We start from the raw sequence: 54840 nt of genomic DNA, 5'->3' as shown, positions 1-54840 counted from the left end.
TTGCCGAGTGCCAGCCTGGAGCGCTTGATCGAACAGCACACCGAGCGCTCTGCGATCGGCCCTGACGTGGTCAACGTGCTGGCGCTGAACCTGGCCCTGGCGGACAATCGCGCCTTCGCCTTCAACGAGAGCACCCCATGAGTGACGCGGTACGCGCCGATGCATTGCTGGCCGAGATGCCCCGCGAGGGCCGCGGCCGGCTGAAGGTCTTCCTCGGCGCGGCCCCAGGCGTGGGCAAGACCTACGCCATGCTGCAGGCGGCCCAGGCGCAATTGCGCCAGGGCGTCGACCTGCGCGTCGGCCTGGTCGAGACCCATGGCCGCGCGGAAACCGAGGCCATGCTTGCCGGCCTGCCGCAGCAACCTCTCAAGCGCCTGGAATACCGCGAGCGGCCGCTGCAGGAAATGGACCTCGACGGCCTGCTGGCCAAGCCGCCGCAGCTGGTGCTGGTCGACGAGCTGGCCCATAGCAACGCCCCCGGCAGCCGCCACGCCAAGCGCTGGCAGGACGTGCAGGAGCTGCTCGGCGCCGGCATCGACGTGTACACCACGGTCAACGTGCAGCATCTCGAGGCACTCAACGACCAGGTGCGCGACATCACTGGCGTGCAGGTGCGCGAGACCCTGCCGGACTGGGTACTGCAGGAGGCCGACGAGATCCTGCTGATCGACCTGCCGCCGCGCGAGCTGCTCGAGCGCCTGCGCGACGGCAAGGTCTACGTGCCGGAGCAGGCCCGCACGGCCATCGACGCGTTCTTCTCGCAGACCAACCTGACCGCACTGCGTGAGCTGGCCATGCACACCGCCGCCGCGCGGGTGGATGCCGACCTCAACCGCCGCTATCGCCAGCAGGGCCAGGAGGCGCCGACCGTGCGCGGCCGCCTGCTGGTTGGCATCGACGGCGACGGCCAGGCCGAGCGCCTGGTGCGCCACGCCAGCCGGGTCGCCGAACGCCGTCATCTGCCCTGGTCAGTGGTGCACGTGGACACCGGAGGCCCGCGGGACGAGGAGCGCCTGGGCAACCTGCAGGCGGCCCAGCAACTGGCCGAGCGCCTGGGTGGCGAGGTGGTCAACCTGCGTGCCGGTGAAGTGGCCAGCACCCTGATCGCGCATGCCCGCGAGCGTCGCGCCAGCCTGATCCTGGTCGGTCGTAGTCGCCAGCGCCTGCGTCGTCGTTGGCGCTTCGGCCAGGGGCTGGCCGAGCGTCTGCTGGCCGCCGGCAAGGGCCTGGAAATCAGCGTGCTGGACACCGAGGTGGAGCTGGCCCCGGCCAGGCCACGGGCGCGCGAGTCGCTGGCCTGGCGCGACTATCTGCTGGCGCCGCTGGCGACTGCCGTGGCCAGCAGCGCGGCGCTGGGTCTGGCGCACTTCATTCAGTTGCCAAACATCTCGCTGGTCTTCCTCGCCGCCGTGCTGGTGGTGGCGGTGCGCAGTTCCCTGGGCCCTGCGCTGCTGTGCGCCGGCCTGTCGTTCCTCGCCTACAACCTGCTGTTCATCGAGCCGTTGCTGTCGCTGAAGATCGCTCGCCAGCAGGACGTTCTGACCCTGTTGTTCTTCCTGCTGATGGCCGGGCTGACCGGCAACCTGGCCAGCCGTCAGCGTCGCCAGCTGCAGGCCCTGCGCCAGACCCAGGCGGAGACCACTGCGCTGCTCGATCTGTCGCGCAAGCTCACCGTGGCCACCGATCGCCAGGCGGTGTTCTCCGCTGCCACCCAGCAGTTCAGCCTGTGGCAGGAAATCGAGATCAGCCTGCAGTCGCGTGATCGCGACGGCGTGTGGAAGGTCGAGGCTGGTGTGCAGCGTTTGCTCACCGAGCAGGAACGCGCCGCCGCCGACTGGTCCTGGCAGCAGTTGCAGCCCTCCGGGCTCGGTACCGGCACCTTGCCGGGCGGGCGCTGGTGGTGGTGGCCGCTGGCCGGCGAGGAGGGGCCGCTGGCCATGCTCGGCGTGGCGCCGAAGAACGAGCGGCCGCTGAGCCCCGAGCAGCGCCGCCTGATCGCCGCCCTCGGCCAGCCGCTGGCACAGGCGCTGGAACGCGCCCAGCTGGCCGCGGACCTGGAGGCGGCACGTCTGCACGGCCAGACCGAGGAGCTGCGTAGCGCTCTGCTGGCCTCGGTGTCCCACGACCTGCGCACGCCGCTGACCGCCATGCGCGGCTCCATCGACAGCCTGCTGGCCCTCGGCGAGCAGATTCCCCTGGCCGACCGCCGCGAGCTGTTGGAAGGCACCCGCGACGAGGCCGAACGCCTGGATCGCTATATCCAGAACCTGCTGGACATGACCCGCCTGGGCCACGGCGGCCTCAAGCTGGCGCGCGACTGGGTGGCACCGGCGGACATAGTCGCCAGCGCCGTGCAGCGCCTGCGCCCGGTATTGGCGCCGCTGCAGGTCGAGCTGCAGGTGCCCGCCGAACTGCCGTTGCTGTATGCCCACGCGGCGCTGATCGAGCAGGCGCTGGTCAACGTGCTGGAAAACGCCGCGCGCTTCTCGCCGGCCCAGGGCCGCCTGCGGGTGAGCATCGCCAGCGACGAGGGCGAGCTACGTTTTGCCGTCAGTGACCAGGGCCCTGGTATTCCGCAGGCCGAGCGGGAGAAGATCTTCGACATGTTCTACACGGCGGCGCGTGGCGACCGTGGCGGCCAGGGTACCGGCCTGGGCCTGGCGATCTGCCAGGGCATGGTCGGCGCCCATGGCGGCAAGGTGACGGTGGGCGAGGGGCTGGACGGGCGCGGCGCGACCCTGACCCTGCACCTGCCGTTGCATGCGCAACCGCAGCTCGAGGAAGAGTAGGGCGATGGCGAACACCGCAACCACCATCCTGGTGATCGACGACGAGGCGCAGATCCGCAAGTTCCTGCGCATCAGCCTCAGCGCCCATGGCTATCGAGTGCTGGAGGCGGGCAACGGCAGCGATGGCCTGGCCCAGGCGGCGCTGGAGCGCCCGGACCTGGTGGTACTCGACCTCGGCCTACCGGACATGGATGGCCAGCAGGTGCTGAGTGAGCTGCGCGAGTGGTCGCAGGTGCCGGTACTGGTGCTCTCGGTGCGTGCCAGCGAGGGCGAGAAGGTCAAGGCCCTGGACGGTGGCGCCAACGACTACGTGACCAAGCCCTTCGGTATCCAGGAATTCCTCGCCCGGGTGCGCGCGCTGCTGCGCCAGGGCAATGGTGGCGAACCGCAGGAAGCCTCCGCCCATAGCGGCTCGTTGCAGGTGGACTTCGCCTATCGGCGGGTGACGCTGGAGGGCGCCGAGGTGGCGCTGACGCGCAAGGAGTACGCGGTGCTGGCGATGCTCGCGCGGCATCTGGGCCGGGTGGTGACCCAGCAACAGCTGCTCAAGGACATCTGGGGGCCAACCCATGTCGAGGACAGCCATTACCTGCGGGTGGTGGTCGGGCATCTACGGCAGAAGCTCGGCGACGACCCGGCGGCGCCGCGCTTCATCGTCACCGAGGCCGGTGTCGGCTACCGCCTGCTGGAGCTCTGAGAGCCGGAAGCGTAGCCGGCGCTACGCATGTTCCTGCTCGTACTTGTCCAGGGTGTCGGCGGCGATCTGCCGGCCGAGCTGGATCAGCTCCGGTGCCTTGTGGAACTCGAAGAAGCGGCAGACCCGCTTGGGCACGTTGATCAGGATGTCCGGCGGATAGCCGGCGATCTTGTACTGCGCCAGCGAGGTCTGCATGGTCTCGAAACTCTGGTTGACCAGTTCCAGTAGCGAGGCCGGACCGACGTTGCCGACCACATGGGAGTTGCTGGCCGATTTGGGCGAGGCTTCGCTCTCGACATCTGCCTTGGCCACGCGGCTGTTGTCCAGCCAGGGGTTGGGCGCCTCGCTCTCGACCAACAGTTCGCCTTCTTCCTCTTCATCAGTTTCGCGGCGCAGGAACGACAGCTTGGTGCTCAGCGAGCCCATCAACTGGTCGATCTTGCCCTTGATCGCTGCCGGGCGTTCGATCACCGGCAGCTGGTAGTGCTTCTGGTTCAGTGAGTTGAGGTTGACCGCCACGACCAGGTCGCAGTGGCTGGACACCACCGGCACAATCGGCAATGGGTTGAGCAGGCCGCCGTCGACCAGCATGCGTGAGCCCTGGATGACCGGGGTGAACAGGCTGGGGATGGCTGCCGAGGCGCGCATGGCCTTGTGCAGGCAGCCTTCCTGGAACCAGATTTCCTGCTGGTTGGTGAGGTCGGTGGCGACGGCGGTGTAGGGAATGGCCAGTTGCTCGATGTCGATCTCGCCGACGATCTCGTGGATCTTGCCGAACACCTTCTCGCCGCGAATGGCGCCGAGGCGGAAGCTGACGTCGAGCAGGCGCAGCACGTCCAGGTAGTCCAGGCTCTCCGTCCATTCGCGATATTCGCTGAGCTTGCCGGCCGCATAGATGCCGCCGATTACCGCGCCCATCGAACAGCCGGCAATGCAGCCGATCTCGTAGCCACGCGCTTCCAGTTCCTCGATCACGCCGATGTGCGCATAGCCGCGCGCACCGCCAGAGCCCAGTACCAGGGCCACTTTCTTGCTCATGCCATTCCCCCTGAAGATGCCCCGAACATACCCGCCCAGAGCGGCCGAGCCAAGCAGGCTTTGCTAGAATCCATCGGCACTTTGCCGCTGCGCTGGCGTCCAACCAGACTCAGTCTTCAGGAGAATAATCATGAAAAAAATCGTCCTCTTCGCCTCCGCACTGCTGATCCTCACCGGTTGCGCGGCCAAGACCGCCTACCGTGACAGCTGCGCCAACCAGTCGAACGCCGCCTGGCACGAGCTGGACCTGGCCAAGGCCGAAGGCTTCGCCGGCACCGTCAGTTACTCCAAGGCAGTGACCCTGCTGACCGGCGCCAAGACCTCGCAACAGTTCGAGGGCTACGAGAGCTGCACCAAGAATGCCGAGAAGGCGCGCTTCTACATTCGTGAGTCGCGCGCCGGTCGTTGATCGAAGGCTCTACTGATCGTGGATTCGGTTGCTGTCGCCAATGGCGTTGCAGGTTTCCGGATCCAGGCAGTAGGTCAGGTACACGGTACGCTTGCCGCAGCCGGCAATGCCGATGGTGTATTCGGTCCGCTCGTAGCCGAAGCGCAAGGCAACGACCTTGCTGGTGAGGACGGATGGCGTGACATCCTTGCAATCCAGCTCGAAGCTGCCACGGGCGACGGCGGCTTTCACCGCCGCATCCTGATTGGCGGCAATGAACTCCTGGTTGCTCATGCAGCCGCTCAGACCGGCCAGTAGGGCGGCGCCGGCGATAATGCGCGCTTTCATCATGTGAATCTCCTTGTCGATGGCGAGGGGAGTGTAGGTGGCGGTACATCCTTCCGCCGGCATCAGAGGTAGCTATGCAACTCGACTTCTCTCGGCTTACGGCGCTGGAGGCCTATCGCTGGCTGGCCTCCACCGTCACTCCCAGACCCATCGCCTGGGTCTCCACCCGCTCGCGCGATGGCATCGACAACCTGGCTCCGTTCAGCTTCTTTCAGGTGATCAGTGATGAGCCGCCGACCCTGATGGTGAATGTCGGCAATCGCGCCGACGGCAGCCTCAAGGACACCTTGTGCAATGCCCAGGACATGGGCGAGCTGGTGATCCAGCTGGTCAGCATGGCCCAGGCGGAGGCGATGAACGCAACGGCTGCCAACCTGCCGCATTTGCAGAGCGAGTTCGCCCACTGCGGTATTGCCAGCCAGCCGTCGCAGCGGGTTGCGCCACCTCGGGTCGCGGGCGCGCCGATCGCCTTCGAGTGCCGCGTCGCCGAGGTTCAGCCGTATCCACGGCAGGCACCCAATTGCCACCTGATCTTCGCCGAAGTGCTGCTGGCGCACGTCGACGACACGGTGCTTGATGCTGACGGGCGCATCGACCCGCTCAAGCTGGATCTGGTCGGGCGCCTCGGCGGCACAGCATACACACGCACCTGCGAGGTGTTTCGTATGCAGCGCCCAGGCTGATCCGTCGCACAGTTTCGTGAGCAACTGTTTCTTGATGCTTTGCCCGAGCGGCGGCGCCCAGTAGCATCGACTGATTGGAACAGGAGCGAGTGATGCGGACGAAACTGGATGCGGTACTGCATGAGGTCAATCAGGTACTGCTGGGCAAGGAGCCGCAGGTACGCCTGGCGCTGACCTGCCTCCTGGCCCGCGGGCACCTGTTGATCGAAGACCTGCCCGGCATGGGCAAGACCACGCTCAGCCATGCCCTGGCGCGCGTGCTGGGCTTGAGCTTCCAGCGCATCCAGTTCACCTCCGACCTACTGCCCGGCGACATCCTCGGCACTTCGGTGTTTGATAAGGACAGCGGGCAGTTCGTCTTTCATCCCGGGCCGATCTTCGCCGAGCTGGTCCTGGCCGACGAGATAAACCGTGCCACGCCGAAGAGCCAGAGCGCGCTGCTGGAGGCCATGGAGGAGGGCCAGGTGACCATCGAGGGCGCCACCCGGCCACTGCCGGAGCCATTCTTCGTTATCGCCACACAGAATCCGGTGAGTTCCGGCGGCACCTTCGCCTTGCCGGAGTCGCAGCTGGATCGCTTCCTCATGCGCCTGTCGCTGGGCTACCCGGCCCGCGCCGCCGAGCGTGCGTTGCTGCTGGGCGAGGCGCGTCGGGAAATCCTGCCGCGTCTGGAACCGATCCTCGGTCATGCCGAGCTAGCGGCCATCCAGGAACTGATTCCACAGGTGCGTACCAGTGACGCGCTGGTCGACTATGTGCTGCGCCTGGTCGAGGCGACCCGCAGCGAACCGCAGTTCGCCTGGGGACTGTCGCCACGTGCCAGCCTGGCGCTGCTGGCTGCAGCTCGTGCCTGGGCTTTCCTGGCCAATCGTGACTACGTGATTCCCGAGGATGTGCAGGCGGTGCTGCCTTCGGTGGTTGGCCATCGCCTGCGCGAGCGTGCCGACCCTACCGGCCACGGTGGCGGTGCGCTGGTGCAGTGGCTGCTGCGCGAAGTCGCGGCGGTGTGATGCTGCCGACCTCGTTCAAGGCGCGCTGGCGGCGCTGGGTGGTGCTGCGCATTCCGGCTGCCGCCCAGGTACAGCTCGACCAGAAGCGCATCTTCATCATGCCCGACCGGGTTGGCGCGGCCTTCACTGTGGTACTGGTGCTGATGCTGCTGGCCGGCATCAACTATGAAAACAGCCTGGCCTATGGCCTGACTTTTCTGCTGGCGGCGGTGTTCGTGGTCGCCATTCTGCACACCTATCGCAACTTCGCCGGGCTCATTCTCAAAGCCGGCGTCAGTGGCGCAGTCTTCGTCGGTGAGCAGGCGCGTTTTCGGGTACGCCTGGAAAGCGACGGCCGCACCCATATGGCCATCGGCCTTGGTTGGCCGCCGCAGGCGTTGCAGGTCGCGGATGTGCCGGCCGATGGCCTGCGCGAGTGTGAGCTGACCCTGACGGCCACTCGGCGTGGCTGGCTAAGGCCCGAGCGCATGCGCGTGGAGAGCCATTTCCCGCTGGGCATCCTGGTGGCCTGGAGCTGGGTCGACCTGGACCAGGCCGTGCTGGTGTACCCGCGCCCACTGGAGGGCGACCTGCCGCTGGCCGCGGATGGCGTTGCCGACGAGGAAGATGAAGGCCGCCGGGCCACGGGCCATGGGGCAGACGATTACCAGGGCCTGCGCACCTATCAGCCGGGTGATTCGAAGCGGCGCCTGCACTGGAAGGCGTTCTCGCGAGGGCAGGGCCTGCTGGTCAAGGATTTCGCCGCGCTAGCCGGGCGTGACTTGTGGCTGGACTTCCAGGTGCTCAGCGGCAATGTCGAGGAGCGCCTGTCGCGTCTGTGCTACTGGGTACTGCAGCTGGATGACCGTCAGCAGCCCTATGGTTTGCGCCTGCCTGGTGTGGAGCTGGTACCGGACTTCGGCCAGGGACACCGCGAGGCCTGCCTGCGCGCCCTGGCTCTGTATGGGGAGCGGCCATGAGCGCGGCGCAGTCGGTCAGCCAGCCAATTCCGCGGATCGCCCTGACCTGGCTGCTGGTGGCTCAGGTGCTGGTGATACTGCCGCATCTGCTGCACCTGCCATTCTGGATCGCCGGGCTGTGGCTGCTCTGTGCCGGCTGGCGGGTACAGGTGTTCCGCATGCGGGCGCGGTTCCCGACGAAGATCGAGCGCATTGGGCTTCTGATTGTTACCGGTGCTGCTGCATTCCTTTCGGTAGGCAGCCTGATTGGCCTGGATGGCGGGGTTCTGCTGCTGGTCGCAACCTTCATTCTCAAACTGGTGGAGTTGCGCAGCCGACGGGACGCATTGCTGTTGATCTTCCTCGGCTTCTTCGTGGTGGTGACCGGTTATCTCTTTGACGATGGCCTGTTGTCGGCGCTGTACAGCCTGTTTCCGGTAACCGCGCTGCTTGCCGCGTTGATCGGCATGCAGCAGAGCAGCATGGGCGGGCGTCCGGCAGCGACAGTGAAGCTTGCAGCATCGATGATGCTACAAGCCGTTCCCTTGATGCTCCTGATGTTCCTGTTCTTTCCGCGCTTGGGGCCGCTATGGAGCCTGCCCAATCCACAACAAGGCACGACCGGTCTTTCCGATAGCATGGCGCCTGCGGATATCGCGGAGCTGAGTCGTTCTCCAGCCCTGGCTTTTCGTGCCAGTTTTGACGGTGCAATGCCCGAGCGCAGCGAGCTGTACTGGCGTGCATTGACGCTGGAGTACTTCGATGGCCGGCGCTGGTCCCAGTCCCGAGGTGCCCAGCAGTGGGGCAAGCCAGCATGGTCAGGGCGTGGGGAGTCGTTGAACTACAGCATCGTTATGCAGCCCAGTGGCAAGCCGTGGCTATTTGCTCTGGATGTGGGGCGAATCAACGAGCCTGACATAGTGCAGAGGAACGATTTCCGCCTGGAGTCGCGTCGGCCAGTGACGCAGAGCCTGATGTACCGCGCGCAATCATGGCCCCAGGCGCTACGTGAGCTGGATCTTCCCGAGACGATTCGCCGTCGCACGTTGCAGCTCCCGGAGTTGGGTGACCCACGGAGCCGGGAATGGGCGCAGCAGCTCAAGCGCGAGCATGCCAGCCCGGCAGAGCTGGTCGGTACCGTGCTTCAGCACTTCAATCGCGAGCCGTATGGCTACACCTTGAAACCGCCGCAGCTGGGGGCGGACAGCATCGATGACTTTCTCTTCCAGACCCGCCAGGGCTTTTGCGCGCATTACGCCGGAGCCATGGTCTTCATATTGCGAGCTGCCGGTATTCCCTCACGGGTCGTTGCCGGCTATCAGGGCGGAGAGCTGAACGCCGCCGGAAATTACCTATCGGTTCGACAGCTGGATGCGCACGCGTGGGTCGAATATTGGCAGGAAGGCAAGGGCTGGGTCAGTGTCGATCCAACTTTCCAGGTGGCCCCCGAACGTATCGATCTGGGCGCGCAGGATGCATTTTCCGCCGACGAGAGCTTCCTCGAGGATTCCCCCTTCTCGCCACTGCGCTATCGCAAGGTGGGGTGGATCAACGAGCTGCGCCTGGCCTGGGACAACATCAACTACAACTGGCAGCGCTGGGTACTTGGTTATCGCAGCGAGCAGCAGCTTGGGCTGCTGCAGCGCTGGTTCGGTACTCTCGACTGGAGTCGCCTGGCGCTGGCCATCGTAGGCGGTGGTGGCCTGCTGCTGGGCCTGCTTGCCCTTTGGCTGTTCAAACCCTGGAAGCGTGAGCGTGACCCGCAACAGCGTCTGCTGCGCAGCTATGAATCGCTGCTATTGCGTCATGGCTTGCGGCGCGACAAGGGGGAGGGCGTTCGGGCCTTCGCCGAGCGAGCAGCTGCGCTGATGCCGCTGCATGGCCCGGCAATTGCGGCCTTTGCCGACGCCTTCGAGGCTCAGCGTTATGCTGGGCAGGCCTGTTCACCCCAGCAACTGCGTCAGCTGCTGCGCCAGCTACGCCGCGAGCTGCCCTGGCGCGGTACGCGCCGCTAGATCCTGTGTTTCCGCTGCAGGCCGTGTAGCAGAGCCGAATGATCGGCAATATCGCCGCTGAATTGGCAGCTCAGTCTCTCCCGCCAGCGCATGCTTTTCTCTAAGCTTCAGTCTGTATGAAAGGAGATTACGCATGACCTTCGCTGAACTGATCCACGCGGTGCATACCCATCCGCAACACGTCGTCGTTCCAGGCCTGTGGGGCCAGGGCCGTGCCACCTTCGGCGGCCTGGTGGCGGCCATGGTCTTTGAAGCCATGCGCCTCAAGGTCCCGGCAGGACGACCGGTGCGCTCGCTGTCCATCACCTTCGTCGGTCCCATGCTGATGGGCGAGGCGGTGGCGTTCGAGGTGGAGGTGCTGCGCGAGGGCAAGTCGGTCGTGCAGGTGGTCGGTCGCGCGATGCAGAACGGCGCGGTGGTGGCCATGGCGCAGGGCAGCTTCGGTGCTTCCCGCGAGTCGTCGATTCGCGTGGCTGCAGAGCCGGCCCCGGCGATGAGGGCCGTGGAGGAGTGCCAGGAGCTGCCCTATGTGGCGGGTGTCACGCCAGAGTTCACTCGCTTCCTGGCCATGCGCTGGGGCGAGGGTGGTATGCCGTTCTCCAACAACCCGTCACGCCACATGGGCGGCTGGGTGCGCCTGCGCAGCGATGTGAGCCACGACAAGGTCACCGAGGCTCACCTTCTGGCACTGGTCGATGCCTGGCCGCCGGCAGTGCTGGCGCACCTGAGCAAGCCGGCTCCTGGCAGCTCGCTGACCTGGACCATCGAGTTCGTTCACCCGATCCCTGAGCTGACTACCCATGACTGGTGCCTGTACCGCGCCGAGATCGAGCATGCTCTCGACGGCTATGGCCATATCGCGGCTCGCCTGTGGACTCCGGACGGCCAACTGCTGGCCCTGAGTCGCCAGACCACCACGGTATTCGACTAAACCTCGGGCAGCCCGAAGAAGGCGCGGGCCGCGGCGGTGCTATGGCTTGCCAGCGCCTCCTGGCTCTCGCCACGGTGCAGCGCCACCTCGCGTAGCACCTCGGTGAGGAAGGCCGGTTCGTTGTGCCCACTCTTGGGCTTCGGTCGCAGGCTGCGCGGCAGCAGATAGGGCGCATCGCTCTCCAGCATCAGGCGTCCGGCGGGAATGTCGCGCATCAGCGGATGCAGATGCGTACCGCGGCGCTCGTCGCAGATCCAGCCCGTGATGCCTATGTGCAGATCCAGGTCCAGGTAGCTGTACAGCGTCGCCTTCTCGCCAGTGAAGCAGTGCACGACGGCTGCCGGTAGCTGATCGCGGAACTGGCGGAGGATGGCGATGAGGCGTTCGCCAGCCTCACGCTCATGCAGGAACACCGGCAATTGCAGCTCGACGGCCAGTGCCAGCTGCTCCTCCAGCGCCTTCTCCTGTTGTGGGCGCGGCGAGAAGTCACGGTTGAAGTCCAGGCCGCATTCCCCGACGGCGCGTACCGTTGGTTCCTTCAGCAGGGCGCGTAGCTGGCGAGCACTGTCGGCGCTCCACTGGCTGGCGTCATGCGGGTGCACACCTGCGGTGCTGAACAGCATGCTGGCGTCTTCATCGAGCTCGCGGCAGAAATTCAGCGCCTGTTCGCTTTCCTCCAGGCTAGTACCGGTCAGTACCAACTGGCATACCCCGGCGGCACGCGCCCGGGCGAGCACCGCGTCACGCTCCCGAGCGAGGCTGGGATGGGTCAGATTGACGCCGATGTCGATGAGTTGCATGGTGCTACCTCACAAGCCGAGCGGGGCAGCATAACAGAGCCTGGCTTTCCGTAATAAAGCAAGTAATTACAGGTGGTTATGTATGCTTGTTAATGTTTATTACCAGCTCGGGCTGGCAGATTGAGGGCCGCTGTGCCAACCTCCGCGCCCCTCGCGATGGGACCACCCGTCGGCGAGGTGCTCTCAGATGACCGGGCCAATCCGTGACCCGGTCCAGCCCGGAGGCTCGATGACGCGAGCGCTGCTGTTCCTGCTCTGCCTGGTGGCGGTCATGCCGGCCCAGGCGCGCCTGAGCGCGCTGGGTGGCAACCTGCCGCACGCGGGCAGCCAGCGCGACCTGGCGGAGATTCGCAAGAGCGGCGAGTTGCGCGTGTTGGTCAACCAGAGCCGCAACAGCTCTGGCGAGATCAAGGGCCAGGCCATTGGCATCGAGTATCAGCGTCTGCGTGCCTTCGGTCAGTACCTCAATCGCAACGCCCGCGATGGCCGTGAGCTGCGCCTGAAGATCATTCCCCGTCCCAAGGATCAGCTGGTTGCCGCCCTGCAGAAGGGCGAGGGCGACCTGGTCGCACCCGGCGAGCTGCTCGATGCCCACCCGGGGCTGGGTGTCAGCGCCAGCGCAGCGATCCGCAGCGACGTACCGCTGGTCGTGGTGGGTAACCGCGGCAACCGTCATTACCGCCGCCTGGAGGACATGTCAGGACGTAGCCTGACCCTGCCGGTGGGCAGCGCCGTCGCCGATGCGCTGCGCGAGGTCAACCAGCGCCTGATGCAGCAGAAGAAACCGCCGATCGTGGTGGAATGGGCCGACCCCAGCCTGGCGGTAGAGGACGTGCTGGAGATGGTGCAGGCCGGCATCTATCCCTGGACCGCCGTGGAGCTGCCGATTGCCGAGCGTTGGCAGAAGGTCATGCCCAAGCTGCGCATCGAACGTCACCTGGTGGTTGGCGAGAAAGGCGACATGAGCTGGTTCGTACGCCGCGAGTCGCCGATGCTGCGCGCCAGCATCGATCGCTTCCTGGCCGGCTACAAGCTGCCGAGCGACCAGGACTCCACGTTCCAGCGCATCTACCGGCGCTCCTACAAGGTGCGTAACCCCATGTCCGGGGTCGAGCGCCAGCGTCTGGAGAAGGTGCGTAGCGTGTTGCAGAAGCATGGGGAGAAGCAGGACCTGGATTGGCTGCAGCTGGCGGCCGTGGCTTACAAGGAGTCCACTCTCAATCCAGCTGCGCGCGGTGCCTCGGGAGCCACCGGGCTGATGCAGATCACCCCAGCGGCAGCTCGCAGTGTCGGGGTCGGCAACATCCAGGCGCTGGATAACAACGTACTGGCCGCGACCCGCTACATGGCGCGCATTCGCCGGGAGTTCTTCTCCAGCCGGCAGATCACCGAGAGCGAGCGCATGGCATTCGTGCTGGCCGCCTACAACATGGGGCCGCAGCGGGTGCAAAGCTTGCGCGCGGAGGCACGCAGGCGTGGGCTGAACCCCAACCAGTGGTTCTTCCAGGTGGAGCGGGTGGCCATGGAGCAACTGGGTATGGGGGTGGTCAGCTACGTCAACGCGGTGAACAAGTACTACCTGGCCTATGACCGCGAGCGCTTCCTGCTGGAGCCGCAGAAGCAGAAGCTGAGCGCGAAAAAGTAATCGAATTTATCGATTCTAATAAGCGCAAAATTACGCTTTTAAGATCGTAAAATTCGAATAATATGTGCCTCACCAACCCAAACAACTCCTCCACAAGGAACTGGCACATGAACAAGCTGATCACCAAACTGATGTCCTCCAACGCCGGCTACGGCATCACCCTGCTGCGCGTTGTCACCGGCCTGACATTCGCCGCCCACGGCGCCCAGAAACTGTTCGGCTGGTTCGGTGGCTACGGTCTGGAAGGTGTCGGCCAGTGGATGGAAAGCATCGGTATCACTCCGGGCTACCTGATGGCCGCACTGGCCGGTAGCGCCGAGTTCTTCGGTGGTCTGGCCCTGGTGGTCGGCCTGCTGGTTCGCCCGGCAGCTGCCTCCCTGCTGTTCGCCATGGTGATCGCTGCGGCGACCGTACACTGGGCCAATGGCTTCTTCATCACCAACAACGGCTTCGAGTACGCCATGATCCTCGGCCTGATCAGCGCTGTGCTGCTCATCGAAGGCGCCGGCAAGCTGTCTGTGGATCGCGCCATCGCTCGCTGATCCTCGCCTCGCCAACGAAAAGGCCCGCAATCGCGGGCCTTTTTGCATTTACAGCTTTTTCTCCTTTTCCCGGCTCTGCGCCAGTTGCTCGGCAGCGTCCAGGCGCAGGCGCTCGCGCTCGTCGAAACGCTCTTCGGCCAGGCTGGCGATGGCGGCTTGTCGATCCTCGTCGCTGAGGCCGCTGTTGGCGGTGATGCGTGCCTTTTCCCGGCGATAGTCGTCCAGGCGCGCCTGCCACTGCTGGCGCTTCTGGTCCAGAGCCTCCAGGCGCGCGGTGGCCTCGGCGCCGACCAACTGCAGGCGTAGCTGCTGGATCTGCGCGGGGGTGGCGCCCTGGGCCTGCAAGGCAGCTGTCTGCTGGCGCAGCTCGGCCTGCAGCTGCGGCACGACCATTTCCTGCATATCTTCCGGCAGCCCGGCGCGTAGGCTGTCCATGGCTTCGGCCTTCTGTTGGTCGTTCAGGGCCGGATCGTGACGGATCGCCAGCCGCTGCAGGGTGAACAGGTTGTAGGCCTCTTCCTGGGCGAAGAACGCCTGATGCGCCTCGGCACTGAAGATGCTGGCCCGCAGGTTCTGCACGGCCAGCTCGCGCTGGCGCATGGCGTCCAGGTTGGCCATCTGCGGCAGGCTCTTTTCCAGCTCTATGAGCTGGCGTTTGTAGTCCAGGTACTGTTCCAGCAGGGCCAGGGCCTGGCCCTCGGCCGGCTCGTCGAGCTGGCTGCGGACATATGCCTGCAGGCGTTCGATGCTGGACTTGATGCCCTCTTCGCCATAGGCGCTGAGGAAGTAATCGAAGATGCGCCGGATATCCATGCTGACGATCAGATTGCCGGCCTCGTCGAGGCGGAACTGGCCATCCACCTCGGTACCGGCGAACGAGCGCGGCAGTGCGGCGACACTCTTTTCCAGGACTGGTGGCTGGTAGGCGTGGCTTTCTGATGGCGATGCAGTTTCTGCGGCATGGTTCTCGAGCGCAGCCTGGGCTGGAGGAGCAGGGCTGTGCTGGGACTGTAGTGGGTTGAAGTAAAGAGTGGCGGCGACGCCGGCTCCGATCAGCACGGGCACGGCCAGAATCAGGGGCTTGTTCAAGGCGAGACTCTTCAGGGAGGAAGCATTGGGGCCCGGTGGGCCCCAACCTTTGGATCAGAGACCGGCCAGCTTGAGGCGGTTGGCCTGCTGACGGTACACGGTGACTGGATCGGTCTCGAACAGGCTGGTCAGGCCGAAGACCTGGTTGACCTCGTCGAGGTGGTTCATCCGGTAGTTGTCGCGGATCACCATGCCCAGGTGCGAGCTGCAACGGCCGACCAGGCCGTCGTTGGCTTCCTTGAAGGTGAGCGAGGCGGCGCCGGTGAGCAGGTCGCTGACATCCAGCACGTTGGTCAGCGGGCTGGTGCCGCTCCAGGAGTAGTAGCTGACGCCATTCACCTTGTAGGCACCCTCGCCGCAACTGCTGGTCGGGATGCCTTGCGGGTACTTGGCGTTGAACACCGCTGCGCCCTGGCTGTTGAGCGACTCGAGCGAGCCGAGGGAGTTCTGCGGCGCCTTGCTCGGGCTGCCGGAGAGGAAGTTGATCAGCGTGCCGAGGCCGTTGACGATGCCGGCGAGCAACGCCTCACCTGCCGAGCCCGGCGGGATCTGGCGCAGGAAGTCGGCGGTGGCCGATCCCTTGTGCGGCGCACCCACGCTGGTGACCGAGGCGACCAGGTCCGGGCGGATGGCGGCGACATAGCGCACGGTCGGGCCGCCATGGCTGTGGCCGACCAGGTTGACCTTGCCTTTGCCGCTGATGGCGGCGATCTCTTCGACCTGATCCAGCAGCTCTTCGCCGCGCAGTTCCGAGGTGTTCAGCTGGCTGACTTCGGTGATGTAGACACTGGCTCCGTCAGAGCGCAGGGAGGAGGGAATGCCGTACCAGTAGTCGACGCCGAGAATGCTGTCGAAGCCCAGCATGCCGTGGGTCAGGACGATCGGGTACTTGGTCTTGGTGTAGCCGGTGGAGCCGAACAGGCCGGCGTGGGCTTGGGCAGACAGCAGCAGGGTGCTTCCGACACATAGGGCGAGCAGGGTCTTCTTATTATTCATGTGGTGCTCTCGAACGGTGGATTGGCGAAGATTCCGTCCTTGCGTCAGCCACCCGTTTCCATCCTGGATGCGGTACTTCAGCCGAACGATAGCGGCATGATCCATGCCAGTTTCGCTAAATTTAGAACGCAAGCTCTAAACGGGCGTTTGCGGCGGGAGCCGCATGGTTGAAGGGCTGCCGCTGCGCTGGGGAGTTGTTACCTTGAGAAACAGGAATGCTTGTTGTTGGCGGTTCCTGTTCGACTAATTCACCCCAGTGGCCAGCTTGCCAGGGGCAGATAGCCGCCTTGCTCGGATTGGTACAGCACCAGTTCCTCGGCACGCCAGCGGACGCTGAGCGGTGTCGGCACCTGAGGACGGCTGCTCTCGCGTGCCAGTGTCAGGTGGGGGCGGTAGGCGCGTCCGTCACCGGGTAGCCCAGCTGTATCCAACAGCTGCCGCAGCCCTCCGGCCAGGGCCATCAGTTCAGCGGGCAGCTGGCTGGGAGCCAGGTGCAGAAGCCCGCCATGCCAGCAATCGAGACGATCCAGTTGCAGATCGAAAGCCAGCTCGCTCAGCGGCAGCTGCTGCGGCAACTGCCTGAGCAGGGGCAGTCGGCTCTCTGGCAGATGGCCGAGAAACGCCAGCGTCACGTGCAGGTTGGCGACAGGTACGAGCCGGCCATCCAGATGCTGTGGCTGTCGCCAGGCATCGATTTGCCGGGCGATTTCGGCGGGACATGGCAGGGCGAAGAACAGTCGCAACATGGCTTTCCTTGACAGCGCGGAGCGGCATTTTTAGGATCGCACCCCATAGCGCCGATTTAAGAGCAACTTGCGGGGCGCTGCCCGGTTGGGCGAATACCGCTAAAGCGCTGGCCGGTGTCGCCTCCCACCGCAGTCCGGCGGGACTATGAGGCAGAGACTGTATCCATGAGTTGTCCGCGTACCCATCTGCATTTTTCCCCCTTGCCGCCCGCCGCGGCAAATCGCCATCCGCATGTACTTCTGGTGGGCAGCCACCAACCCCGTCTGCTCAAGAGCCTCGAAGGCTGGCCCAAGAACTGGCCGGCGTCGCGCAACTTCCTGATTCGCTTTGCCACTCCCAAGGTGGAGGTACTGGCCAGCCTGCCGGCGAATGCGTTCGACCTGGTGGTAGTCGGCGCCGAGGCCCAGCCGGTGAGCGATGATCTGATCGGCCAGTTGGTACGGGTCGCGCGTCAGGGGCTGATCAGTCTGCGCTGAAGCCTGGGTAGTCGATGGCGGTGATGTAGAACTCCTGCTCGCCGCCAGGCGCCTGTACGCGCACCTCGGCATCCAGCGCCTTGCCCACCAGGGCGCGGGCCAGCGGGGAGTCGATACTGATCAGCCCTTGTTTCAGGTCAAGCTCGTCTGGGCCGACGATGCGATAGCGCGATTCGTTGCCTTCCTCGTCTTCCAGGGTCACCCAGGCGCCGAAGTAGACCTTGTTGGGGTCGCCCGGGCGGGTGTCGACCACCTTGAGGTTCTCCAGGCGTTTGGTGAGGAAGCGTACCCGGCCATCGATTTCGCGCAGCATCTTCTTGCCGTAGATGTACTCGGCATTCTCCGAGCGATCGCCGAGGGCGGCGGCCTCGCTGACGGCCTGGGTCACCTGGGGGCGCCGCACATGCCACAGCTCGTGCAGCTCGGCGCGCAGGCGTGCCTCGCCTTCGGGGGTGATCAATGGAGTACCGGCGGTACGGGGCGGGCGATAACGGCTCATGGTGTTCGCGAAGTCTCGAGGTCGGGCGATTCTAACAAGCTCAGACTTCGCGCAGCACCGTCAGCGGCGAGGCGTTGAGCGCCCGGCGCGTGCCCCAGACGCCCGCCGCCCCGACCAGTAGCGCGCCGATCAGCGGCAACAGCAGCAGCCAGGGATGCGGCTGCCATTGCAGATCCAGCGCGTAGCGATACAGCAGGAAACTCGCCAGTTCGCAGCCCACTGCCGCCAGCAGGCCGCTGCCGGCGCCCAGCAGGCCGAACTCAGCGCGGCGGGCTCGCAGCAGCAGGCGTCGCTCCGCACCCAAGGCACGCAACAGGGCGCCCTGGCGCAGGCGCTCGTCGAGGGTGGCCTGCAGGCCGGCGAACAGCACCGTCAGCCCTGCGGCGAGGACGAATAGCAGCACGTACTCTATCGCTACGCTGACCTGGGCCATGATGCTGCGCAGCTGCTCCAGCAGCGCATCCACCTGCAGCAGGGTGACTGCGGGGAACTGCCTCGACAGCTCTACCAGGCGCTTCTCGCTGTGCGGCGGCAGGTAGAAGCTGGTCAGGTAGGTGGCGGGCAGGTCCTGCAGGGTTCCAGGCTCGAAGATCATGTAGAAGTTCGGCTGGAAGCTGTCCCATTTCACCTGACGCAGGCTGCTGACCTGCGCCTTGCGCTCCATGCCACCGACGCTGAAGGTCAGCTCGTCCCCCAGTTTCAGCTCCAGGCTCTCGGCCAGCTCCGACTCCACGGATACGCCAGGCAGCTCGTCCTGCGCGGACGCTTGCCACCATTGACCGGCGAGCAGCTGGTTGCCCTCTGGCAGATCGGCGGCCCAGGTCAAGCTGAGGTCGCGCTGCACAGCGCGCTCGCCGCGGCTGTCCTTGCTGACGATCTCCCGGACCGGTTCACCGTTGATCAGCGTTAGTCGCCCTGCGACGATCGGATAGAGCGGCGCCGGGTGCGGCGACAGCTGAGCGAGGCTGGCCGCGAAGGCCTCGCGCTCATCGGGCAACACGTTGAGGGCGAAATGGTTGGGCGCATTGTCCGGTAGCTGGTTCTGCCAGGTGTCCAGCAGTTCGCCGCGCAGCAGGGCGATCAGCGCCATCGCCAGCAGGATCAGGCCAAACGCCAGCGACTGACCGGCGGCGGCTAGCGGATGGCGGAGCAGTTGCCCCAGGCCCAGGCGCCAGGGCAGTGAGGCGCGAGCGAGCATGCGGCGTAGCGCATTCAGGCCGAACAACAGAGCGCCGCCGAGCAGCAGGGTGGCAAGCAGGCCGCCGCCGAGCAGGCCCAGGGTCAGCTTCAAGTCCAGGCTCAGGCGCCACATGATCAGGCCGAGGGCCAGCAGCGCGGCGCCGTACACCAGCCAGGAGCTGGGCGGGACCGGCAGCAGGTCGCGGCGCAGCACCCGCAGTGGCGGCACCCGGCCCAGTGCGGCGAGCGGTGGCAAGGCAAAGCCGGCCAGCGCCACCAGCCCGGTAGCCATGCCAGCAAGCGCCGGCAGCGGCCCGCCCGGCGGCACTCCTGCAGGAAGCAGCCCCTGCAGCAGCTTGAACAGAATGAGCTGGCCGAACCAGCCGAGCAGGGCGCCGGCCAGGCTCGCGATCAGGCCGAGCATGGCCAGTTGCAGGCCGAACAGGCTCAGCGCCTCGCGGCGTGACAGGCCGAGGCAGCGCAGCAGGGCGCTGCTGTCGAAGCGACGGGCAGCGAAGCGTGCAGCCGACAGCGCCACGGCGACGCCGGCCAGCAGCACGGCGGCCAGGCTGGCCAGATTCAGATAGCGTTCGGCTCTCCCCAAGGCGCCGCCGATCTGGCGGTTGCCGTCGCGGGCATCCTCCAGTTGCTGGTGAGCGGCGAGACCTTTCTCCATCTCCTGGCGGTAGCGCGCCAGGGCTTCGCCGTCGCCGCGCCATAGCTCGCGGTAGCGCACGCGGCTGCCAGGCTGCACCACGCCCGTGGAGGCCAGGTCCTCCAGGTTGATCAGCACGCGAGGGGTGAGACTATAGAAGTCGCCGGCGCGGTCCGGTTCGTAAGTCAGCACGCGGGTCAGGCGCAGCTGACGGTTGCCGACCTCGATGGTCTGGCCGACTTTCAGGTCCAGAGCGGCGAACAGGCGCGACTCGGCCCAGGCCTCGCCGGGTTGCGGGCCGCCGCCAGGCTGCTCGGTTGCGTAGGGCTGTGCTGCGCTTTTCAGCTCGCCACGCAATGGATAGCCGCTGCTGGCAGCCTTGATGCTGGCGAGCTGGATGCCCTGGTCGCCGCTGATCACGCTGGCAAACTCGACCACCTGGGCATGTGCCAGTCCCAGAGCGCGGCCTGCCTCAATCTGCTCGGGTGCGGCGGGTGCACTGCCGTTCAGCACTAGATCGGCGCCGAGAAATTCGGTGGCACGCAGGAGCATGGCGCCGTTGAGGCGGGCACCGAAGTAACCGATGGCGGTACTGGCGGCGACTGCCACCAGCAAGGCGAAGAACAGTACGCGTAGCTCACCTGAGCGTGCGTCACGCAGTAGCTGGCGCCAGGCCAGGGTGAACATGCGAGTGATCATCAGGGCTCCACGCTGTCGACCAGATGCCCGGCTTCCAGGCGGATCAGGCGCCGGCAGCGATGGGCCAGGCGCTCATCGTGGGTGACCAGCACCAGAGTCGTGCCGCGCTCCTGGTTCAGTTCGAAGAGCAGGTCGCTGATGCGTTCGCCGGTATGGCTGTCGAGGTTACCGGTGGGCTCGTCGGCAAACAGGATGGCCGGCTCTGCGGCGAAGGCGCGGGCGATGGCCACGCGCTGCTGTTCTCCGCCGGAGAGCTGGCGCGGGTAGTGGCTGAAACGCTGGCCCAGGCCAACGCGCTCCAGCAGGGCAGCTGCGCGCTGGCGAGCGTCGCTGCGGCCTTCCAGCTCCAGTGGCAGCATGACGTTTTCCAGCGCGTTCAGGTTGTCCAGCAACTGGAAGGACTGGAACACGAAGCCGACGTGTTCGGCGCGCACCCGCGCTCGACGATCTTCGTCCAGCGCTTGCAGGGCATTTCCTGCCAGCTCCACCTCGCCGCCGCTGGGCAGGTCGAGCCCGGCCAGCAGGCCGAGGAGGGTGGATTTGCCGGAGCCGGAACTGCCGACGATGGCCAGGCTGTCGCCTTTCGCCAGGTCCAGGGAGAGGTCGTGGAGGATGGCGAGCTCGCCTTCCGTGCTGGGAACCACTTTGCTAAGGTGCCGCGCAGAAAGAATGCTTGCGCTCATGGAGAGTCCGATGCGTGCGTTGTGGATTGGCGGTGCCCTGACACTGTTGCTGTGGGCCCAGGGCGCACTGGCCGGCACCGTCCTGGTGGTCGGGGATAGTATCAGCGCCGCTTTGGGACTGGATACCCGACAGGGTTGGGTCGCCCTGCTGCAGAAACGCCTGCAGGAGGGTGGTTTCGAGCACCAGGTGGTCAATGCATCGATCAGTGGCGATACCAGCTCAGGCGGCTTGGCGCGGCTGCCGGCGCTGCTTTCGCAGCATCGGCCGCAGCTGGTGATTATCGAGCTGGGTGGCAACGATGGCCTGCGTGGCCAGCCTCCGGCGCAATTGCAACAGAATCTTGCTCGCATGGTCGATGCATCCCAGTCATCGGGGGCCGGCGTGCTGTTGCTGGGCATGCGTCTGCCGCCAAATTATGGCCAGCGCTACACCCAGGCTTTTGCCCAGGTCTACTCCGACCTAGCCGCAGATAGACAGGTGCCGTTGGTGCCCTTCCTGCTGGAAGGTGTCGGTGGCGTGCCGGGCATGATGCAGGCGGACGGTATCCATCCTGCCGCTGCGGCTCAGTCGAAGATGCTGGATAACGTCTGGCCGACCCTGGAGCCGTTGCTCTGAGCCTTCCCCGCCTGCTGGCTTTCGGCTATCGTGGCGACCCCGCCCCGGAGCCCTGAATGCCGCGCCCTGCCTGGTCCCTATACGCCTACCAGCTGATCGTTCCCGACGAGCAGTTGGATCTGTTCGCGTGCCGTGAGGCGAGGGTGCATCTGGTCGCGCGTCAGCTGGAGCTGGGTGGTTTCGCCGACCGGACGCTATGCGGTGGCCTGGTCCCGGCCTTGCCGGCGATGCGTGATGTGGAGCGGCCTGATCTGCGCGACAGGCGCCTGTGTCCCCATTGCCGCCAGGTACTGGAGGCGCAGCGCCAAGGAGAAAGGCCCCTGTGGCCTGACGCCTGAGCCCTCCCGGCGCGCTTGCGGCCGGTGTACAATCTTCAACTTTCCATCAGCCATTCATGCCAAGGATTTACGGATGTTGTCGCTCGCCCGCTCCCTGAGCTTCGCCAGCCTGATCGTGGCCGGCCCTGTCGCCGCCCTCGAGCTGCCTCTGCCGCCACCGGGCGAAGATATCGTCGGTCAGATCCAGGTGATCAAGGCCAAGTACGAAGATACCTTTGCCGACCTCGCTACGGCCAACGACCTTGGCTATCTGGAAATGGTGGCCGCCAACCCGGGCGTCGACGCCTGGCTGCCTGGCGAGGGTGCTGAGATCATCCTGCCGACTCGCTACATCCTGCCGCCGGGACCGCGCGAAGGCATCGTGATCAACCTGGCCGAATACCGTATGTACTACTTCCCCAAAGGGCAGAATGTGGTGCACACCTTCCCGCTGGGTATCGGTCGTGAAGGCTGGGGCTCGCCGATCGCACACACCACCGTGACCGCCAAGACACCGAACCCGGGCTGGTCGCCACCTGCGTCCATCCGCGCCGAACACGCCGCCGACGGCGATCCGCTGCCGGCCTACGTGCCGCCGGGTCCGGACAATCCGCTGGGGCCGTTCAAGTTCACCCTGGGTACTCCGGGCTACCTCATTCATGGCTCGAACAAGAAGTTCGGCATCGGCATGCGCGTCAGTCATGGCTGCTTCCGCATGCTCAACAACAACGTGCTGGAGCTGGCGAAAATGGCGCCGGTCGGTACTTCTGTGCGCATCATCAACGAGCCGTACAAGTTTGGTGTAAGTGGCGGCAAGGTCTATCTGGAAGCTCACGAGCCTCTGAGTGATAGCGGCGAGCCTTCCGTAGTGGACAAGCACACTGCGGTCATCAATGCCCTGCTGAAGAATGAGCAGCTGGGCGGCAGCATGCGCCTGGATTGGGAAATGGTGCGCGAGGTAGTCGCGTCCGAAGATGGGATGCCGATCGAGATCGCCATTCCGCAGGACGCCGTCGCCAACCATGAGGCTGCGCCTCTGGAAATGTGATTTGTTGCTGCACTCAAAAGCCCGCCTGCAGCGATGTAAGCGGGCTTTTTTAATGCCCGGAATAAATCGCGGGCATTAAAAAAGCCGACTCGGCGAACCGAATCGGCTTCTTCAAAGCCTTGGCAAGAATTACTTGCGGCTGGCTTTTTCCAGCATACGCAGAGCGCGCTCGTTGGCTTCGTCAGCAGTTTGCTGAGCCTTCTGAGCAGCAGCCAGAGCCTCGTCGGCCTTGCGGTAGGCTTCGTCTGCACGAGCTTGAGCGCGGGCAGCGGCGTCTTCGGTAGCGGTCAGACGGGCTTCGGTTTCTTTGGATACGCTGCTGCAACCGGTGGCCAGAACGGCGGCCAGAGCCAGAGCAGAGAATTTCAGAACGTTGTTCATCGTGTTCCCCTTAAGGTGGACTTTCCATGAAAAGCAATTTCCCGATCGTGGGAAATTAGCCGGGCTACATACTACCCATTACTTTTAGTAAGTAAACCGAGCGGAAGCAAGGGATGCAAAAAAAATCACGATCCGCTTGGGTTTTATTGTTTTCTGTTTAAAAAACATACAGTTCCCGAGGTTCTACAGCGAAGTTAGGCTAACTCCGCTGGTCTTTTTGTTGGTACGACAGTGCATTTTTCCCGGATCGTTACTTGTGCCGCTCGATAAGAACTGTGCGACTGAGGGATGCGCGAGATGTAGTTTCGCAAGGTCTATATCTGACTCACGGGTTGCTTGGCGGGATAATGGAACCCAGTAGGCTTTTGCAGGTCGATGCTCTGCCCGCAGGGGGCAGAAGTTGAGTCAGGCGAGATGGTTGGTGCCGGGAGTCTTCGATGTGGCCAACATGGGGCTACAGTTGATTCTTGGCGCGGCTGATTGGCACCCTCTAACTGCCAACAAGACGACTGAATTGTTTCTCTGGCGGGAAAAGATCGTTAAGGTAGAGGCGTTTTCTAGTGCGCAATGAGGAGATGAAATGAGCGAGGGGTTGTCCATCCACCATGACCAGGCGGGTCATCAGTTCGAGGCCGTGATCGACGGCCACCGCGCCTATCTGGCCTACATGGATCTGGGCAAGCAGACGCTCGACATCTACCGCACCTTTGTGCCGAATCCGTTGCGTGGCCGCGGCATTGCTGCAGCGCTGACCGAACAGGCGCTGGAGTACGCCGAGTCCATGGGTTACACGGTGATTCCGTCCTGCTCCTACGTGGAGCGCTACCTGGAGCGCCGTCAGCGCCAGCTCAAGCATTGAGCTGAGGCCCCAAAGAAAAACGCCGGGCAATGCCCGGCGTTTTCATTTCTGCGATCGTCAGCCGCGCTGGCGCTTGGGCAGAACGTCCTTGAGCTTGGCATGCATGCTGCGCAAGGTCTTCTCGGTGGTATCCCAATCGATGCAGGCGTCGGTGATGGATACGCCGTATTTGAGATCGCAAAGATCTTTCGGGATCGACTGGCTGCCCCAGCCCAGATGGCTTTCCACCATCAGGCCGACGATGGAGTTGTTGCCTTCGAGGATCTGGTTGGCCACGTTCTCCATGACCAGCGGCTGCAGAGCAGGGTCCTTGTTGGAGTTGGCGTGGCTGCAGTCGACCATGATGTTCGGGCTGATCTTGGCCTTGGCCAGTTCCTGCTCGCAGATCGCAACGCTGACAGAGTCGTAGTTGGGCTTGCCATTGCCACCGCGCAACACCACATGACCGTAGGCGTTGCCCTTGGTGGTGACGATGGAAACACCGCCTTCCTGGTTGATGCCGAGGAAACGGTGCGGGCTGGAGACCGATTGCAGGGCGTTGATCGCCACGGTCAGGCCGCCGTCGGTACCGTTCTTGAAGCCCACGGCCGAGGACAGGCCCGAGGCCATCTCGCGGTGAGTCTGGGACTCGGTGGTACGAGCGCCAATGGCAGACCAACTGATCAGGTCCTGCAGGTACTGCGGGGAAATGGGGTCGAGTGCCTCGGTGGCTGTCGGCAGGCCCATTTCGGCCAGGTCGCGCAGCAGCTGGCGGCCGATGTGCAGGCCATCCTGGATCTTGAACGAGTCATCCAGGTAGGGATCGTTGATCAGGCCTTTCCAGCCGACGGTAGTGCGCGGCTTCTCGAAATACACGCGCATGACCAGGAACAGGCTGTCAGAAACCTCTGCAGCCAGCACCTTGAGGCGCTCGGCATATTCGTGGGCGGCCTTGATGTCATGGATGGAGCAGGGGCCTACCACCACGAACAGGCGGTGATCCTTGCCATCGAGGATGTTGCGAACCACCTGGCGACCATGCGCCACTGTGCGCTGTGCTGCTTCGGTGAGGGGGATTTCGCGCTTGAGCTGCGCCGGGGTGATCAGGGTTTCATTGGATGAAACGTTGAGATCGTCAATCGGTAAATCAGCCATCGTGGTACTCGTCAGGTCACGGGAGCCGAGCGCCTCTTCAGGCGGAATCATGGGGCGCAGCGGGGGACAGGAACCTTAACGCGTTCAAGGCTGCCTAGACAATGGCAGGATCAGTGGATTTGCGTGCTGGGGAACTCGGCGGCGTGCAGGGCTATCCACTCGCGGGCGATGGTTTCTACTTCCAATGGCTTGCCCAGTTCCTGTTCGCGTTGGTGGCGGTAGTGTTCGATCTGGCAGACCTGCTCGACCATGCGGGCGCGGAACAGGGTGTCTTCGTCGATGAAGGCGATGCCCACCAGATAACTGTCGGGCTGCTGTTTGCGACACCACGCCACCACGCCTGGATAGCAGGCCTGCTCGCCAAGCAAGGGAATGCGCAACTCAACGGCCGTGCCTTTGCGAAATCCCTTGCTGGAATTACACGCTACGCCGCCCAGGCTGATATTGTTCAGGCGCTGTCGCGGCAGGAATGCATGCTTGCGCTGGACCAGTTCCACGGGCATATCGCTCGGGTGACGCAAAAAACGACGCATTGTGACTACTCCGGATGCCATCCATTTGACATCACTCGTGAACAGTATAGTGCCCAGCCTGGAGTTAACAGACTTCGACGCTGATCGTCGGTTGCTGGAGCTGCCAGGTACCTCTCTGCTCATATTTACCAGCATAGGTTGTGCCAGTTGCCGCTGGGCGCGCCGTGAACTGCCTGGAATGGGACTTGCCGTTGACCGCCTGTGCTGGGTGGACGCCGGCAATAACGCTGGGCTGGTACAGCGCTATGAGGTATTCCACTTGCCAAGCCTGTTTCTGGTTGGTGACGGCCAGTTTTTTGGCAGTTTGCAATCCGCACTCCGCTCTGGCGTGCTTTCTGCAATGCTGGAACAAGCTTTGGCGCGTGAGCCTGACGAGTTGCCTTGAAGGCTCTTTCCAAGAGCTTGCCTGAATGCCAATGGGCTATCCCGAGGCGGCCGAATAGCGCTGCTAAGCTTTGCTGTAGGCCCTAGCGGTATTTCAGGAGGCCCCATGCTGCGCTCGATTCTCTATGCCACCGATCTGGGGCTCTATGCCCCTTACGTGCTGCAGCACGCGTTGTCTCTCGCCAAGGCTTTTAATGCTGAATTGCATGTCGTGCATGCAGTCGAGCCAATGGGGCTGTTCGCCGAGTCGGTACTGAACACCTATCTAGATGAAAAGACGCTACAGGAACTGCGCAGCAAGGGCCTGACCACCGTAATGGCCAGCATCGAGCAGCGCGTGCTGGAAGGCTTCCGTGATGAGATGGGGGAGCAACAGCAGGACATGCAGATAGTCCGCAGCGTACGAGTAGTGCAGGGAGATCCGGCCCAGGTGATTCTCGAAGAGGCACGGAAACTAGGCGTCGATCTGTTGGTCGTAGGCAGTCACAGCCATGGCGCGGCGCACGATATTCCGCTCGGCAGAACGGCAGCACGACTGTTGCAGCTGTCGGACACTCCGGTCTACCTGGTGCCGATGCTGCAGCATCGCTAGCGACCCTTATCGCCAGTCGTTAGACGAACGGCATGCACAACTCAAAAAATCGTCTAGTTTTATCTCTAAACCGTTAATATGGTTATATCGCTGTGTCGGCAAATTCGGTCAGCGTCTATCTGCTTTGAGGGACATCTATGAAGCTGCAGCAACTGCGCTACATCTGGGAAGTGGCGCATCATGACCTCAACGTCTCCGCCACCGCGCAGAGCCTCTATACCTCGCAACCCGGTATCAGCAAGCAGATCCGCCTGCTGGAGGATGAGCTGGGCGTCGAAGTCTTTGCCCGCAGCGGCAAGCACCTGACTCGAGTAACTCCAGCTGGCGAGCGGATCATCACCACCGCCGGCGAAATCCTGCGCAAGGTTGAGAGCATCAAGCAAATTGCCCAGGAGTTCTCCAACGAGAAGAAGGGCACGCTGTCCATCGCTACCACTCACACCCAGGCGCGCTATGCACTGCCGCCGGTGATCAGTGGCTTCATCAAACAGTACCCTGAGGTGGCCCTGCACATGCACCAGGGCTCGCCGACGCAGATTGCCGAAATGGCGGCCGACGGCACCGTGGACTTTGCCATCGCCACCGAGGGTCTGGAGCTGTTCAACGATCTGGTGATGATGCCTTGCTATCGCTGGAATCGCTGCGTGATCGTGCCTCAGGGCCATCCGCTGACCAAGTTGCCGAAGCTGACGCTGGAGGCCTTGGTCGAGCACCCGATCGTGACCTATGTGTTCGGCTTTACCGGTCGTTCCAAGTTGGACGAGGCTTTCAGCCATAAGGGCTTGTCGCCCAAGGTTGTGTTTACCGCGGCCGACGCCGACGTGATCAAGACCTATGTGCGCCTGGGGCTGGGTGTGGGCATTGTCGCGCGCATGGCGGTGGACACCAAACTCGACAACGATCTGGTGATCCTCGATGCCAGCGAGCTGTTCGAGTCTAGCATCACCAAGATTGGTTTCCGCCGTGGCACCTTCCTGCGTGGTTTCATGTGCGACTTCATAGAGAAGTTCGCTCCGCACCTGACCCGCGACGTACTGGCCAAAGCCGTGCAGTGCCACACCAAGGCGGAGTTGGACGAGCTGTTCGACGGTGTCGAGCTGCCGGTGCACTGATTATCCAGGTATGAAAAAGGGCGCCTCTCGGCGCCCTTTTTTGTTCTACAGCCTCAGTGACTGAGGTGCAGGCCGCACTCGCGATTGTCTTCGCCCTTGGTTGGGTCGAAGTAGTCGAAGTTGTTAGGCAGGTTGTGCTTCACCAGATATTCGTACAGCTCCTTGGAGCTCCAGTGCAGCAGCGGGGCGACCTTGATCAGGCCGTCCGGGTTGACGCTCACCGGGTCCATCTGTGCCCGCACGGCGGTGTCACTGGCGCGCAGGGCGGTGAACCAGACCTGCGGGGCGGCTTCACGCAGGGCGCGAGCGAAGGGCTCCAGCTTGACCTCTTCGGTGAAGGCGGCGTGACGCGGGTCGTCCAGCGCCGGTACTGGGCCGTCGATGGCTTCGCGATGGGCGCGAGAGCGCAGCGGCAGATAGGTTTTCAGGTTGAGGCCAAGCTGCTTGGTGACTTCGTCGGCGAACTTGTAGGTCGCTTCGGTGTTGTAGCCGTTGTCCATCCAGATCACCTGGGTGTCCGGCTTGACGCAAGTCACCATGTGCAGGATGACCGCCTCGAAGGGGCGGAAGTTGGTGGTGCAGATCGCCGTCTTGCCCAGGCTCAGGGCCCATTCCACGAGTTTTTCGGCGTCTTTCCCGAGTTCGGCGTTGATGCGAGCCAGATCGAGGGTCATCTGAGCATTCCTGTGGGCAGTCAATTCGAGGGGCAGAATGTTACCAGCCTCGATCGGGCTCAACCACCGGCTCGCCCGGTTTACCAGCGACTCGCCATGCTGCTAGAGTGCCGGCCCTCTCACTGTCTGTTAGGAGTCGCCCGTGGAAATCGCCTGCCTCGACCTCGAAGGTGTATTGGTTCCGGAAATCTGGATCGCCTTCGCCGAAAAAACCGGTATCGAAGCGCTCAAGGCCACCACCCGCGATATTCCTGACTACGACGTGCTGATGAAGCAGCGCCTGCGCATCCTCGACGAGCACGGCCTGAAGCTGAAGGACATTCAGGAAGTGATCGCCACCCTCAAGCCCCTGGAGGGCGCGGTGGAGTTCGTCGACTGGCTGCGCGAGCGTTTCCAGGTCGTGATCCTGTCCGACACCTTCTACGAGTTCTCCCAGCCGCTGATGCGTCAGCTGGGCTTCCCGGCTCTGCTGTGCCACAAACTGATCACCGACGAGACCGATCGGGTGGTGGGCTATCAGCTGCGCCAGAAAGACCCCAAGCGCCAGTCGGTCATCGCCTTCAAGAGCCTGTACTACCGCGTGATCGCTGCTGGCGACTCGTACAACGACACCACCATGCTCAGCGAAGCCCACGCCGGCATCCTGTTCCATGCGCCGGACAACGTGATTCGCGAGTTCCCGCAATTCCCGGCGGTGCACACCTATGAGGATCTCAAGCGCGAGTTCCTCAAGGCGTCCAATCGCGAGCTGAGCCTGTAAGGTTCGCCGCAATGAAAAAGGCCTGCATCTGCGGGCCTTTTTTATGGATGTTCAAAGCGCTTCCAGCGTCTGCAGCAGCACTTTCACCTTGGTGATGGACTCCTGGTATTCCGCCTGCCAGTCCGAGTCCGCCACGATGCCGCCGCCGCCCCAGCAGCTGACGGTGCCGTCCTTGATCAGCAGACTGCGGATGGCGATGGAGCTGTCCAGCTCGCCGCGCACGTCGAGATAAAGAAGGGAGCCGCAGTAAAGCCCGCGACGGGTCGGCTCCAACTCATCGATGATCTGCATGGCGCGAATCTTCGGGGCCCCGGTGATCGAGCCGCCAGGAAAGCTGCCGGCGATCAGATCGAGTGCGTCGCAGCCATCCGCCAGCTCACCGGTTACCGCGCTGACCAGGTGGTGAACGTTGGGGTAGCTCTCCAGTGCGAACAGCTCTGGCACGCTGACCGTGCCGGTGCGGCAGCTGCGTCCGAGATCGTTGCGCAGCAGGTCGACGATCATCAGGTTTTCGGCGCGATCCTTGGGGCTGGCCAGTAGCTCGGCGGCATTGGCCTGGTCTTCTGCGCTGTCGGCTCCGCGTGGGCGCGTTCCCTTGATCGGGCGTGTCTCCACGTGGCCCTGGCTGACCTGGAGGAATCGCTCCGGGGAAAGGCTGAGGATGGCGTCGCCGTTATCCAGGGCCTGGAAGCCGGAAAAGGGTGTGGGGCATGCTGCGCGCAGGGTCTTATAGGCGTCCCAGGCATCGCCTTGGCAGGGCGCTTGGAAGCGCTGGGCGAAGTTGACCTGGTAACAGTCGCCGGCCTGGATATAAGACTGGATGCGCTCGATGGCCTGCCGGTAGTTGTCCTGATCCAGGTTGGCGCGGAACGGCTGCAGCAGGGCGAAGGGGGGGCTCGCAAGCGGCTCGTTCGCCTCGAACAGTTGGGTCAGGCGTTCGCGCTCGGGTGCCGCCAACTTGGGATGAAACACCAACTGGCTGGTCTGCAGCTGGTGGTCGCTGATCAGCGCCCAGCCATACAGGCCAAAACGAGCATCGGGCAGTTGCAGGTCGTCTATGCATTGCCCGGGTAGCTGTTCCAGGCGGCGACCAAAATCATAGGCCAGATAGCCAATCAGGCCTCCCGTGAAGGGCAGGTCCAACCCAGCTGGCGCGTTGGCATGCCCGAGATCATCCAGCCCCTGGCGCAGGCGCTGAAGGAAGGCTTCTCCATCTTCATGCGTGGCGGGCGAAAAGGTCTGCAGCGGCCAGGCGCTGAGCAGGTCGAAGCGCCCTCGTTCGGCCTGTGGTCGCCCGGCATCCAGCAGCACCGCTCCCGGCGCCTGGCGCACGAGAGCGAAATAGGCGGCGGGATCGGCCCGATAGGGCAGGGAATGAACGATGCAGGTGCTCATGCGGCGGATTCGGGAGGACTTGGCTTGCGATTGTAAGAGTCTGCCTGGCAATGAAAAAGCCCGGCATTGCCGGGCCTTGTCGTCGCTGCTTGGCTCAGATTTCTTTGGGCTTGATGTGGCCGAACAGCTGCTGGGAGAAGCGCACGCGATCTTCCACGCTTTCCTTCACATCGTTTTTCGCCAGTTCGGCGAGGCGAGCCTCCACCGCATGGGCGCGATGGGTCAGGCCGCAGTCGTTGGCGATCTGGATGTTCAGGCCGGGGCGAGCATTGAGCTCGAGAATCAGCGGGCCCTTGTCCACGTCCAGCACCATGTCCACGCCGATGTAGCCGAGGCCGCACAGCTCGTAGCAGCCTGCTGCCAGCTTCATGAAGCCGTCCCAGTTGGGCAGCTGCACGCCATCCACGGCATTGGTGGTGTCGGGGTGCTTGGTGATCTTGTTGTTCAGCCAGGTGCCCTTGAGTGTGATGCCGGTGGCCAGGTCCACGCCGACGCCGATGGCGCCCTGGTGCAGGTTGGCCTTGCCGTTGGACTGGCGGGTCGGCAGGCGCAGCATGGCCATCACCGGGTAGCCCATCAGCACGATGATGCGGATGTCCGGCACGCCTTCGTAGCTGATGCTCTTGAAAATCGGGTCCGGGGTCACCCGGTACTCGATCAGCGCGCGATCACGGTGACCGCCCAGGGAGTACAGGCCGGTGAGGATGCTGGAGAGCTGGTGCTCGATGTCTTCCTGGCTGACGATCTTGCCGGAGACGGTCTTGAAGCGGCCCTCGAACTTGTCGGCGATCACCAGGATGCCATCACCGCCGGCGCCTTGCGCCGGCTTGATGACGAAATCGGTACGCCCGCCGATGATCTCGTCGAACTTCTCGATCTCTTTCTCGGTGGAGATGATGCCGTACATCTCCGGCACATGGATGCCGGCCTCGATGGCCCGCTCCTTGGTGATGATCTTGTCGTCGACGATCGGGTACAGGTGCCGTTTGTTGTACTTCAGCACGTAGTCCGCGTTACGCCGATTGATGCCCATGATGCCTTTGGCTTCAAGGGCTTTCCACGTCTTGATCAGACCGAACATGGGCTCAATCCTTCAGGAAGGCTTTGAAACGGAACAGCTCGGTCAGGCGGTAGCCGCGGTAGCGACCCATCGCCAGCATGAAGCCCACCATGATCAACAGCACAGCCGGGAAGGTGAAGATGAAGTAGGTCAGCTCCGGAATGGTCATCAGCAGGTGCGCCAGGGTGGCGGCGAACAGGGTGCCGACGGCCACCTTGAAGGCATGGCTACCGCCACGTTCTTCCCAGGTGATGGACAGGCGCTCGATGGTCATGGTCAGGATCACCATCGGGAACAGGGCTACCGACAGGCCACGCTCGAGGCCGAGCTTGTGGCTGAACAGGCTGATCACGGCAATCAGTACCACCACGAAGGTCAGTACCACCGAGAGTCGCGGCAACATCTGTAGCTTGAGGTGCTCGAGGTACGAGCGCAGCGACAGGCCGAGCGCGGTGATGATGGTGAACAGCACGATGCCGAAGCCCAGCTGGGTCTCGCGGAAGGCGAGAGCGATCAGTACCGGGGTGAAGGTGCCAAGGGTCTGCAGGCCGCCGAGGTTACGCAGGATCAGGATCACCAGCACGCCTATAGGGATCATGATCATGATCTGGTAGGTCTGCTGGGTCTGCAGCGGCAGGCCGTATAGCGAGTATTCGAGGAAGTCGACGTCGGTGTTCTCGTCGGTCAGCTTGGCCAGGCGGATGGCGTTCATCTCGCTGTTGTTCAGGGTGAAGCTGACTTGCGGCTTCTTGCCGCCTTCGATGCTTACCAGCGGCTCGTCGCCGGTCCACCAGACCACGCGGTCGGTGGGCAGGCCCTGCTCACCGCTTTCCGGGTTGAAGTACAGCCAGTTTTCACCGTTGAAGCTGCGCAGCCACAGTTCCGGGGTCTGCTGGGCGTCGGCGATCAGGCGGATGGTGTGGACGCGTTCCATCGGCACGTGGGCGATGGACAGCAGCAGGTCGATCACCTTGGCCTTGTTGGCCGTGGAGGCGTCGCCACCGAGCAGCAGCTTGACGTTGTCGTCGCCAACATTGTTGACACGCTTGATGGTCTCGCTGATGAAGGTCTGCACATCGGCCGAGTGTTGGCGGATGGGGGCGAGCAAGGCTTCGGCGGCGATCTTCTCGGCGCCATCTACCGAGATGCTGTCGCGGAAGATCGGGCCCTTGGCCTTGGCCGGCTCGCCGCTGTAGCGCTTGGTCAGCACCAGGCGGTAGTAGAGAGTCTGGTTGCCGCTGGCGCGACGAGCCGACCAGGTCAGCTTGCGGTTGCCATCGATGCGGTTGACGCTCACGCCGTAGTTGTTGGAGATGAAGCTCTCGTTGAGGCTCACATAGTCCTGGTTCAGCGGCGGTACGAACATCTGCACCTTGACCGGCTCGCGAGGGCTGGCCTGGAACTCGACCTTGGCGTCGATATTCCACAGGTCATCGGTCTCGTCTTCGGTCACCGGGATGCCGAGGATGAATATCTGATAGGCCGTTACCAGAACGCCCACTGTCACCAGGAGGGTGATAAGGACTTTCAGATGCAGGGTAAGAGAGCGCATGTGAGTTACTCGGCAGAGTTTGCGTCAGGGGTGCAGCCGGGCTTGCCAGCAGCATATTTAAGACTGGGATCGACTACGGCATCCAGACGTTTGAGCGCCTCGGAGCCAATCAGCAGCGGGTATTGGAATGCGCTGCGGTCGGTCAGGTTCACTTCGATGGTGTGCAAAGACTTGCCCATGCACACTTCAAGCTCGATCACCGGGCGAGCCGTGTAGCTCTTGCCTTCCTCGGGATCGAAGTCGCCAGAGCGACGCTTGATCTTGCTGATACGGGCCAGGGGGCGCTCGATGGCGTGCTCGTGAGCATCGTCGATAGCCAGATAGAAGCGCACCCAGGTTTCGCCGTCACGTTTGAAGCGTTCGATATCGCGGGCGCTGAGTGAGGCAGTCTTGGCGCCGGTGTCGAGTTTGGCGGCAACTTCCAGCTTGAGGTCCGCGAGGCTGACGTATTCGTTCAGGCCGTACACGGTCTTTTCGGAGGCGAGACCCAGGCCGGGAAGCAGGCCGCAGCTGAGGAGGAGGGCGAAAGGCTTGAGTCGCATAAATCCTTTGATATTCGCGTCGTCGGGGCGGCGGCGGGGCGCGGCAGCCGGCGGGTGAAGTCTAGCAGGCATGGCGGCGGCTCCAGGCCGGTGCATGCGGGCGGCATTCTAACATGGGGTTTTTCTGCTGCGACAGCCGCTTATGAGCGTTTCTGCAGGTTGATTGCACGATTGTGTGGCTTTTCCAGCCCTCGACCAATTGTCGACAATCTAGATAATTGACGTTGACATGACCTTGTTGCAGGCATAGTTTTCCGCAACCAAAGCGCATTGTGTCGACAATCATGCTAGATGCTCTCGATATAACGGATAGCGAACAGGCCGACTCGGGAACCCTTGCCGAAAACGTGTTCCGCCGCATTCAGGCGGCCATCGTGCAGGGCGAGATTCCTCCCGGCAGCAAGATCTCCGAGCCGGAGCTGGCGCGCACCTATGGCATCAGCCGCGGCCCGCTGCGTGAGGCAATTCATCGTCTGGAAGGGCAGAAGCTGCTGGTGCGCGTGCCTCATGTCGGCGCCCGGGTGGTCTCGCTCAGCCATGCCGAGCTGATCGAGCTGTACGAGATCCGCGAGTCGCTGGAGGGCATGGCATGCCGCCTGGCCGCCGAGCGCATGAGCCAGGCCGAGATCGACGAGCTGCGCCGGGTGCTGGAGCTGCACGAGCAGGACGCTGCCTTTAAGGCCGGTGTCGGCTACTACCAGCAGGAAGGCGACTTCGACTTTCACTACCGGATCATCCAGGGCAGCGGCAACCGCACGCTGACGCAGATGCTCTGTGGCGAGCTGTACCAGTTGGTACGCATGTATCGCCTGCAGTTCTCCACCACGCCGAATCGCCCGCACCAGGCCTTCGCCGAGCACCACCGCATTCTCGATGCCATCGCCGACCGTGACGGCGAGCTGGCCGAGCTGTTGATGCGCCGTCACATCGGCGCCTCCAAACGCAATATCGAGCGCCACTACAAGGAAGCGCTCGCCAACCCGTCCAAAACACGAGGTGAGTCATGAGTGTAAGAACCCCCGGTCAGCGCTTCCGCGACGCCATCGCAGCCGAGCAGCCGCTGCAGGTGATTGGCGCGATCAACGCCAACCATGCGCTGCTGGCCAAACGCGCCGGCTTCCAGGCCATTTACCTGTCTGGTGGCGGTGTGGCAGCTGGCTCCCTGGGCCTGCCGGACCTGGGCATCAACACCCTGGATGACGTGCTTACCGACGTGCGCCGCATCACCGATGTCTGCGACCTGCCATTGCTGGTCGACATCGACACCGGCTTCGGCCCCAGCGCCTTCAATATCGAGCGGACCATCAAGAACCTGATCAAGGCCGGCGCCGCTGCCGCCCACATCGAGGATCAGGTCGGCGCGAAGCGTTGCGGCCATCGCCCGGGCAAGGAAATCGTTTCCTGTGAAGAAATGGTCGACCGTGTGCGCGCCGCTGCCGACGCCAAGACCGATCCGAACTTCTTCCTGATCGCCCGCACCGACGCCATCCAGGCCGAGGGTGTGGACGCCGCCATCGAGCGCTGCCAGCGCTACGTGGAGGCGGGTGCCGACGGCATCTTCGCCGAGGCCGCCTATGACCTGCCGACCTACAAGCGCTTCGTCGATGCGCTGAACGTGCCGGTACTGGCCAACATCACCGAATTCGGTGCCACTCCGCTGTTCACCCGCGACGAGCTGGCCTCCGTGGGCGTAGCCATTCAGCTCTACCCACTGTCCGCCTTCCGTGCCGCCAACAAGGCTGCGGAAAGTGTCTACACCTCGATCCGCCAGAACGGCCACCAGAAGGACGTGATCGAGCTGATGCAGACCCGTGCCGAGCTGTATGACCGTATTGGCTACCACGCCTTCGAGCAGAAGCTCGATGCGCTGTTCGCCGCCGGCAAGAAGTAACCACCAGCCTGGCTTGGCGAATGACGCACCGCTGTCATTCGCCGCAGGCACCCTCGGCGGATTGAGATATCTGCCGACCGCATTCGAACCGAACGACAGGCCTTGAGGCCTGCGCAACAAGAACAAGCAACCGGATTTGATGAGGAGACACGCGATGAGCGCTACCGCAGAAACCACCACCGGCTTCAAACCTAAGAAGTCCGTGGCGCTGAGTGGCACCGCCGCTGGCAACACCGCCCTGTGCACCGTTGGCCGCACTGGTAATGACCTGCATTACCGTGGCTATGACGTCCTGGACTTCGCCAATCGCTGCGAATTCGAGGAAATCGCCCACCTGCTGGTCCATGGCAAGCTGCCCAACGCCGCCGAACTGGCCGGCTACAAGGCCAAGTTGAAAGCCCTGCGCGGCCTGCCGGCCGGCGTGAAAGCCGCCCTGGAAACTCTGCCGCCGTCCGCCCACCCGATGGACGTGATGCGCACCGCCGTGTCCGTGCTCGGCTGCCTGTCGCCGGAGAAGGACGACCACAACCATCCGGGCGCCCGTGACATCGCCGACAAGCTGATGGCCTCCCTGGGCTCCGCGCTGCTCTACTGGTACCACTTCAGCCACAACGGCAAGCGTATCGACGTCGAGACCGACGACGACTCCATCGGCGGCCACTTCCTGCACTTGCTGCACGGAGAGAAACCCCGTGAGTCCTGGGTGCGCGCCATGCACACCTCACTCAACCTGTACGCCGAGCACGAGTTCAACGCCTCGACCTTCACCTCTCGCGTGATCGCCGGCACTGGCTCGGACATGTTCTCCTGCATCGCCGGCGCCATCGGCGCGCTGCGCGGCCCGAAACATGGCGGCGCCAACGAAGTGGCCTTCGAGATCCAGAAGCGCTACGACAACCCGGACGAGGCCGAGGCCGACATCCGCGCCCGCGTCGAGAAGAAGGAAGTGGTGATCGGTTTCGGTCACCCGGTCTACACCGTCGCCGACCCGCGCAACAAGGTGATCAAGGAAGTCGCTCAGCAGCTGTCGAACGAGCAGTCCAACACCAAGATGTATGACATCGCCGAGCGCCTGGAAACCATCATGTGGGACATCAAGAAGATGTTCCCCAACCTCGATTGGTTCAGCGCTGTGAGCTACCACATGATGGGCGTGCCCACTGCCATGTTCACCCCGCTGTTCGTCATTGCGCGCACCGCTGGCTGGTCCGCCCATGTCATCGAGCAGCGTATCGACGGCAAGATCATCCGCCCGAGCGCCAACTACACCGGTCCCGAAGACCTGAAGTTCGTGCCGCTCAAGGACCGTAAATAAAAATGACTACCCCCGTGAATAGCCAATACCGTGAACGCCTGGCCGGCACCGATCTGGACTACTTCAACGCCCCTGCGGCGGTCGAGGCGATCCAGGCTGGCGCCTGGGCAAAATTGCCCTACACCTCGCGCGTGCTGGCCGAGCAGCTGGTGCGCCGCTGCGAGCCGGAGCTGCTGACCCCGGCTCTGGAGCAACTGATCTACCGCAAGCGCGACCTCGATTTCCCCTGGTATCCGGCCCGTGTGGTCTGCCACGACATCCTCGGCCAGACCGCACTGGTCGACCTGGCAGGCCTGCGTGACGCCATCGCGGAGCAGGGCGGTGACCCGTCCAAAGTCAACCCGGTGGTGCCGACCCAGCTGATCGTCGACCACTCGCTGGCCGTGGAGGCCCCGGGCTTCGACCCGGATGCGTTCGAGAAGAACCGCGCCATCGAAGATCGTCGCAACGAGGACCGCTTCCACTTCATCGAGTGGACCAAGACCGCGTTCAAGAACGTCGATGTGATCCCGGCCGGCAACGGCATCATGCACCAGATCAACCTGGAGAAAATGAGCCCGGTGATCCAGGCACGCGGCGGCATCGCGTTCCCCGACACCTGTGTCGGCACCGACTCGCACACCCCGCACGTGGATGCTCTGGGCGTGATCGCCATCGGCGTCGGCGGCCTGGAGGCCGAGACCGTGATGCTCGGCCACCCGTCGATGATGCGCCTGCCCGACATCGTCGGCGTGGAGCTGACCGGCCAGCGCAAGCCGGGCATCACCGCCACCGACATCGTCCTGGCGATCACCGAGTTCCTGCGCAAGGAGCGCGTGGTCGGCGCCTACGTCGAGTTCTTCGGCGAGGGTGCGGACAGCCTGTCGATCGGCGACCGCGCAACCATCTCCAACATGTGCCCGGAATACGGCGCCACCGCCTCGATGTTCTACATCGACGGCCAGACCATCGACTACCTCAAGCTCACCGGCCGCGAGCCCGAGCAGGTGGCGCTGGTGGAGAACTACGCCAAGACCCTCGGTCTGTGGAGTGATGCACTGCGCACCGCCGAGTACGAGCGCGTACTGAGCTTCGACCTGGGCAGCGTGGTGCGCAACATGGCTGGCCCGTCCAACCCGCATCGCCGCCTGCCGACCTCGGCACTGGCTGAGCGCGGCATCGCCGACGAAGCCAAGCTGCAGAGCGGCAAGGCCGAGGAAGCCGAAGGGCTGATGCCTGACGGCGCGGTGATCATCGCTGCCATCACCAGCTGCACCAACACCTCCAACCCGCGCAACGTGGTCGCCGCCGGCCTGGTGGCGAAGAAGGCCAACGCCCTCGGGCTGCTGCGCAAGCCGTGGGTGAAGACTTCCTTCGCTCCGGGTTCGAAAGTCGCCAAGCTGTACCTGGAAGAGGCCGGTCTGCTGCCGGAACTGGAGAAGCTCGGCTTCGGCATCGTCGCTTACGCCTGCACTACCTGTAATGGCATGTCCGGCGCGCTGGACCCGGTAATCCAGAAAGAGATCATCGACCGCGACCTGTACGCCACCGCCGTGCTCTCGGGGAACCGCAACTTCGACGGGCGTATCCACCCGTATGCCAAGCAGGCCTTCCTGGCCTCGCCGCCGCTGGTGGTCGCCTATGCCATTGCTGGCACCGTGCGTTTCGATATCGAGCAGGACGTGCTGGGCATCGACAACAACGGCAGCCCGGTCACCCTGAAGGATCTGTGGCCGTCCGACGAGGAGATCGACGAAATCGTCGCTTCCAGCGTCAAGCCGGAGCAGTTCCGCCAGATCTACATCCCGATGTTCGATCTGGGTAGCGTGCAGGAGGCGGAAAGCCCGCTGTACGACTGGCGCCCGATGTCCACCTACATCCGCCGCCCGCCGTACTGGGAAGGCGCGCTGGCCGGTGAGCGCACCCTGAAAGGCATGCTGCCGCTGGCCATCCTGCCGGACAACATCACCACCGATCACCTGTCGCCCTCCAACGCGATCCTGATGGATTCGGCGGCTGGTGAGTACCTGCACAAGATGGGCCTGCCAGAAGAGGACTTCAATTCCTACGCCACCCACCGTGGCGATCACCTGACCGCCCAGCGCGCCACCTTCGCCAACCCGCAGTTGGTCAACGAGATGGTGGTGGTCAATGGCGAGGTGAAGAAGGGTTCGCTGGCCCGCGTCGAGCCGCAAGGCCAGGTGATGCGCATGTGGGAGGCCATCGAGACCTACATGAACCGCAAGCAGAACCTGATCATCATCGCCGGTGCCGACTACGGCCAGGGCTCGTCGCGTGACTGGGCGGCAAAGGGCGTACGCCTGGCAGGTGTCGAGGTGATCGTTGCCGAAGGCTTCGAGCGTATCCATCGCACCAACCTGGTCGGAATGGGCGTGCTGCCGGTGGAGTTCAAGCCGGGCACCACCCGCCTGACCCTGGGCCTGGATGGCACCGAGACCTACGACATCAAGGGCGATGTAGCGCCGCGCTGCGACCTGACTCTGGTGGTCAATCGTCGCAACGGTGAAGTCGTCGAAGTGCCGGTGACCTGCCGTCTGGATACCGCTGCCGATGTCAGCGTGTACAAGGCTGGCGGCGTGCTGCAGCGCTTCGCCAAAGACTTCCTGGAAGGCGCGGTAGCCTGATGTAACGACTCCGCTCCGCCAGTGGCGGGGCGGACCTCTTCTCGCAGGGCCGGGTCAGCTCGACCCTGCATCGAATGGCCAGGACCTGACTCATGTCCCACGTACCTCAAGTGAAGATTCCTGCCACCTATATCCGCGGTGGCACCAGCAAGGGTGTGTTCTTCCGCCTGCAGGACCTGCCTGAGCGCTGCCAGGTGCCGGGTGAGGCGCGCGACAAGCTGTTCATGCGCGTGATTGGCAGCCCTGATCCTTACTCGGCACACATCGACGGCATGGGCGGTGCGACCTCCAGCACCAGCAAGTGCGTGATCCTGTCGCGCAGCAGCCAGCCCGATCACGATGTCGATTACCTCTACGGCCAGGTCTCCATCGACAAGGCCTTTGTCGACTGGAGTGGCAACTGCGGCAATCTATCCACTGCTGCCGGCGCCTTCGCCCTGCATGCCGGCCTGGTCGACCCGGCGCGCATTCCGGACAACGGCACCTGCGTGGTGCGCATCTGGCAGGCCAACATCCAGAAAACCATCATCGCCCGCGTACCGATCAGCAACGGCCAGGTGCAGGAAACCGGCGACTTCGAGCTGGACGGCGTGACCTTCCCGGCGGCCGAGATTGTGCTGGAGTTCCTCGATCCGTCCGACGATGGCGAGGAGGGCGGCTCGATGTTCCCTACCGGCAACCTGGTCGACGACCTGGAGGTGCCGGGTGTCGGCACCTTCAAGGCGACCATGATCACTGCCGGTATTCCCACCGTGTTCGTCAATGCCGAGGATATCGGCTACCAAGGCACCGAGCTGCGCGAAGCCATCAACGGAGATCCGCAGCAGCTGGCGCGTTTCGAGCAGATTCGCGTGGCCGGCGCCCTGCGCATGGGGCTGATCAAGACGGCGGAAGAGGCCGCCACCCGCCAGCACACGCCAAAGATCGCCTTCGTGTCCAAGCCCAAGAGCTACAAGGCCTCCAGCGGCAAGGAAGTCAGTGCTGGCGAGGTCGATCTGCTGGTGCGCGCGCTGTCCATGGGCAAGCTGCACCACGCGATGATGGGCACTTGCGCCGTGGCCATCGGCACGGCGGCGGCCATTCCCGGCACCCTGGTCAATCTGGTTGCCGGCGGTGGCGAGCGCGAGGCCGTGCGCTTCGGCCACCCCTCTGGAACCCTACGGGTTGGCGCCCAGGCCAAGCAGATCGACGACCAATGGACGGTAACCAAGGCCATCATGAGCCGCAGTGCGCGAATCCTGATGGAAGGGTGGGTGCGGGTGCCCGGCGACAGTTTCTGACGCCAGAAAGCAGAAAGGCCCGAACTGATCGGGCCTTTCTGTGGAGCGGGGCGCCTACTTGAGTCGGCGTTCCACACCTTTCTCCACCAGGATCTTCGCCGAGATTTCCTCGACAGAGAAATGCGTGGAGTTGATGTAGTTGATGCCCTCGCGGCGCAGCAGGTTCTCCACCTCGCGCACCTCGAACTCGCACTGGGCGTAGCTGGCGTAGCGGCTGTTGGGCTTGCGCTCGTGGCGAATTGCGGTGAGCCGGTCCGGATCGATGGTCAGGCCGAACAGCTTGTGCTTGTAGGGTTTGAGGGCCGCGGGTAGCTGCAGGCGCTCCATGTCTTCTTCGGTCAGCGGGTAGTTGGCGGCGCGAATGCCGAACTGCATGGCCATGTATAGACAGGTGGGCGTCTTACCGCAGCGAGAAACACCGATCAGAATCAGATCGGCCTTGTCGTAGTAGTGGGTGCGGGCACCATCGTCGTTATCCAGGGCGAAATTGACCGCCTCGATCCGCTCCATGTAGTTGGTGCTGCTGGCAATGGAGTGCGACTTGCCGACCGAGTAGGACGAGTGTTCGCTGAGTTCCGCTTCGAGCGGAGCCAGGAAGGTGGAGAAAATGTCGATCATGAAGCCGTCGGACTGGGCCAGAACGTCACGGATCTCATGGTTTACCACGGTGTCGAAGATGATCGGGCGCGCCCCGTCTTTCTCGGCAGCATGGTTGATTTGCTGTACCATTGCCCGCGCCTTCTCGACGCTGTCTATATAGGGGCGGGTAAGCTTGGTGAAGCTGATGGCTTCGAATTGCGCCAACAGACTTTGCCCCAGTGTTTCCGCGGTGATGCCCGTGCCGTCGGAAATGAAGAATGCGGTTCGTTTCATTGATGGCGGAGGCCTTAAGTCAGGAACGATTCTTGGCTATCATAGGCCCCCTTTGCCGGGCCCGTACTGGTCGGCATTGTGACTTATTTCCTTGAGGCAAAGCCAGGTAGCGGCGGTGCTGCACCGGCGCTGCCACGTACAGTGGAGAGTTCACCTTGGTAGAGTACGTCGTTTCCCTCGATAAGCTCGGCGTCCACGATGTGGAGCATGTAGGGGGCAAGAACGCATCCCTCGGCGAGATGATCAGCAATCTCGCCGGTGCTGGTGTATCGGTTCCCGGCGGTTTCGCCACTACCGCCCAGGCCTACCGTGACTTCCTCGAGCAGAGCGGCCTGAACGACCGCATCCACGCCGCGCTCGACGCTCTGGACGTGGATGACGTCAACGCCCTGGCCAAGACCGGCGCGCAGATCCGCCAGTGGGTGATGGACGCCGAGTTCCCGCAGCGCCTGGACGCCGAGATTCGTACGGCCTTTGCCGCCATGTCTGCCGGCAACGACAACATGGCCGTCGCGGTGCGCTCTTCCGCCACCGCCGAAGACCTGCCGGACGCCTCCTTCGCCGGCCAGCAGGAAACCTTCCTCAATATCCGTGGCGTGGACAACGTGATCCGCGCTGCCAAGGAAGTATTCGCTTCCCTGTTCAACGACCGCGCCATCGCCTACCGCGTGCACCAGGGCTTCGACCACAAGCTGGTCGCCCTGTCCGCCGGCGTGCAGCGCATGGTCCGTTCGGAAACCGGCACTGCCGGCGTGATGTTCACCCTGGATACCGAGTCCGGCTTCCGTGACGTGGTGTTCGTCACTGGTGCATACGGCCTCGGCGAGACCGTGGTACAGGGCGCGGTGAACCCCGACGAGTTCTACGTGCACAAGCAGACCCTGGAGGCTGGCCGCCCGGCCATCCTGCGTCGCAACCTGGGCAGCAAGGCGATCAAGATGGTCTACGGCGAGGAAGCCAAGGCTGGTCGTTCGGTCAAGACCGTCGATGTGGACCGTGCTGACCGCGCGCGCTTCGCCCTGTCCGATGCCGAGGTCACCGAGCTGGCCAAGCAGGCACTGATCATCGAGAAACACTACGGCCGCCCGATGGACATCGAGTGGGCCAAGGACGGTGACGACGGCAAGCTGTACATCGTCCAGGCCCGCCCGGAAACCGTGAAGAGTCGCGCCAGCGCTACCGTGATGGAGCGCTACCTGCTGAAAGAGAAGGGCAAGGTGCTGGTCGAAGGCCGTGCCATCGGTCAGCGCATCGGCGCCGGCAGGGTGCGGGTGATCCACGACGTATCCGAGATGGACAAGGTTCAGCCGGGCGACGTGCTGGTCTCCGACATGACCGACCCGGACTGGGAGCCGGTGATGAAGCGCGCCAGCGCCATCGTTACCAACCGCGGCGGCCGTACCTGCCACGCGGCGATCATCGCCCGCGAACTGGGCATCCCGGCCGTGGTCGGCTGCGGCAACGCCACCCAGGTGCTGCAGGATGGCCAGGGCGTGACTGTTTCCTGCGCCGAGGGCGACACCGGCTTCATCTTCGAAGGCGAGCTGGGCTTCGACATTCGCAAGAACTCGGTCGACGCCATGCCTGACCTGCCGTTCAAGATCATGATGAACGTCGGCAACCCGGATCGCGCCTTCGACTTCGCCCAGCTGCCCAACGAGGGCGTGGGCCTGGCCCGCCTGGAATTCATCATCAACCGCATGATCGGCGTGCACCCCAAGGCACTGCTGAACTTCGCCAGCCTGCCGGCGGAGATCAAGGACAGCGTCGAGAAGCGCATCGCCGGCTACGACGACCCGGTCGGCTTCTACGTCGAGAAACTGGTCGAGGGCATCAGCACCCTGGCTGCGGCCTTCTGGCCGAAAAAGGTCATCGTGCGCCTGTCGGACTTCAAGTCCAACGAGTACGCCAACCTGATCGGCGGCAAGCTTTACGAGCCGGAGGAAGAGAACCCGATGCTCGGCTTCCGTGGCGCCTCGCGCTACATCAGCGAGAGCTTCCGTGACTGCTTCGAGCTGGAATGCCGAGCACTGAAGAAAGTGCGCAACGAGATGGGCCTGACCAACGTCGAGATCATGGTGCCCTTCGTGCGCACCCTGGGCGAGGCGTCGCAAGTGGTCGAGCTGCTCGCCAGCAACGGCCTGGAGCGCGGCAAGGATGGCCTGAAGGTCATCATGATGTGCGAGCTGCCGTCCAACGCGCTGCTGGCCGATGAGTTCCTCGAATTCTTCGACGGCTTCTCCATCGGCTCCAACGACCTGACTCAGCTGACCCTGGGCCTGGACCGCGACTCCGGCATCGTTGCGCACCTGTTCGACGAGCGTAATCCGGCGGTGAAAAAGCTGCTGGCCAACGCCATTGCCGCCTGTAACAAGGCTGGCAAGTACATCGGCATCTGCGGTCAGGGTCCTTCGGACCACCCGGACCTGGCCAAATGGCTGATGGAGCAGGGCATCGAGAGCGTGTCGTTGAACCCGGACTCCGTGCTGGATACCTGGTTCTTCCTCGCCGAAGGCCAGCCGCAGGGCTGAGTGGTTGAACATCCCAGAAAGGGCGGGAGCGATCCCGCCTTTTTTGTGAGCGGTAATTCATGGTGGACGCTTCCTGGCCGATGCTTGAGGCAGCCCCGACAATCTTGTGTGCAAGAAGCAGTATGCAAAGCAGTAGTGAGTTGTTCCCTGTCTCCCTGGTCAGCGCCGAGTTACGTGGCGACCTGAGCGAGGACGTCTATCGCCTGAAGCCTGGCAACTCTCCGGATTTCTCCGTCGAGCTGGCGATCACCCGCCTTGGGCTGGCCGACCAGCAGCGCCGCGGCGTGCCGGTAATCCTGTTGCACGGCAGTTTCTCCAATCGACGCTTCTGGTATTCGCCGCGTGGTATCGGCCTGGGCCCATACTTGGCGCGCGCCGGTTTCGATGTATGGATCGCCGAGATGCGCGGCCACGGCCTGTCACCACGCAACCAGGCGTACAAGCACAATACTGTCGCCGATTACGCCCGCTATGACCTGCCGGCAGTGGCCGCCTTTGTCCGTGAACAGACCAGCCAAACTCCGCACTGGGTGGGCCACTCTCTCGGCGGCACCACTCTGGCTGCGGCCGTCGGTGGTGGTTATTTGAATGCCGAAGATGCCGCGTCGATAGCGTTGTTCGGAACCCAGATCAGTCGCGTCTACTGGCCACTCAAAGTGCCGCCGGTGGAGTGGGGCAGTCGCCTGCTGCTCAAGGGCTTTCACCATATCTCCGGGGCTCGTTTCAAGCGCGGCCCCGAGGACGAGCCGATCGGCCTGGCTCTGGAGAGCCTGCGCTGGCACCGCCTGTTCGGTCGCTTCGGTGACACCGAGCGCGACTGGTGGGCCGGCATGGCCGATGCCCAGGTGCCGTTGCTGGCGGTCAGCGCCGTTGGCGACCTGCAGGATCCGGCCTGGGCCTGCCGCAAGTTGTTCGACCAGTTCATTGCCGCGCCACGCAGCTTCCTGCTGCTGGGCAAGGAGCAGGGCTACTCCAGCGACTTCGGCCATGTCGAAATGCTGGTCAGCAAGGAAGCGCAGGGCGAGGTCTGGCCGCTGGTGCAACACTGGCTGCAGGAGCTGCGTCTGCCTGCGGAAAAGCAGCAGGATTGAGGTTACAACCGCTCTGGCATGCGGCTAAGATGTGACGAATTTCGCCAGTCCGGTCACGATTCGCCATGTTCGTAGCGCTGGAACGTTTGATCAATCTGCAAGACGGTTATCGACGCACCTTCCTGGTCGAAGGGCGCGATCTTCTGTTGCTGGTGGTCGAACAGCAGCCGCTGCTAGTGGAGAACCGCTGTCCGCACCAAGGTGCGTCGCTGCACAACGCCACTCTGAATGGCCCGGTGCTGCGCTGCGCGCGTCATGGCGTGGAGTTCGATCTGCGTAGCGGCCGGCCGCTGAATGCGCAGTGCGCGATGCTCAATCGTTTCAGCCTGGCCTACGATGGCGATCGCGTTGGTATTGATATCTGAGCGTTTCAACTGAAAGGAGCTTTCCCATGCAATACGTCACCCCCGACCTGTGCGACGCCTACCCGGATCTGGTGCAAGTGGTCGAGCCGATGTTCGCCAACTTCGGTGGCCGCGACTCCTTCGGCGGCGAGATCGTTACCGTCAAGTGCCACGAGGACAACTCGCTGGTCAAATCCCAGGCCGACCAGCCGGGCCAGGGCAAGGTGCTGGTGGTGGATGGCGGTGGCTCCCTGCGCCGTGCTCTGCTGGGCGACATGATCGCCGAGAAGGCCGCGAAGAATGGCTGGGAAGGCATGGTGATCTACGGCTGCGTGCGCGATGTCGACGTACTGGCGCAGACCGACCTCGGCGTGCAGGCCCTGGCCAGCCACCCGATGAAGACCGACAAGCGCAATATCGGCGACCTCAACGTGGTCGTGACCTTCGGTGGCGTGACCTTCAAGCCGGGCCACTACGTGTATGCCGACAACAACGGCATCATCGTTTCCCCCGAACCGCTGAAGATGCCGGAGTAAGTGCGCCGGGCCCACGTCGATGGGCCCTGTTGGCCACAGTGGGAGCAGGGATGTACGAGAAAGACAATCTGCACTGGGGACTGGTGCATGCCTTCGTCCTCGACGGACTCGGTGGTGCACGCAGCCTGGAGTGGGATCAGCTCGAAGGATTGCGCCTGGGCGAGCAGGAAAGCCTCTTGCTGCACTGGGATCGCGGCCATCCGCAGACCCACTCCTGGCTGCGTGAGCACAGCGGCCTAAGCGAATTCAGCTGCGATCTGCTGCTGGAAGAGAACACCAGGCCGCGGCTGCTGACGCTGCCGGAGCACGAGTTGCTGCTGTTCCTGCGCGGGGTCAATCTCAACCCGGGCGCCGAGCCCGAGGACATGGTTTCGGTACGTATTTTCGCCGACACCCGTCGAGTCATCTCCCTGCGCCTGCGCCCGTTGCGCGCCACCGAGGAGCTCATTGCTCTGCTGGAGAGAGGTCAGGGTCCGCGCGACAGCGGCGAGTTGGTACTGCAGCTGGCGCACCATATGACCGACCGTGTCGACGGCCTGATCGAAGAGCTTTCCGAGCAACTTGAAGGGCAAGAGGAGCGTCTCGATAGCGACACGCGCTTCATGCCCGACCACGACCTAGTGCTGCATGTGCGACGCCGCTCAGCCGGCCTGCGCCGTTTTCTTGCTCCACAGCGGGACATATTCGCTCAGCTGACGCGCAATGGTTTCGGCGACGCCAACCAGTGGAACGAGCTGAACAACCGCCTGACCCGCTACCTGGAAGAGCTGGAAATGGTTCGCGAGCGGGTAGGCCTGGTGCTGGAGTCCGAGCACCGGCGGATGAACGAGAAGATGAACCGGGCCATGTACCTGCTGGGTGTCACCACCGTGTTCTTCCTGCCCATGAGCTTCCTCACCGGCCTGCTGGGCATCAACGTCGGCGGTATTCCTGGCGCGGACAGCCAATATGGTTTCCTGCTGATCTGCCTGATCCTGGCTAGTGTCGGCGCGCTACAGTGGTGGTTGTTCCGCCGCTGGCGATGGCTCTAGATGTGACCTGCGGTCAGGTCGCCACGTCTAGCCAACAAATCCGTACGAGGTACACATGTACGATCCTTTCGAAGAGTCTCTGCGCGACCTGCTGAAATCGTCGCCAGCAGAACATGACGATGACGCGACCCTCGGGCGCGTCCTCAAGACCGCCAACCGCCAGGTCGGCGTCGGTGATCTGTTCGGCCTCATGGGGCGTGGCCTTGAGGCGCTCATGATCGCGCTGAACAACGGCTCCGCGCATGTGATGCCGGTTTCTCGTACTCACGCCCGCAATGCAGACAAGGCTGACTGACATATGGAACTCGATCCCTGGACCCAAGCTCTGGTGGCGGCCATGACCACCCTCTGGAGCAAGATCGCCGGCTTCATCCCCAACCTGTTCGTGGCGCTGATTCTCGGCTTGCTCGGTTTCGTGGTGGCCAAGCTGCTCGACACCTTGTTGTCCAAGCTGCTGGCCAAACTCGGCCTGGATCGCCTGATGACCGGCACCGGGCTGACCAAGCTGCTGGGGCGTATCGGGATTCAGGTCCCGGTGTCGACGCTGATCGGCAAGATCGTCTACTGGTTCGTGCTGCTGATTTTCCTGGTGTCTGCCGCCGAGTCCCTGGGGCTGCCGCGCCTGTCGGCCACGCTCGACGTGCTGGCGCTGTATCTGCCCAAGGTTTTCGGTGCCGCTCTGGTGCTGCTGGTTGGTGTGCTGTTGGCCCAACTGGTCAGCAGCCTGGTACGCGGCGCCGCAGAAGGCGTTGGCCTGGACTATTCGGCCGGCCTCGGCCGCATCGCCCAGGGGCTGGTGATCATCATCAGTATCTCGGTTGCCATCGGGCAGCTCGAGGTCAAGACCGATCTGCTGAACAACGTCATCGCTATCGTGCTGATTTCGGTCGGTTTGGCCGTCGCCCTGGCGCTCGGCCTGGGCAGCAGGGAGATTGCCGGGCAAATCCTCGCCGGCATTTATGTGCGTGAGCTTTATCAGGTCGGGCAACAAGTCAGGATCGGTGAGGTCGAAGGGCAGATCGAGGAAATTGGCACCGTGAAAACCGTTCTCCTCACCGAGGACGGCGAGCTGGTATCGGTGGCCAATCGAACCCTGCTCGAGCAGCGAGTCAGCAGCCGCTGATCCGCCAATCCCTGCTAATGTATGCGACCAGCGCCACTCGTATGTGCGCTGGCGCTGCCATCTGACCTGACTGTCGGCACGAGTCGTTTTGAACAACGCCCAATCGCTTTCTGCGCGCTATGACCCACGCGAGCTCTCGGATGAAGAGCTGGTGCAGCGCTCCCACGTCGAGCTGTTTCACGTCACTCGGGCGTACGAAGAACTGATGCGCCGCTATCAGCGGACCTTGTTCAATGTATGTGCTCGCTATCTTGGAAACGAGCGCGATGCAGACGATGTTTGCCAGGAAGTGATGCTTAAAGTTCTCTATGGGTTAAAGAACTTTGAGGGAAAGTCCAAGTTCAAGACCTGGCTCTATAGCATCACTTATAACGAGTGTATTACCCAATATCGCAAGGAGCGCCGTAAGCGGCGCCTGCTCGATGCACTGAGTCTCGACCCCCTGGAGGAAGCCTCGGAAGAGAAGGCGCCCAAGGTAGAAGAGAAGGGCGGGCTTGATCGCTGGCTGGTGCATGTCAATCCGATTGACCGGGAAATCCTGGTGCTGCGCTTTGTGGCCGAACTGGAGTTCCAGGAAATCGCCGACATCATGCACATGGGGTTGAGTGCTACCAAGATGCGTTATAAACGTGCACTTGACCGACTTCGTGAGAAATTTGGCAATTCTGTTGAAACTTAATAAGCCAAGCGGCCTCTTACGCGCAGTGCACGAGAAATCTCGCACACACTGCCGTGTGTAGATTTGTTACAATCGCTGCCAAGTTGTTCCTGGGCCGTTCCGCCAGGCAACTAAAATCGTCTTTAGATGGGGATTTACGGATGAAACTGAAAAACACTCTGGGTGCGGTCATCGGCTCGCTGGTCGCTGCCACTTCTCTGAACGTACTGGCCCAAGGCCAAGGTGCCGTAGAAGTCGAAGGCTTCGTCAAGAAGCAGTACTTCGATGAAGCTCGCGACTTCAAGAACGATGGCAACCTGTTCGGCGGCTCCATTGGTTACTTTCTGACCGACGACGTTGAACTGCGCCTGGGTTACGACGAAGTACACAACGCTCGCGCCGAAGACGGTCGCAACATCCGCGGTTCCAACACCGCTCTGGATGCCCTGTACCACTTCAACGCACCTGGCGACACCATTCGCCCGTACGTTTCCGCTGGCTTCTCTGACCAGAGCATCGGTCAGAATGGCCGTAGCGGCCGTAACGGCTCCACCTTCGCCAACCTGGGCGGCGGTGCCAAGCTGTACTTCACCGAGAACTTCTACGCCCGCGCTGGCGTCGAGGCTCAGTACAACATCGATCAAGGCGACACCGAGTGGGCGCCGAGCATCGGTATCGGCCTGAACTTCGGTGGCGGCTCCAAGCCGGCCCCGGTTGTTGCCGAGCCGGTTGCTGAGCCGGTTGCCGAAGTCGCTCCGACTCCGGAGCCTGCCGAGACCGTACGTGTTGAGCTGGACGTTAAGTTCGACTTCGACAAGTCCAAGGTCAAAGAAGAAAGCTACGGTGACATCAAGAACCTGGCTGACTTCATGAACCAGTACCCGCAGACCAACACCACCGTTGAAGGTCACACCGACTCCGTCGGTACCGACGCTTACAACCAGAAGCTGTCCGAGCGTCGTGCCAACGCCGTTCGTGAAGTGCTGGTCAACCAGTACGGTGTAGGCGCTGAGCGCGTTGGTTCGGTTGGCTACGGCGAGTCCCGCCCGGTTGCTGACAACGCCACCGAAGCTGGCCGCGCGGTTAACCGTCGCGTTGAAGCTGAAGTGGAAGCCCAGGCCAAGTAATTGGCGCTGTGCTCTGCAAAAAACCCGGCTTAGGCCGGGTTTTTTGTGCCTGTTATTCTGCTGATCGAGATCCGTCGAATAGCCATTGTAAGGCCGATGCCGCCTGATTAGACTGCGCGGCAATTCCGCCCCTTGCACTACCAAGGATTGTCATGATCAAGAAATGTCTGTTCCCGGCTGCTGGCTACGGCACCCGCTTCCTTCCGGCCACCAAGGCGATGCCCAAGGAGATGCTGCCCGTCGTCAACAAGCCGCTGATCCAGTACGGCGTCGAGGAAGCCCTCGAGGCCGGCCTGAGCGAGATCGCCATGGTCACCGGCCGCGGCAAGCGCGCCCTGGAAGACCATTTCGATATCAGCTACGAGCTGGAGCATCAGATCCAGGGGACCGACAAGGAGAAGTACCTGGTCGGTATCCGTCGCCTGATCGACGAATGCACCTTCTCCTACACCCGTCAGATCGAGATGAAGGGCCTCGGCCACGCAATCCTCAGTGGCCGCCCGCTGATCGGTGACGAGCCGTTTGCCGTGGTTCTGGCCGACGACCTGTGCTTCAACCTCGAAGGCGATGGCGTGCTGCAGCAGATGGTCAAGCTGTACAACCAGTTCCGCTGCTCCATTGTCGCCATCCAGGAAGTGCCGCCGGAAGAGACCTCCAAGTACGGTGTGATCGCTGGCGAGATGATCCGTGACGACATCTTCCGCGTGAACCACATGGTCGAGAAGCCGAAGCCGGAAGACGCCCCGTCCAACCTGGCGATCATCGGCCGCTACATTCTGACTCCGGACATTTTCGATCTGATCGAGAAGACCGAGCCGGGCAAGGGTGGCGAGATCCAGATCACCGACGCCCTGATGAAGCAGGCCCAGGACGGCTGCGTGATCGCCTACAAGTTCAAGGGCAAGCGTTTCGACTGCGGCGGCGCCGAGGGTTACATCGACGCCACCAACTTCTGCTTCGAGAATCTGTACAAGACTGGCAAGGCCTACTGATAGGCCAGCGAGTCAGACAAAGCCACCTTCGGGTGGCTTTGTCGTTTAAGGATTCAGGGAATGGGCATCGCCTCAGAACCCGGCCCCAGTGGCTGCCCGTAGCTGAACTCAACGTAGTTGCCGGCAGGATCGCGCAGGCCGCAGTAGTAGCCGACCGGATAGGGCTCGTCGCGCGGCGGCCAGACCAGGCAGCCTGCCTGGGCTGCACGCTCGGCAATCTCATCTACCGCCGCGTGGCTGGCCACGGCAAAGCCGAAGTGGCTGTAGTCGTCCGCAGCCAGCTGACGATCCGTACCGCCGGGCATGATCACGAAGATGAACTGGTGCTCCTTGCCCGGCTCTGCCATCCAGACGATCTTCGAGCCCTTGCCGGCGCGCTCGTGGATCACCTGCATGCCGCAGAACTCGCGGTAGAAGTCCACGCAAGGCTCCAGCTCCGGCACGTGCAGGGCGATGTGAGTGAGGGTGGGGTGCATGGCGATCCTCCTGGCCGAACCGCGATGGCGTAGTTCGGGTCTAGTCCGACATCATCCCAGCATACACACAGCTTCCCGGGCTCTCCGGTATGCTTGTCGCTTGCAAGGAGAACTGCGATGTCCTATGAATTCGACCTGTTCGTGATCGGCGCCGGTTCCGGCGGCGTGCGTGCCGCCCGTTTCGCCGCTGGCTTCGGTGCCAAGGTGGCCGTGGCCGAGAGCCGCTACCTGGGCGGAACCTGCGTCAACGTCGGCTGCGTGCCGAAGAAGTTCCTGGTGTACGGAGCACACTTCGCCGATGACTTCGAGCAGGCTTCTGGCTTCGGTTGGAGCTCTGGCGAGCCGGCTTTCGACTGGCCGATCCTGATCGCCAACAAGAACCGCGAGATCCAACGGCTCAACGGTATCTACCGCAATCTGCTGGTGAACAGCGGGGTGACCCTGCTTGAGGGGCACGCCAAGCTTTTGGGGCCGCATGAGGTCGAGATCAACGGCCAGCGCCACAGCGCCAAACACATCCTGATTGCCACCGGCGGCTGGCCGCAGGTGCCGGACATCCCCGGCAAGGAACTGGCGATCACCTCCAACGAAGCGTTCTTCCTCGAACAGCTGCCCAAGCGCGTGCTGGTGGTCGGCGGTGGCTACATCGCTGTCGAATTCGCCTCGATCTTCCACGGCCTCGGTGCCGAGACTTCGCTGCTGTATCGCAAGGACCTGTTCCTTCGAGGCTTCGACGGTGCCGTGCGCAAGCACCTCAAGGAGGAGCTGGAGAAGAAGGGCCTGGACCTGCAGTTCAACACCGACATCGCCCGCATCGAGCGGCAGGCCGATGGCAGCCTGCTGGCCACCTTGAAGGATGGTCGCGAGCTGGCCACCGATTGCGTGTTCTACGCCACCGGGCGCCGGCCGATGCTGGACAACCTGGGGCTGGAGAACACCGGCGTGGAGCTGAACGACAAGGGCTTCATCCAGGTCAACGAGCAGTTCGCGACCAGCGAACCGTCGATCCTCGCCCTCGGCGATGTGATCGGTCGCGTCCAGCTCACCCCGGTGGCACTGGCCGAGGGCATGGCCGTGGCGCGCCGGCTGTTCAAGCCGGAGGAATACCGCACGCTGGACTACAGTCTGATTCCCACCGCCGTGTTCAGCCTGCCGAACATCGCTACCGTGGGCCTGAGCGAGGAACAGGCGCGCGAGGAGGGCTACGAGGTGAAGGTGTTCGAGAGCCGCTTCCGCCCCATGAAGCTGACCCTCACCGAAAGCCAGGAACGGACCCTGATGAAGCTGGTGGTGGACGGCAAGACCGACAAGGTCCTGGGTTGCCACATGGTCGGACCGGAGTCCGGAGAGATCGTCCAGGGCCTGGCCGTGGCGCTGAAGGCCGGGGCGACCAAGCGCATCTTCGACGAGACGCTGGGCATCCACCCGACTGCGGCGGAAGAGTTCGTGACCATGCGCACCCCAGTGGGCAGCTGACGCGTCATGCAGCAGCTCTTCTATTTGGCCGATCTGTTTGGCGTCGCCGTCTTCGCCATCACTGGGGCGCTGATGGCCGGGCGCAAGTCCATGGATCTGTTCGGCGTGCTGGTCATTGCGATCATCACCGCACTGGGCGGCGGTACGCTGCGCGACCTGATTCTAGACAACCACCCGGTCAGCTGGATTCGCAACGACACCTACATCCTGGTCGCGTCCATCGCCGCGGTCGGCACCGTGGCCTGGGTGCGCCTGACGCAGCCCATCCACGAGCGCGGCCTGCTGATCGCCGACGCCTTCGGCCTGGCGGTGTTCACCGTGATCGGCACCGAGGTCGCGCTGCAGCACAACATGCCGTACAGCACGGCGGTGATCATGGGGGTGATGACCGGCGTGGCCGGCGGCGTGATGCGCGATGTGATCTGCAACGAGATCCCGCTGATCTTCCAGAAGGAGATCTACGCCACCGCCTGTATCTTCGGGGCGCTGGTGTTCATCGTGCTGCGTGAGCTGCAGACACCGCACTGGCTGGATACCGGGGTCGCCATGCTTGCGGTATTGCTGACGCGGCTGGCGGCGATCCGCTGGAGCCTGTCATTGCCGCGGTTCCATTTGCTGGACCGCGGCTGACGTGTGAACCGCTATTAGTGCTTGTGTTCGCCCTGCGGGGCCTCGGCCTCGATGGCGACTTCGACCTCGACCTTGCCGGCCTTCTCGAACTCCAATGTCAGCGGGAAGCGCTCACCGGCCACCAGCGGCTGGGTCAGGCCGAACAGCATGACGTGGTTGCCGCTCGGCTCGAAACGGGCTTCGCCGCCGGCGGGCACGCCGACCGAGTCGACCTTCTGCATCTTCATCATGTCGCCGATGTGCACGTGGGTGTGCAGTTCTGCCTTCGCCGCTCGCGGGGTGCTGGCACCGAGCAGGCGGTCGCCCGATGTACCTTTGTTGTGGACCACGAAGTAGGCGGCGCCGTTGGGCGATGTGGGGGGCAGGGCGCGCGACCAGGGATGATCGATATGCAGGTCGCCGGCGCTATATTCATGGGCGAAGGCTGAATTGCTGAGCAGGGTGAGCAAGGCAAGCGAAGCCAGTTTCAGGCGCATGCGGGAACCTCTTGTGGGATGCTGCATGCACCCTAGCACGAAGTCGCACACGCCAGCCTGCGGCAAAGCTGTGCAGAGTGGGTAATATCAGACAACGGGCCCGAGTCAGGGCCACCGTGTGGAGAGCGGGTAGATGGAGCAAGTCGAAAAGCTAACGGCCGGGAATCTGCCACCGCTCAAGGACCTTATCGCCTGTCACGAGTGTGACCTGCTCATGCACCACCCGCATGTGGGCGAGGAGCAGAAGGCCTGCTGCCCACGCTGCGGCTACGAGCTGGTGGTGCACCGCTCGCACATGCGTCGTCGCGCGCTCGCGCTGGTGCTGACAGCGCTGCTGCTGTACGTGCCGGCCAACTTCCTGCCAATCATAAGCATGGCGCTGCTCGGCCAGAACGCGGTGGATACCGTGTGGAGCGGCGTCATCGGCCTCTATAACACGGGTATGGAGGGAGTCGCCGCGGTGGTGTTCTTCTGCAGCATGCTGGTTCCGCTGCTCAAGCTGCTCTGCCAGCTGTTCGTCCTGCTTGCCATGCCATACGCGACTCTGCGGCCTATGGCCT

58 protein-coding genes (2 of these 58 only partly in view) are annotated in these 54840 nt (G+C 63.4%); 38 read left to right on the top strand and 20 right to left on the bottom strand.

The window, feature by feature from the left end:
- The 3 genes in view from kdpC to PTT45_RS12810 are tightly spaced (at most 4 nt apart) and all read left to right on the top strand, a layout consistent with a single transcriptional unit that may run on beyond the window.
- Window positions 1-141, top strand: partial view of a potassium-transporting ATPase subunit KdpC gene (kdpC, locus tag PTT45_RS12820; RefSeq protein ID WP_273813676.1) — the final stretch only. 435 nt of this gene lie to the left of the window's left edge; only the last 141 of its 576 coding nucleotides appear in the window; its start codon lies off the left edge, out of view; the stop codon is at window positions 139-141.
- Complete coding sequence (locus PTT45_RS12815; protein ID WP_273813675.1) at window positions 138-2789, top strand: sensor histidine kinase KdpD; 2652 nt, start codon at window positions 138-140, stop codon at window positions 2787-2789. The genes kdpC and PTT45_RS12815 overlap by 4 nt, the downstream gene beginning before the upstream one ends.
- A gap of 4 nt (window positions 2790-2793) precedes the next feature.
- Complete coding sequence (locus tag PTT45_RS12810; protein WP_273813674.1) at window positions 2794-3486, top strand: response regulator; 693 nt, start codon at window positions 2794-2796, stop codon at window positions 3484-3486.
- Between the two features lie 21 nt (window positions 3487-3507).
- Here PTT45_RS12810 and PTT45_RS12805 read toward each other — a convergent pair whose 3' ends face one another.
- Window positions 3508-4524: a patatin-like phospholipase family protein gene (locus tag PTT45_RS12805; RefSeq protein ID WP_273813673.1), complete on the bottom strand. Its 1017-nt coding sequence runs from the start codon at window positions 4522-4524 to the stop codon at window positions 3508-3510.
- Between the two features lie 130 nt (window positions 4525-4654).
- Between PTT45_RS12805 and PTT45_RS12800 the strand changes: the two genes are divergently transcribed.
- On the top strand, window positions 4655-4933 hold the full coding sequence (locus PTT45_RS12800) for a membrane lipoprotein lipid attachment site-containing protein (protein WP_273813672.1): 279 nt from the start codon (window positions 4655-4657) through the stop codon (window positions 4931-4933).
- A gap of 9 nt (window positions 4934-4942) precedes the next feature.
- On the opposite strand, the gene PTT45_RS12795 is transcribed toward PTT45_RS12800, so the two are convergent.
- Window positions 4943-5260 carry a hypothetical protein gene (locus PTT45_RS12795; RefSeq protein ID WP_273813671.1) on the bottom strand — a complete coding sequence of 106 codons (318 nt, stop codon included), beginning with the start codon at window positions 5258-5260 and terminating at the stop codon, window positions 4943-4945.
- Window positions 5261-5334: 74 nt separating this feature from the next.
- Here PTT45_RS12795 and PTT45_RS12790 point away from each other — a divergent pair, with 74 nt between their 5' ends.
- The 5 genes from PTT45_RS12790 to PTT45_RS12770 all read left to right on the top strand — a co-directional run bounded on the left by PTT45_RS12790 (window position 5335) and on the right by PTT45_RS12770 (window position 10837).
- Window positions 5335-5943 carry a flavin reductase family protein gene (locus tag PTT45_RS12790; protein WP_273813670.1) on the top strand — a complete coding sequence of 203 codons (609 nt, stop codon included), beginning with the start codon at window positions 5335-5337 and terminating at the stop codon, window positions 5941-5943.
- 92 nt (window positions 5944-6035) lie between these two features.
- The gene (locus PTT45_RS12785) at window positions 6036-6953 is read left to right on the top strand and encodes an AAA family ATPase (RefSeq protein WP_273813669.1); all 918 of its coding nucleotides are present in this window, start codon (window positions 6036-6038) and stop codon (window positions 6951-6953) included.
- The gene (locus PTT45_RS12780; RefSeq protein WP_273813668.1) at window positions 6953-7912 is read left to right on the top strand and encodes a DUF58 domain-containing protein; all 960 of its coding nucleotides are present in this window, start codon (window positions 6953-6955) and stop codon (window positions 7910-7912) included. The genes PTT45_RS12785 and PTT45_RS12780 overlap by 1 nt, the downstream gene beginning before the upstream one ends.
- On the top strand, window positions 7909-9906 hold the full coding sequence (locus tag PTT45_RS12775) for a transglutaminase TgpA family protein (protein ID WP_273813667.1): 1998 nt from the start codon (window positions 7909-7911) through the stop codon (window positions 9904-9906). Before PTT45_RS12780 ends, PTT45_RS12775 begins: the two co-directional genes overlap by 4 nt.
- A gap of 133 nt (window positions 9907-10039) precedes the next feature.
- Window positions 10040-10837 (top strand): acyl-CoA thioesterase, encoded by a 798-nt coding sequence (locus PTT45_RS12770; RefSeq protein ID WP_273813666.1) that lies wholly within the window; start codon window positions 10040-10042, stop codon window positions 10835-10837.
- Here PTT45_RS12770 and PTT45_RS12765 read toward each other — a convergent pair.
- Window positions 10834-11637: a TatD family hydrolase gene (locus PTT45_RS12765; protein WP_273813665.1), complete on the bottom strand. Its 804-nt coding sequence runs from the start codon at window positions 11635-11637 to the stop codon at window positions 10834-10836. The two genes, PTT45_RS12770 and PTT45_RS12765, sit on opposite strands and share 4 nt — an antisense overlap.
- A gap of 229 nt (window positions 11638-11866) precedes the next feature.
- On the opposite strand from PTT45_RS12765, the gene PTT45_RS12760 reads away from it, so the two are divergent.
- The gene (locus PTT45_RS12760; protein ID WP_273813664.1) at window positions 11867-13282 is read left to right on the top strand and encodes a transglycosylase SLT domain-containing protein; all 1416 of its coding nucleotides are present in this window, start codon (window positions 11867-11869) and stop codon (window positions 13280-13282) included.
- Between the two features lie 107 nt (window positions 13283-13389).
- Complete coding sequence (locus tag PTT45_RS12755; protein WP_273813663.1) at window positions 13390-13824, top strand: DoxX family protein; 435 nt, start codon at window positions 13390-13392, stop codon at window positions 13822-13824.
- 48 nt (window positions 13825-13872) lie between these two features.
- Here the strand turns inward: PTT45_RS12755 and PTT45_RS12750 are convergent, their stop codons facing one another.
- The 3 genes from PTT45_RS12750 to thpR form a co-directional block, all read right to left on the bottom strand.
- Window positions 13873-14913, bottom strand: a complete 1041-nt coding sequence (locus PTT45_RS12750) for a lipase secretion chaperone (protein ID WP_273813662.1) — start codon at window positions 14911-14913, stop codon at window positions 13873-13875.
- 54 nt (window positions 14914-14967) lie between these two features.
- A complete protein-coding gene (locus tag PTT45_RS12745) occupies window positions 14968-15909 on the bottom strand; it encodes a triacylglycerol lipase (RefSeq protein ID WP_273813661.1) in 942 nt (313 codons plus the stop codon).
- 248 nt (window positions 15910-16157) lie between these two features.
- Complete coding sequence (gene thpR / locus PTT45_RS12740; protein ID WP_273813660.1) at window positions 16158-16655, bottom strand: RNA 2',3'-cyclic phosphodiesterase; 498 nt, start codon at window positions 16653-16655, stop codon at window positions 16158-16160.
- Between the two features lie 243 nt (window positions 16656-16898).
- On the opposite strand from thpR, the gene PTT45_RS12735 reads away from it, so the two are divergent.
- Window positions 16899-17132: a class I SAM-dependent methyltransferase gene (locus PTT45_RS12735; RefSeq protein WP_273813659.1), complete on the top strand. Its 234-nt coding sequence runs from the start codon at window positions 16899-16901 to the stop codon at window positions 17130-17132.
- On the opposite strand, the gene greB is transcribed toward PTT45_RS12735, so the two are convergent.
- From greB to PTT45_RS12720, 3 genes are read right to left on the bottom strand one after another with little or no spacing between them, the layout of a single operon-like run.
- Window positions 17119-17631, bottom strand: a complete 513-nt coding sequence (gene greB, locus PTT45_RS12730; protein ID WP_273813658.1) for a transcription elongation factor GreB — start codon at window positions 17629-17631, stop codon at window positions 17119-17121. The two genes, PTT45_RS12735 and greB, sit on opposite strands and share 14 nt — an antisense overlap.
- A gap of 40 nt (window positions 17632-17671) precedes the next feature.
- The gene (locus tag PTT45_RS12725; protein WP_273813657.1) at window positions 17672-20164 is read right to left on the bottom strand and encodes an ABC transporter permease; all 2493 of its coding nucleotides are present in this window, start codon (window positions 20162-20164) and stop codon (window positions 17672-17674) included.
- A complete protein-coding gene (locus PTT45_RS12720) occupies window positions 20164-20847 on the bottom strand; it encodes an ABC transporter ATP-binding protein (protein ID WP_043307387.1) in 684 nt (227 codons plus the stop codon). Before PTT45_RS12720 ends, PTT45_RS12725 begins: the two co-directional genes overlap by 1 nt.
- A 10-nt stretch (window positions 20848-20857) precedes the next feature.
- On the opposite strand from PTT45_RS12720, the gene PTT45_RS12715 reads away from it, so the two are divergent.
- From PTT45_RS12715 to PTT45_RS12705, 3 genes are all read left to right on the top strand, one after another.
- Window positions 20858-21463, top strand: coding sequence for an arylesterase (locus tag PTT45_RS12715; protein WP_273813656.1), 606 nt, complete (start codon window positions 20858-20860; stop codon window positions 21461-21463).
- 56 nt (window positions 21464-21519) lie between these two features.
- Window positions 21520-21801, top strand: coding sequence for a hypothetical protein (locus tag PTT45_RS12710; protein WP_273813655.1), 282 nt, complete (start codon window positions 21520-21522; stop codon window positions 21799-21801).
- A gap of 73 nt (window positions 21802-21874) precedes the next feature.
- A complete protein-coding gene (locus PTT45_RS12705; protein ID WP_273813654.1) occupies window positions 21875-22828 on the top strand; it encodes a L,D-transpeptidase family protein in 954 nt (317 codons plus the stop codon).
- A gap of 129 nt (window positions 22829-22957) precedes the next feature.
- Here PTT45_RS12705 and oprI read toward each other — a convergent pair whose 3' ends face one another.
- Complete coding sequence (gene oprI / locus PTT45_RS12700; RefSeq protein ID WP_003448337.1) at window positions 22958-23209, bottom strand: outer membrane lipoprotei OprI; 252 nt, start codon at window positions 23207-23209, stop codon at window positions 22958-22960.
- 580 nt (window positions 23210-23789) lie between these two features.
- Between oprI and PTT45_RS12695 the strand changes: the two genes are divergently transcribed.
- Window positions 23790-24068: a GNAT family N-acetyltransferase gene (locus PTT45_RS12695; RefSeq protein ID WP_273813653.1), complete on the top strand. Its 279-nt coding sequence runs from the start codon at window positions 23790-23792 to the stop codon at window positions 24066-24068.
- 57 nt (window positions 24069-24125) lie between these two features.
- On the opposite strand, the gene PTT45_RS12690 is transcribed toward PTT45_RS12695, so the two are convergent.
- On the bottom strand, window positions 24126-25202 hold the full coding sequence (locus PTT45_RS12690) for a 3-deoxy-7-phosphoheptulonate synthase (protein WP_273813652.1): 1077 nt from the start codon (window positions 25200-25202) through the stop codon (window positions 24126-24128).
- A gap of 110 nt (window positions 25203-25312) precedes the next feature.
- Complete coding sequence (locus PTT45_RS12685) at window positions 25313-25735, bottom strand: PilZ domain-containing protein (RefSeq protein WP_273813651.1); 423 nt, start codon at window positions 25733-25735, stop codon at window positions 25313-25315.
- Between the two features lie 49 nt (window positions 25736-25784).
- On the opposite strand from PTT45_RS12685, the gene PTT45_RS12680 reads away from it, so the two are divergent.
- The 3 genes from PTT45_RS12680 (at window position 25785) to cysB (ending at window position 27823) form a co-directional block, all read left to right on the top strand.
- A complete protein-coding gene (locus PTT45_RS12680; RefSeq protein WP_273813650.1) occupies window positions 25785-26120 on the top strand; it encodes a thioredoxin in 336 nt (111 codons plus the stop codon).
- Window positions 26121-26225: 105 nt separating this feature from the next.
- Complete coding sequence (locus tag PTT45_RS12675) at window positions 26226-26711, top strand: universal stress protein (protein WP_273813649.1); 486 nt, start codon at window positions 26226-26228, stop codon at window positions 26709-26711.
- A 137-nt stretch (window positions 26712-26848) separates the two neighbouring features.
- The gene (gene cysB / locus PTT45_RS12670; RefSeq protein WP_273813648.1) at window positions 26849-27823 is read left to right on the top strand and encodes an HTH-type transcriptional regulator CysB; all 975 of its coding nucleotides are present in this window, start codon (window positions 26849-26851) and stop codon (window positions 27821-27823) included.
- A gap of 53 nt (window positions 27824-27876) precedes the next feature.
- On the opposite strand, the gene PTT45_RS12665 is transcribed toward cysB, so the two are convergent.
- Entirely contained in the window at window positions 27877-28497 is a 621-nt protein-coding gene (locus tag PTT45_RS12665; protein WP_273813647.1) for a phosphoadenosine phosphosulfate reductase domain-containing protein, read from the bottom strand.
- 142 nt (window positions 28498-28639) lie between these two features.
- On the opposite strand from PTT45_RS12665, the gene thrH reads away from it, so the two are divergent.
- Window positions 28640-29257, top strand: coding sequence for a bifunctional phosphoserine phosphatase/homoserine phosphotransferase ThrH (gene thrH / locus PTT45_RS12660; protein ID WP_043307374.1), 618 nt, complete (start codon window positions 28640-28642; stop codon window positions 29255-29257).
- A gap of 51 nt (window positions 29258-29308) precedes the next feature.
- On the opposite strand, the gene pabB is transcribed toward thrH, so the two are convergent.
- From pabB to rloA, 4 genes are all read right to left on the bottom strand, one after another.
- Window positions 29309-30652, bottom strand: a complete 1344-nt coding sequence (gene pabB / locus PTT45_RS12655) for an aminodeoxychorismate synthase component I (RefSeq protein ID WP_273813646.1) — start codon at window positions 30650-30652, stop codon at window positions 29309-29311.
- A 94-nt stretch (window positions 30653-30746) separates the two neighbouring features.
- Window positions 30747-31733 carry an alpha-L-glutamate ligase-like protein gene (locus tag PTT45_RS12650; protein WP_273813645.1) on the bottom strand — a complete coding sequence of 329 codons (987 nt, stop codon included), beginning with the start codon at window positions 31731-31733 and terminating at the stop codon, window positions 30747-30749.
- Between the two features lie 4 nt (window positions 31734-31737).
- On the bottom strand, window positions 31738-33264 hold the full coding sequence (rloB, locus tag PTT45_RS12645) for an osmotic stress tolerance membrane protein RloB (RefSeq protein ID WP_273813644.1): 1527 nt from the start codon (window positions 33262-33264) through the stop codon (window positions 31738-31740).
- 5 nt (window positions 33265-33269) lie between these two features.
- Window positions 33270-33806, bottom strand: a complete 537-nt coding sequence (gene rloA, locus PTT45_RS12640) for a retropepsin-like aspartic peptidase RloA (RefSeq protein WP_273814244.1) — start codon at window positions 33804-33806, stop codon at window positions 33270-33272.
- Window positions 33807-34090: 284 nt separating this feature from the next.
- On the opposite strand from rloA, the gene PTT45_RS12635 reads away from it, so the two are divergent.
- From PTT45_RS12635 to prpF, 5 genes are all read left to right on the top strand, one after another.
- Window positions 34091-34813, top strand: a complete 723-nt coding sequence (locus PTT45_RS12635; protein ID WP_273813643.1) for a GntR family transcriptional regulator — start codon at window positions 34091-34093, stop codon at window positions 34811-34813.
- Window positions 34810-35697, top strand: a complete 888-nt coding sequence (gene prpB, locus PTT45_RS12630) for a methylisocitrate lyase (protein WP_043307367.1) — start codon at window positions 34810-34812, stop codon at window positions 35695-35697. Before PTT45_RS12635 ends, prpB begins: the two co-directional genes overlap by 4 nt.
- Window positions 35698-35851: 154 nt before the next feature.
- Window positions 35852-37012, top strand: a complete 1161-nt coding sequence (prpC, locus tag PTT45_RS12625; protein WP_273813642.1) for a bifunctional 2-methylcitrate synthase/citrate synthase — start codon at window positions 35852-35854, stop codon at window positions 37010-37012.
- A 2-nt stretch (window positions 37013-37014) separates the two neighbouring features.
- A complete protein-coding gene (gene acnD / locus PTT45_RS12620) occupies window positions 37015-39636 on the top strand; it encodes a Fe/S-dependent 2-methylisocitrate dehydratase AcnD (RefSeq protein ID WP_443218179.1) in 2622 nt (873 codons plus the stop codon).
- A gap of 92 nt (window positions 39637-39728) precedes the next feature.
- The gene (gene prpF, locus PTT45_RS12615; protein ID WP_273813640.1) at window positions 39729-40916 is read left to right on the top strand and encodes a 2-methylaconitate cis-trans isomerase PrpF; all 1188 of its coding nucleotides are present in this window, start codon (window positions 39729-39731) and stop codon (window positions 40914-40916) included.
- Window positions 40917-40970: 54 nt separating this feature from the next.
- Here prpF and ppsR read toward each other — a convergent pair whose 3' ends face one another.
- On the bottom strand, window positions 40971-41789 hold the full coding sequence (ppsR, locus tag PTT45_RS12610) for a posphoenolpyruvate synthetase regulatory kinase/phosphorylase PpsR (RefSeq protein WP_273813639.1): 819 nt from the start codon (window positions 41787-41789) through the stop codon (window positions 40971-40973).
- A gap of 155 nt (window positions 41790-41944) precedes the next feature.
- On the opposite strand from ppsR, the gene ppsA reads away from it, so the two are divergent.
- From ppsA to galU, 10 genes are all read left to right on the top strand, one after another.
- Window positions 41945-44320, top strand: a complete 2376-nt coding sequence (gene ppsA, locus PTT45_RS12605) for a phosphoenolpyruvate synthase (protein WP_273813638.1) — start codon at window positions 41945-41947, stop codon at window positions 44318-44320.
- Between the two features lie 122 nt (window positions 44321-44442).
- Window positions 44443-45411: an alpha/beta fold hydrolase gene (locus PTT45_RS12600; RefSeq protein WP_273813637.1), complete on the top strand. Its 969-nt coding sequence runs from the start codon at window positions 44443-44445 to the stop codon at window positions 45409-45411.
- 65 nt (window positions 45412-45476) lie between these two features.
- A complete protein-coding gene (locus PTT45_RS12595; RefSeq protein WP_273813636.1) occupies window positions 45477-45776 on the top strand; it encodes a Rieske (2Fe-2S) protein in 300 nt (99 codons plus the stop codon).
- 26 nt (window positions 45777-45802) lie between these two features.
- A complete protein-coding gene (gene rraA, locus PTT45_RS12590) occupies window positions 45803-46291 on the top strand; it encodes a ribonuclease E activity regulator RraA (protein WP_273813635.1) in 489 nt (162 codons plus the stop codon).
- Between the two features lie 50 nt (window positions 46292-46341).
- Entirely contained in the window at window positions 46342-47322 is a 981-nt protein-coding gene (locus PTT45_RS12585) for a zinc transporter ZntB (protein WP_273813634.1), read from the top strand.
- Window positions 47323-47377: 55 nt separating this feature from the next.
- Window positions 47378-47617 carry a CrfX protein gene (locus PTT45_RS12580; protein WP_273813633.1) on the top strand — a complete coding sequence of 80 codons (240 nt, stop codon included), beginning with the start codon at window positions 47378-47380 and terminating at the stop codon, window positions 47615-47617.
- A 3-nt stretch (window positions 47618-47620) separates the two neighbouring features.
- Window positions 47621-48445 (top strand): mechanosensitive ion channel family protein, encoded by an 825-nt coding sequence (locus tag PTT45_RS12575; RefSeq protein WP_273813632.1) that lies wholly within the window; start codon window positions 47621-47623, stop codon window positions 48443-48445.
- Window positions 48446-48533: 88 nt separating this feature from the next.
- The gene (gene sigX / locus PTT45_RS12570; protein WP_043307353.1) at window positions 48534-49124 is read left to right on the top strand and encodes an RNA polymerase sigma factor SigX; all 591 of its coding nucleotides are present in this window, start codon (window positions 48534-48536) and stop codon (window positions 49122-49124) included.
- 140 nt (window positions 49125-49264) lie between these two features.
- On the top strand, window positions 49265-50230 hold the full coding sequence (locus PTT45_RS12565; protein WP_273813631.1) for an OmpA family protein: 966 nt from the start codon (window positions 49265-49267) through the stop codon (window positions 50228-50230).
- Window positions 50231-50382: 152 nt separating this feature from the next.
- Complete coding sequence (galU, locus tag PTT45_RS12560; RefSeq protein WP_273813630.1) at window positions 50383-51222, top strand: UTP--glucose-1-phosphate uridylyltransferase GalU; 840 nt, start codon at window positions 50383-50385, stop codon at window positions 51220-51222.
- A 53-nt stretch (window positions 51223-51275) separates the two neighbouring features.
- On the opposite strand, the gene PTT45_RS12555 is transcribed toward galU, so the two are convergent.
- Window positions 51276-51698, bottom strand: a complete 423-nt coding sequence (locus PTT45_RS12555) for a VOC family protein (RefSeq protein WP_273813629.1) — start codon at window positions 51696-51698, stop codon at window positions 51276-51278.
- Between the two features lie 117 nt (window positions 51699-51815).
- Here PTT45_RS12555 and gorA point away from each other — a divergent pair, with 117 nt between their 5' ends.
- Together gorA and PTT45_RS12545 are read left to right on the top strand one after the other, a co-directional pair.
- The gene (gorA, locus tag PTT45_RS12550) at window positions 51816-53174 is read left to right on the top strand and encodes a glutathione-disulfide reductase (protein WP_273813628.1); all 1359 of its coding nucleotides are present in this window, start codon (window positions 51816-51818) and stop codon (window positions 53172-53174) included.
- Window positions 53175-53180: 6 nt separating this feature from the next.
- The gene (locus PTT45_RS12545; RefSeq protein ID WP_273813627.1) at window positions 53181-53804 is read left to right on the top strand and encodes a trimeric intracellular cation channel family protein; all 624 of its coding nucleotides are present in this window, start codon (window positions 53181-53183) and stop codon (window positions 53802-53804) included.
- A gap of 14 nt (window positions 53805-53818) precedes the next feature.
- Here PTT45_RS12545 and PTT45_RS12540 read toward each other — a convergent pair whose 3' ends face one another.
- A complete protein-coding gene (locus PTT45_RS12540; RefSeq protein WP_273813626.1) occupies window positions 53819-54280 on the bottom strand; it encodes a copper chaperone PCu(A)C in 462 nt (153 codons plus the stop codon).
- Window positions 54281-54413: 133 nt separating this feature from the next.
- Between PTT45_RS12540 and PTT45_RS12535 the strand changes: the two genes are divergently transcribed.
- Window positions 54414-54840: the 5' portion of a paraquat-inducible protein A gene (locus PTT45_RS12535; protein ID WP_273813625.1), read on the top strand. 233 nt of this gene lie beyond the right edge of the window; the window shows 427 of its 660 coding nt (coding positions 1-427); it begins with the start codon at window positions 54414-54416; its stop codon lies beyond the right edge, outside the window.

Source organism: Pseudomonas sp. Gutcm_11s (genome assembly GCF_028649395.1).
Classification (GTDB): Bacteria; Pseudomonadota; Gammaproteobacteria; order Pseudomonadales; family Pseudomonadaceae; genus Aquipseudomonas.
Note: the sequence above shows the minus strand (reverse complement) of the source record. Positions and strands in the feature narration are given on the sequence as shown.

Bases quoted from the DNA above. Each gene is read 5' to 3' on its own strand.
- PTT45_RS12815 (WP_273813675.1), top strand. From the start codon at position 138: ATGAGTGACGCGGTACGCGCCGATGCATTGCTGGCCGAGATGCCCCGC.
- PTT45_RS12810 (WP_273813674.1), top strand. From the start codon at position 2,794: ATGGCGAACACCGCAACCACCATCCTGGTGATCGACGACGAGGCGCAG.
- PTT45_RS12805 (WP_273813673.1), bottom strand. From the start codon at position 4,524: ATGAGCAAGAAAGTGGCCCTGGTACTGGGCTCTGGCGGTGCGCGCGGC.
- PTT45_RS12800 (WP_273813672.1), top strand. From the start codon at position 4,655: ATGAAAAAAATCGTCCTCTTCGCCTCCGCACTGCTGATCCTCACCGGT.
- PTT45_RS12795 (WP_273813671.1), bottom strand. From the start codon at position 5,260: ATGAAAGCGCGCATTATCGCCGGCGCCGCCCTACTGGCCGGTCTGAGC.
- PTT45_RS12790 (WP_273813670.1), top strand. From the start codon at position 5,335: ATGCAACTCGACTTCTCTCGGCTTACGGCGCTGGAGGCCTATCGCTGG.
- PTT45_RS12785 (WP_273813669.1), top strand. From the start codon at position 6,036: ATGCGGACGAAACTGGATGCGGTACTGCATGAGGTCAATCAGGTACTG.
- PTT45_RS12780 (WP_273813668.1), top strand. From the start codon at position 6,953: ATGCTGCCGACCTCGTTCAAGGCGCGCTGGCGGCGCTGGGTGGTGCTG.
- PTT45_RS12775 (WP_273813667.1), top strand. From the start codon at position 7,909: ATGAGCGCGGCGCAGTCGGTCAGCCAGCCAATTCCGCGGATCGCCCTG.
- PTT45_RS12770 (WP_273813666.1), top strand. From the start codon at position 10,040: ATGACCTTCGCTGAACTGATCCACGCGGTGCATACCCATCCGCAACAC.
- PTT45_RS12765 (WP_273813665.1), bottom strand. From the start codon at position 11,637: ATGCAACTCATCGACATCGGCGTCAATCTGACCCATCCCAGCCTCGCT.
- PTT45_RS12760 (WP_273813664.1), top strand. From the start codon at position 11,867: ATGACGCGAGCGCTGCTGTTCCTGCTCTGCCTGGTGGCGGTCATGCCG.
- PTT45_RS12755 (WP_273813663.1), top strand. From the start codon at position 13,390: ATGAACAAGCTGATCACCAAACTGATGTCCTCCAACGCCGGCTACGGC.
- PTT45_RS12745 (WP_273813661.1), bottom strand. From the start codon at position 15,909: ATGAATAATAAGAAGACCCTGCTCGCCCTATGTGTCGGAAGCACCCTG.
- thpR (WP_273813660.1), bottom strand. From the start codon at position 16,655: ATGTTGCGACTGTTCTTCGCCCTGCCATGTCCCGCCGAAATCGCCCGG.
- greB (WP_273813658.1), bottom strand. From the start codon at position 17,631: ATGAGCCGTTATCGCCCGCCCCGTACCGCCGGTACTCCATTGATCACC.
- PTT45_RS12725 (WP_273813657.1), bottom strand. From the start codon at position 20,164: ATGATCACTCGCATGTTCACCCTGGCCTGGCGCCAGCTACTGCGTGAC.
- PTT45_RS12720 (WP_043307387.1), bottom strand. From the start codon at position 20,847: ATGAGCGCAAGCATTCTTTCTGCGCGGCACCTTAGCAAAGTGGTTCCC.
- PTT45_RS12715 (WP_273813656.1), top strand. From the start codon at position 20,858: ATGCGTGCGTTGTGGATTGGCGGTGCCCTGACACTGTTGCTGTGGGCC.
- PTT45_RS12710 (WP_273813655.1), top strand. From the start codon at position 21,520: ATGCCGCGCCCTGCCTGGTCCCTATACGCCTACCAGCTGATCGTTCCC.
- PTT45_RS12705 (WP_273813654.1), top strand. From the start codon at position 21,875: ATGTTGTCGCTCGCCCGCTCCCTGAGCTTCGCCAGCCTGATCGTGGCC.
- oprI (WP_003448337.1), bottom strand. From the start codon at position 23,209: ATGAACAACGTTCTGAAATTCTCTGCTCTGGCTCTGGCCGCCGTTCTG.
- PTT45_RS12695 (WP_273813653.1), top strand. From the start codon at position 23,790: ATGAGCGAGGGGTTGTCCATCCACCATGACCAGGCGGGTCATCAGTTC.
- PTT45_RS12690 (WP_273813652.1), bottom strand. From the start codon at position 25,202: ATGGCTGATTTACCGATTGACGATCTCAACGTTTCATCCAATGAAACC.
- PTT45_RS12685 (WP_273813651.1), bottom strand. From the start codon at position 25,735: ATGCGTCGTTTTTTGCGTCACCCGAGCGATATGCCCGTGGAACTGGTC.
- PTT45_RS12675 (WP_273813649.1), top strand. From the start codon at position 26,226: ATGCTGCGCTCGATTCTCTATGCCACCGATCTGGGGCTCTATGCCCCT.
- cysB (WP_273813648.1), top strand. From the start codon at position 26,849: ATGAAGCTGCAGCAACTGCGCTACATCTGGGAAGTGGCGCATCATGAC.
- PTT45_RS12665 (WP_273813647.1), bottom strand. From the start codon at position 28,497: ATGACCCTCGATCTGGCTCGCATCAACGCCGAACTCGGGAAAGACGCC.
- pabB (WP_273813646.1), bottom strand. From the start codon at position 30,652: ATGAGCACCTGCATCGTTCATTCCCTGCCCTATCGGGCCGATCCCGCC.
- PTT45_RS12650 (WP_273813645.1), bottom strand. From the start codon at position 31,733: ATGTTCGGTCTGATCAAGACGTGGAAAGCCCTTGAAGCCAAAGGCATC.
- rloB (WP_273813644.1), bottom strand. From the start codon at position 33,264: ATGCGCTCTCTTACCCTGCATCTGAAAGTCCTTATCACCCTCCTGGTG.
- rloA (WP_273814244.1), bottom strand. From the start codon at position 33,806: ATGCGACTCAAGCCTTTCGCCCTCCTCCTCAGCTGCGGCCTGCTTCCC.
- PTT45_RS12635 (WP_273813643.1), top strand. From the start codon at position 34,091: ATGCTAGATGCTCTCGATATAACGGATAGCGAACAGGCCGACTCGGGA.
- prpB (WP_043307367.1), top strand. From the start codon at position 34,810: ATGAGTGTAAGAACCCCCGGTCAGCGCTTCCGCGACGCCATCGCAGCC.
- prpC (WP_273813642.1), top strand. From the start codon at position 35,852: ATGAGCGCTACCGCAGAAACCACCACCGGCTTCAAACCTAAGAAGTCC.
- acnD (WP_443218179.1), top strand. From the start codon at position 37,015: ATGACTACCCCCGTGAATAGCCAATACCGTGAACGCCTGGCCGGCACC.
- prpF (WP_273813640.1), top strand. From the start codon at position 39,729: ATGTCCCACGTACCTCAAGTGAAGATTCCTGCCACCTATATCCGCGGT.
- ppsR (WP_273813639.1), bottom strand. From the start codon at position 41,789: ATGAAACGAACCGCATTCTTCATTTCCGACGGCACGGGCATCACCGCG.
- PTT45_RS12600 (WP_273813637.1), top strand. From the start codon at position 44,443: ATGCAAAGCAGTAGTGAGTTGTTCCCTGTCTCCCTGGTCAGCGCCGAG.
- PTT45_RS12595 (WP_273813636.1), top strand. From the start codon at position 45,477: ATGTTCGTAGCGCTGGAACGTTTGATCAATCTGCAAGACGGTTATCGA.
- rraA (WP_273813635.1), top strand. From the start codon at position 45,803: ATGCAATACGTCACCCCCGACCTGTGCGACGCCTACCCGGATCTGGTG.
- PTT45_RS12585 (WP_273813634.1), top strand. From the start codon at position 46,342: ATGTACGAGAAAGACAATCTGCACTGGGGACTGGTGCATGCCTTCGTC.
- PTT45_RS12580 (WP_273813633.1), top strand. From the start codon at position 47,378: ATGTACGATCCTTTCGAAGAGTCTCTGCGCGACCTGCTGAAATCGTCG.
- PTT45_RS12575 (WP_273813632.1), top strand. From the start codon at position 47,621: ATGGAACTCGATCCCTGGACCCAAGCTCTGGTGGCGGCCATGACCACC.
- PTT45_RS12565 (WP_273813631.1), top strand. From the start codon at position 49,265: ATGAAACTGAAAAACACTCTGGGTGCGGTCATCGGCTCGCTGGTCGCT.
- galU (WP_273813630.1), top strand. From the start codon at position 50,383: ATGATCAAGAAATGTCTGTTCCCGGCTGCTGGCTACGGCACCCGCTTC.
- PTT45_RS12555 (WP_273813629.1), bottom strand. From the start codon at position 51,698: ATGCACCCCACCCTCACTCACATCGCCCTGCACGTGCCGGAGCTGGAG.
- gorA (WP_273813628.1), top strand. From the start codon at position 51,816: ATGTCCTATGAATTCGACCTGTTCGTGATCGGCGCCGGTTCCGGCGGC.
- PTT45_RS12545 (WP_273813627.1), top strand. From the start codon at position 53,181: ATGCAGCAGCTCTTCTATTTGGCCGATCTGTTTGGCGTCGCCGTCTTC.
- PTT45_RS12540 (WP_273813626.1), bottom strand. From the start codon at position 54,280: ATGCGCCTGAAACTGGCTTCGCTTGCCTTGCTCACCCTGCTCAGCAAT.